Source organism: Bacillus sp. SD075, assembly GCF_017355165.1.
Taxonomy (GTDB): domain Bacteria; phylum Bacillota; class Bacilli; order Bacillales; family DSM-1321; genus Peribacillus.
Window position 1 is genome coordinate 1 of the sequence record NZ_JADILK010000024.1, and the last position, 57,671, is coordinate 57,671.

General features: G+C 40.9%; 53 protein-coding genes, 2 pseudogenes, 1 riboswitch and 1 other annotated feature (1 of these 57 running past the window's edge). Of the genes and pseudogenes, 15 read left to right on the forward strand and 40 right to left on the reverse strand.

The window, feature by feature from the left end:
- Nucleotides 1-23 precede the first annotated feature (23 nt).
- The 3 genes and pseudogenes from IOC57_RS15840 to IOC57_RS26335 all read right to left on the reverse strand — a co-directional run.
- Nucleotides 24-446 carry a UPF0715 family protein gene (locus tag IOC57_RS15840; protein ID WP_207439633.1) on the reverse strand — a complete coding sequence of 141 codons (423 nt, stop codon included), beginning with the start codon at nucleotides 444-446 and terminating at the stop codon, nucleotides 24-26.
- A gap of 507 nt (nucleotides 447-953) precedes the next feature.
- On the reverse strand, nucleotides 954-1,691 hold the full coding sequence (locus IOC57_RS15845) for a MerR family transcriptional regulator (RefSeq protein ID WP_207439634.1): 738 nt from the start codon (nucleotides 1,689-1,691) through the stop codon (nucleotides 954-956).
- Between the two features lie 442 nt (nucleotides 1,692-2,133).
- Nucleotides 2,134-2,286: pseudogene (locus IOC57_RS26335) on the reverse strand (pentapeptide repeat-containing protein); the annotation flags it as partial.
- A gap of 274 nt (nucleotides 2,287-2,560) precedes the next feature.
- Here IOC57_RS26335 and yyaC point away from each other — a divergent pair.
- Nucleotides 2,561-3,133: a spore protease YyaC gene (gene yyaC, locus IOC57_RS15855; RefSeq protein ID WP_207439635.1), complete on the forward strand. Its 573-nt coding sequence runs from the start codon at nucleotides 2,561-2,563 to the stop codon at nucleotides 3,131-3,133.
- Nucleotides 3,134-3,207: 74 nt separating this feature from the next.
- Here yyaC and IOC57_RS15860 read toward each other — a convergent pair whose 3' ends face one another.
- The 8 genes from IOC57_RS15860 to IOC57_RS15895 form a co-directional block, all read right to left on the reverse strand.
- Nucleotides 3,208-3,354: a hypothetical protein gene (locus IOC57_RS15860; RefSeq protein WP_207439636.1), complete on the reverse strand. Its 147-nt coding sequence runs from the start codon at nucleotides 3,352-3,354 to the stop codon at nucleotides 3,208-3,210.
- Between the two features lie 65 nt (nucleotides 3,355-3,419).
- Nucleotides 3,420-4,730 carry a CitMHS family transporter gene (locus IOC57_RS15865; RefSeq protein ID WP_207439637.1) on the reverse strand — a complete coding sequence of 437 codons (1,311 nt, stop codon included), beginning with the start codon at nucleotides 4,728-4,730 and terminating at the stop codon, nucleotides 3,420-3,422.
- Between the two features lie 175 nt (nucleotides 4,731-4,905).
- A complete protein-coding gene (locus tag IOC57_RS15870) occupies nucleotides 4,906-5,622 on the reverse strand; it encodes a response regulator (RefSeq protein WP_207439638.1) in 717 nt (238 codons plus the stop codon).
- 2 nt (nucleotides 5,623-5,624) lie between these two features.
- The gene (locus IOC57_RS15875; protein WP_207439639.1) at nucleotides 5,625-7,229 is read right to left on the reverse strand and encodes an ATP-binding protein; all 1,605 of its coding nucleotides are present in this window, start codon (nucleotides 7,227-7,229) and stop codon (nucleotides 5,625-5,627) included.
- 737 nt (nucleotides 7,230-7,966) lie between these two features.
- Nucleotides 7,967-8,956, reverse strand: a complete 990-nt coding sequence (locus IOC57_RS15880) for an ABC transporter substrate-binding protein (RefSeq protein ID WP_207439640.1) — start codon at nucleotides 8,954-8,956, stop codon at nucleotides 7,967-7,969.
- A gap of 26 nt (nucleotides 8,957-8,982) precedes the next feature.
- Nucleotides 8,983-9,750 carry a heme ABC transporter ATP-binding protein gene (locus tag IOC57_RS15885; protein ID WP_309487716.1) on the reverse strand — a complete coding sequence of 256 codons (768 nt, stop codon included), beginning with the start codon at nucleotides 9,748-9,750 and terminating at the stop codon, nucleotides 8,983-8,985.
- Nucleotides 9,747-10,763 (reverse strand): FecCD family ABC transporter permease, encoded by a 1,017-nt coding sequence (locus IOC57_RS15890; RefSeq protein WP_286184924.1) that lies wholly within the window; start codon nucleotides 10,761-10,763, stop codon nucleotides 9,747-9,749. Before IOC57_RS15890 ends, IOC57_RS15885 begins: the two co-directional genes overlap by 4 nt.
- Before the next feature lie 249 nt (nucleotides 10,764-11,012).
- Nucleotides 11,013-11,200: riboswitch (cobalamin riboswitch) on the reverse strand.
- A 141-nt stretch (nucleotides 11,201-11,341) separates the two neighbouring features.
- Entirely contained in the window at nucleotides 11,342-11,821 is a 480-nt protein-coding gene (locus tag IOC57_RS15895; protein ID WP_286184913.1) for a GNAT family N-acetyltransferase, read from the reverse strand.
- Between the two features lie 286 nt (nucleotides 11,822-12,107).
- On the opposite strand from IOC57_RS15895, the gene IOC57_RS15900 reads away from it, so the two are divergent.
- The gene (locus IOC57_RS15900; RefSeq protein WP_207439642.1) at nucleotides 12,108-13,496 is read left to right on the forward strand and encodes an L-cystine transporter; all 1,389 of its coding nucleotides are present in this window, start codon (nucleotides 12,108-12,110) and stop codon (nucleotides 13,494-13,496) included.
- Between the two features lie 467 nt (nucleotides 13,497-13,963).
- Here IOC57_RS15900 and IOC57_RS15905 read toward each other — a convergent pair whose 3' ends face one another.
- From IOC57_RS15905 to IOC57_RS15915, 3 genes are all read right to left on the reverse strand, one after another.
- Nucleotides 13,964-14,620, reverse strand: a complete 657-nt coding sequence (locus IOC57_RS15905; RefSeq protein WP_207439643.1) for a phosphatase PAP2 family protein — start codon at nucleotides 14,618-14,620, stop codon at nucleotides 13,964-13,966.
- A gap of 229 nt (nucleotides 14,621-14,849) precedes the next feature.
- Nucleotides 14,850-16,199 carry an amino acid permease gene (locus IOC57_RS15910; RefSeq protein ID WP_207439644.1) on the reverse strand — a complete coding sequence of 450 codons (1,350 nt, stop codon included), beginning with the start codon at nucleotides 16,197-16,199 and terminating at the stop codon, nucleotides 14,850-14,852.
- A 59-nt stretch (nucleotides 16,200-16,258) separates the two neighbouring features.
- Nucleotides 16,259-16,494, reverse strand: a binding site (T-box leader).
- A gap of 290 nt (nucleotides 16,495-16,784) precedes the next feature.
- Nucleotides 16,785-17,018, reverse strand: a complete 234-nt coding sequence (locus IOC57_RS15915; RefSeq protein WP_207439645.1) for a hypothetical protein — start codon at nucleotides 17,016-17,018, stop codon at nucleotides 16,785-16,787.
- 207 nt (nucleotides 17,019-17,225) lie between these two features.
- On the opposite strand from IOC57_RS15915, the gene IOC57_RS15920 reads away from it, so the two are divergent.
- On the forward strand, nucleotides 17,226-18,389 hold the full coding sequence (locus IOC57_RS15920; protein WP_207439646.1) for an MFS transporter: 1,164 nt from the start codon (nucleotides 17,226-17,228) through the stop codon (nucleotides 18,387-18,389).
- A gap of 60 nt (nucleotides 18,390-18,449) precedes the next feature.
- Here IOC57_RS15920 and IOC57_RS15925 read toward each other — a convergent pair whose 3' ends face one another.
- The 7 genes from IOC57_RS15925 to IOC57_RS15955 form a co-directional block, all read right to left on the reverse strand.
- On the reverse strand, nucleotides 18,450-18,749 hold the full coding sequence (locus IOC57_RS15925) for a hypothetical protein (RefSeq protein ID WP_286184914.1): 300 nt from the start codon (nucleotides 18,747-18,749) through the stop codon (nucleotides 18,450-18,452).
- A 137-nt stretch (nucleotides 18,750-18,886) separates the two neighbouring features.
- Nucleotides 18,887-19,528, reverse strand: a complete 642-nt coding sequence (locus tag IOC57_RS15930; RefSeq protein WP_207439648.1) for a response regulator transcription factor — start codon at nucleotides 19,526-19,528, stop codon at nucleotides 18,887-18,889.
- Nucleotides 19,521-20,567, reverse strand: coding sequence for a sensor histidine kinase (locus IOC57_RS15935; protein ID WP_207439649.1), 1,047 nt, complete (start codon nucleotides 20,565-20,567; stop codon nucleotides 19,521-19,523). The genes IOC57_RS15930 and IOC57_RS15935 overlap by 8 nt, the downstream gene beginning before the upstream one ends.
- On the reverse strand, nucleotides 20,564-21,310 hold the full coding sequence (gene liaF, locus IOC57_RS15940) for a cell wall-active antibiotics response protein LiaF (RefSeq protein WP_207439650.1): 747 nt from the start codon (nucleotides 21,308-21,310) through the stop codon (nucleotides 20,564-20,566). The genes IOC57_RS15935 and liaF overlap by 4 nt, the downstream gene beginning before the upstream one ends.
- Before the next feature lie 155 nt (nucleotides 21,311-21,465).
- Complete coding sequence (locus IOC57_RS15945; protein WP_207439651.1) at nucleotides 21,466-22,101, reverse strand: PspA/IM30 family protein; 636 nt, start codon at nucleotides 22,099-22,101, stop codon at nucleotides 21,466-21,468.
- Between the two features lie 19 nt (nucleotides 22,102-22,120).
- Nucleotides 22,121-22,468 carry a lmo0954 family membrane protein gene (locus tag IOC57_RS15950; protein WP_207439652.1) on the reverse strand — a complete coding sequence of 116 codons (348 nt, stop codon included), beginning with the start codon at nucleotides 22,466-22,468 and terminating at the stop codon, nucleotides 22,121-22,123.
- A 322-nt stretch (nucleotides 22,469-22,790) separates the two neighbouring features.
- Nucleotides 22,791-23,405 (reverse strand): TetR/AcrR family transcriptional regulator, encoded by a 615-nt coding sequence (locus IOC57_RS15955; protein WP_207439653.1) that lies wholly within the window; start codon nucleotides 23,403-23,405, stop codon nucleotides 22,791-22,793.
- A gap of 173 nt (nucleotides 23,406-23,578) precedes the next feature.
- Between IOC57_RS15955 and kynU the strand changes: the two genes are divergently transcribed.
- The 5 genes from kynU to IOC57_RS15980 all read left to right on the forward strand — a co-directional run bounded on the left by kynU (nucleotide 23,579) and on the right by IOC57_RS15980 (nucleotide 28,796).
- Complete coding sequence (gene kynU / locus IOC57_RS15960; RefSeq protein WP_207439654.1) at nucleotides 23,579-24,856, forward strand: kynureninase; 1,278 nt, start codon at nucleotides 23,579-23,581, stop codon at nucleotides 24,854-24,856.
- An 89-nt stretch (nucleotides 24,857-24,945) separates the two neighbouring features.
- Nucleotides 24,946-26,367: an amino acid permease gene (locus tag IOC57_RS15965; RefSeq protein ID WP_207439655.1), complete on the forward strand. Its 1,422-nt coding sequence runs from the start codon at nucleotides 24,946-24,948 to the stop codon at nucleotides 26,365-26,367.
- A 56-nt stretch (nucleotides 26,368-26,423) separates the two neighbouring features.
- Nucleotides 26,424-27,269: a tryptophan 2,3-dioxygenase gene (gene kynA, locus IOC57_RS15970; protein ID WP_396020844.1), complete on the forward strand. Its 846-nt coding sequence runs from the start codon at nucleotides 26,424-26,426 to the stop codon at nucleotides 27,267-27,269.
- A 49-nt stretch (nucleotides 27,270-27,318) separates the two neighbouring features.
- Nucleotides 27,319-27,945 (forward strand): arylformamidase, encoded by a 627-nt coding sequence (gene kynB, locus IOC57_RS15975; RefSeq protein WP_207439657.1) that lies wholly within the window; start codon nucleotides 27,319-27,321, stop codon nucleotides 27,943-27,945.
- Between the two features lie 218 nt (nucleotides 27,946-28,163).
- Nucleotides 28,164-28,796, forward strand: a complete 633-nt coding sequence (locus IOC57_RS15980; RefSeq protein ID WP_207439658.1) for a LysE family translocator — start codon at nucleotides 28,164-28,166, stop codon at nucleotides 28,794-28,796.
- A gap of 602 nt (nucleotides 28,797-29,398) precedes the next feature.
- Here the strand turns inward: IOC57_RS15980 and IOC57_RS15985 are convergent.
- Both IOC57_RS15985 and IOC57_RS15990 read right to left on the reverse strand, forming a co-directional pair.
- On the reverse strand, nucleotides 29,399-30,250 hold the full coding sequence (locus tag IOC57_RS15985) for an MBL fold metallo-hydrolase (protein ID WP_207439659.1): 852 nt from the start codon (nucleotides 30,248-30,250) through the stop codon (nucleotides 29,399-29,401).
- Between the two features lie 133 nt (nucleotides 30,251-30,383).
- The gene (locus tag IOC57_RS15990; protein WP_207439660.1) at nucleotides 30,384-31,811 is read right to left on the reverse strand and encodes a phospholipase D-like domain-containing protein; all 1,428 of its coding nucleotides are present in this window, start codon (nucleotides 31,809-31,811) and stop codon (nucleotides 30,384-30,386) included.
- Between the two features lie 223 nt (nucleotides 31,812-32,034).
- Between IOC57_RS15990 and IOC57_RS15995 the strand changes: the two genes are divergently transcribed.
- Nucleotides 32,035-32,481: a hypothetical protein gene (locus IOC57_RS15995; protein ID WP_207439661.1), complete on the forward strand. Its 447-nt coding sequence runs from the start codon at nucleotides 32,035-32,037 to the stop codon at nucleotides 32,479-32,481.
- A 567-nt stretch (nucleotides 32,482-33,048) separates the two neighbouring features.
- Here IOC57_RS15995 and IOC57_RS16000 read toward each other — a convergent pair.
- On the reverse strand, nucleotides 33,049-33,606 hold the full coding sequence (locus tag IOC57_RS16000) for a peptidoglycan-binding domain-containing protein (RefSeq protein ID WP_286184916.1): 558 nt from the start codon (nucleotides 33,604-33,606) through the stop codon (nucleotides 33,049-33,051).
- 636 nt (nucleotides 33,607-34,242) lie between these two features.
- Between IOC57_RS16000 and IOC57_RS16005 the strand changes: the two genes are divergently transcribed.
- Entirely contained in the window at nucleotides 34,243-35,016 is a 774-nt protein-coding gene (locus IOC57_RS16005) for an alpha/beta fold hydrolase (protein WP_207439662.1), read from the forward strand.
- A 55-nt stretch (nucleotides 35,017-35,071) separates the two neighbouring features.
- Complete coding sequence (locus tag IOC57_RS16010) at nucleotides 35,072-35,692, forward strand: DUF2238 domain-containing protein (protein ID WP_396020845.1); 621 nt, start codon at nucleotides 35,072-35,074, stop codon at nucleotides 35,690-35,692.
- A 398-nt stretch (nucleotides 35,693-36,090) separates the two neighbouring features.
- On the opposite strand, the gene IOC57_RS16015 is transcribed toward IOC57_RS16010, so the two are convergent.
- The 14 genes from IOC57_RS16015 to kdgD form a co-directional block, all read right to left on the reverse strand.
- Complete coding sequence (locus IOC57_RS16015) at nucleotides 36,091-36,240, reverse strand: FbpB family small basic protein (protein ID WP_207439664.1); 150 nt, start codon at nucleotides 36,238-36,240, stop codon at nucleotides 36,091-36,093.
- A complete protein-coding gene (locus IOC57_RS16020) occupies nucleotides 36,233-36,400 on the reverse strand; it encodes a Fur-regulated basic protein FbpA (protein ID WP_081112861.1) in 168 nt (55 codons plus the stop codon). The genes IOC57_RS16015 and IOC57_RS16020 overlap by 8 nt, the downstream gene beginning before the upstream one ends.
- Nucleotides 36,400-36,933: a flavodoxin domain-containing protein gene (locus tag IOC57_RS16025; RefSeq protein WP_207439665.1), complete on the reverse strand. Its 534-nt coding sequence runs from the start codon at nucleotides 36,931-36,933 to the stop codon at nucleotides 36,400-36,402. The genes IOC57_RS16020 and IOC57_RS16025 overlap by 1 nt, the downstream gene beginning before the upstream one ends.
- Nucleotides 36,934-37,791: 858 nt before the next feature.
- The gene (locus IOC57_RS16030; RefSeq protein WP_207439666.1) at nucleotides 37,792-40,815 is read right to left on the reverse strand and encodes an efflux RND transporter permease subunit; all 3,024 of its coding nucleotides are present in this window, start codon (nucleotides 40,813-40,815) and stop codon (nucleotides 37,792-37,794) included.
- A gap of 553 nt (nucleotides 40,816-41,368) precedes the next feature.
- Complete coding sequence (locus IOC57_RS16035) at nucleotides 41,369-42,067, reverse strand: polysaccharide deacetylase family protein (RefSeq protein WP_207439667.1); 699 nt, start codon at nucleotides 42,065-42,067, stop codon at nucleotides 41,369-41,371.
- Between the two features lie 101 nt (nucleotides 42,068-42,168).
- The gene (locus IOC57_RS16040; protein ID WP_207439668.1) at nucleotides 42,169-42,618 is read right to left on the reverse strand and encodes an ASCH domain-containing protein; all 450 of its coding nucleotides are present in this window, start codon (nucleotides 42,616-42,618) and stop codon (nucleotides 42,169-42,171) included.
- Nucleotides 42,619-42,655: 37 nt separating this feature from the next.
- Nucleotides 42,656-42,883 (reverse strand): hypothetical protein, encoded by a 228-nt coding sequence (locus IOC57_RS16045; RefSeq protein WP_207439669.1) that lies wholly within the window; start codon nucleotides 42,881-42,883, stop codon nucleotides 42,656-42,658.
- A gap of 79 nt (nucleotides 42,884-42,962) precedes the next feature.
- On the reverse strand, nucleotides 42,963-43,259 hold the full coding sequence (locus tag IOC57_RS16050) for a hypothetical protein (RefSeq protein ID WP_207439670.1): 297 nt from the start codon (nucleotides 43,257-43,259) through the stop codon (nucleotides 42,963-42,965).
- A gap of 119 nt (nucleotides 43,260-43,378) precedes the next feature.
- Nucleotides 43,379-43,831 carry a GNAT family N-acetyltransferase gene (locus tag IOC57_RS16055; RefSeq protein WP_207439671.1) on the reverse strand — a complete coding sequence of 151 codons (453 nt, stop codon included), beginning with the start codon at nucleotides 43,829-43,831 and terminating at the stop codon, nucleotides 43,379-43,381.
- A gap of 187 nt (nucleotides 43,832-44,018) precedes the next feature.
- Nucleotides 44,019-45,554: a galactarate dehydratase gene (gene garD / locus IOC57_RS16060; RefSeq protein WP_309487717.1), complete on the reverse strand. Its 1,536-nt coding sequence runs from the start codon at nucleotides 45,552-45,554 to the stop codon at nucleotides 44,019-44,021.
- A gap of 155 nt (nucleotides 45,555-45,709) precedes the next feature.
- The gene (locus IOC57_RS16065) at nucleotides 45,710-47,029 is read right to left on the reverse strand and encodes an MFS transporter (protein ID WP_207439673.1); all 1,320 of its coding nucleotides are present in this window, start codon (nucleotides 47,027-47,029) and stop codon (nucleotides 45,710-45,712) included.
- 222 nt (nucleotides 47,030-47,251) lie between these two features.
- Complete coding sequence (locus IOC57_RS16070; RefSeq protein ID WP_207439674.1) at nucleotides 47,252-48,601, reverse strand: glucarate dehydratase family protein; 1,350 nt, start codon at nucleotides 48,599-48,601, stop codon at nucleotides 47,252-47,254.
- Between the two features lie 94 nt (nucleotides 48,602-48,695).
- A complete protein-coding gene (gene gucD, locus IOC57_RS16075; RefSeq protein ID WP_207439675.1) occupies nucleotides 48,696-50,159 on the reverse strand; it encodes an alpha-ketoglutaric semialdehyde dehydrogenase GucD in 1,464 nt (487 codons plus the stop codon).
- A 17-nt stretch (nucleotides 50,160-50,176) separates the two neighbouring features.
- Entirely contained in the window at nucleotides 50,177-51,109 is a 933-nt protein-coding gene (gene kdgD / locus IOC57_RS16080; RefSeq protein WP_207439676.1) for a 5-dehydro-4-deoxyglucarate dehydratase, read from the reverse strand.
- Nucleotides 51,110-51,501: 392 nt separating this feature from the next.
- Between kdgD and IOC57_RS16085 the strand changes: the two are divergent.
- The 3 genes and pseudogenes from IOC57_RS16085 (at nucleotide 51,502) to IOC57_RS16095 (ending at nucleotide 55,021) form a co-directional block, all read left to right on the forward strand.
- Nucleotides 51,502-52,773 (forward strand): annotated as a pseudogene (locus tag IOC57_RS16085) (MFS transporter).
- Between the two features lie 31 nt (nucleotides 52,774-52,804).
- Nucleotides 52,805-54,160: a glucarate dehydratase gene (gene gudD / locus IOC57_RS16090; protein WP_207439677.1), complete on the forward strand. Its 1,356-nt coding sequence runs from the start codon at nucleotides 52,805-52,807 to the stop codon at nucleotides 54,158-54,160.
- Between the two features lie 159 nt (nucleotides 54,161-54,319).
- A complete protein-coding gene (locus IOC57_RS16095; RefSeq protein WP_207439678.1) occupies nucleotides 54,320-55,021 on the forward strand; it encodes a FadR/GntR family transcriptional regulator in 702 nt (233 codons plus the stop codon).
- 744 nt (nucleotides 55,022-55,765) lie between these two features.
- Here IOC57_RS16095 and IOC57_RS16100 read toward each other — a convergent pair.
- The gene (locus tag IOC57_RS16100; protein WP_207439679.1) at nucleotides 55,766-56,524 is read right to left on the reverse strand and encodes an SDR family oxidoreductase; all 759 of its coding nucleotides are present in this window, start codon (nucleotides 56,522-56,524) and stop codon (nucleotides 55,766-55,768) included.
- Between the two features lie 191 nt (nucleotides 56,525-56,715).
- On the opposite strand from IOC57_RS16100, the gene IOC57_RS16105 reads away from it, so the two are divergent.
- Complete coding sequence (locus IOC57_RS16105) at nucleotides 56,716-57,339, forward strand: TetR/AcrR family transcriptional regulator (protein WP_207439680.1); 624 nt, start codon at nucleotides 56,716-56,718, stop codon at nucleotides 57,337-57,339.
- A 103-nt stretch (nucleotides 57,340-57,442) separates the two neighbouring features.
- On the opposite strand, the gene IOC57_RS25960 is transcribed toward IOC57_RS16105, so the two are convergent.
- On the reverse strand, nucleotides 57,443-57,671 hold the 3' portion of the coding sequence (locus IOC57_RS25960) for a hypothetical protein (protein ID WP_286184918.1). Its footprint extends 56 nt past the window's final position; the window shows 229 of its 285 coding nt (coding positions 57-285); the start codon falls outside the window, past its right edge — the gene reads right to left on this strand; its stop codon occupies nucleotides 57,443-57,445.

The following is a 57,671-nucleotide window of genomic DNA, read 5'->3' on the forward strand; positions in this document are numbered from 1 at the left end:
AGGGACCATTTCATTGGTCCCTTTTATGATGCAGATTTCTTTTGTTGTAAAAAGACCGAGTCCCAAAACCAAAAAAACAGTGCCGCTAAAAGGCTGATTGCATAGTAATTCTTTGAAGTTAAAACTTCCATACTGACGTCAAGATTAAGCACCGAACTATAAATGAATACGGCCAGCAAAGAGAAAAAAATATAAAGGCAAAAATAGTTTAAACTGAATTTTTTAGGATGTTTATTAAAAAGGACCTGTACCGGAACAGCAAATAATAAATACGGGATAACGACATAAAAAGAAACCACGATAACGCCAATCATCCCCCAGGTATCCAGGCTGAATACAACCAACACCGTGGAAAGCGACAGACAGGAAAAGACTAGACTAAAAAAATAATAAGGAATCACATCGCTTAGCTCCGAAACCTTTTGACTGATTTTCCAAAGTTCCATTTTAACCAGCACCTCGATATAAGCAGACGGACAAAGCCATCTACCATAATTTAATGGGGATTTTTACATAATTATTATACTATATAAAATGGAGGCGTTTTTATTTTGGAGCTATATATCGAGTTATTCGTGTTTCTGCCCATCATCTTTTAATCGTCCTTTCCAATAGATTCATACCCTGGTTGGTAAAAGCCGCCATTGTCGTTTATTACTCTGCCATTTCCTATATCTTCATTACCACAAAAAATAAAATGGATAAACAGTATGGGAAATGTGGGTTGACACGATGACTGGTTATTATTTATGGTCCTTTTTAATCATTCTCCTGTTCATTTATTTTAAATGGTTCACAAGTGTGAAAAGTAAGGAAGCGAAGGGCTGGGTGCTAATTAGTTTTATTCAGTTTTTCATACGGGTATAGACCATAAGGGTTGGATATTTATCCAGCTCCAAAATAAGAAGGTTGCCGGAGCAACCTTCCATCATGATATATCTCAATCTTAAAATTTAATTTTTGTTAGCATCAGCAAAATGCCCCATCGCATCACACATGAATTGAGCTAAACCATCACCGTATTGGTCGATATTTTTGGTGAAGCGTTGATCATCCACATACATTTGACCTAAGCCTTTGAAAGCATCCAGTGAGTATGTGCCGAAGTTATGGTTCAAACAATCATACCATTCTTTAATGGCCTCTTGTGCCTCCTCCGACTTAGGCGAAGCATTTCGGATTGCCGCAAGTTTTAAATAGATCTCCGATACAACTTTCTGTGCATCTTTGGACATGCCCGCCACTTTAGCCTTCGACTCATCGACAGCTTTATCCCCCCAAAGCTTGCGAGCTTCTTCTTCATATGGATTCTGACTGAAGTCAAATCCTTCAAATTTCTCTTTATTCGTCATCTGAATTTCCCCTTTCATATGCTTGATCGATTTTTCGACCGTCTTAATTAATTTATCGAGCTGACTGCGTTTCTCCAGTAACATTTTTTGATGTTGCTTTAACGCATCTTGTTTATCAAACGAAGAGCTGTTTACCATTTGTTTTATTTCCTTTAATGGCATGCCAAGTTCCCTGAAAAACAGGATTTGCTGCAACATCTCAAGATTATCATTCGAATAAAGGCGATAACCTGCATCGGTTATTTCCTCTGGCGACAATAACTCGATTTCATCATAATAATGCAGCGTCCGCACACTAATGCCAACCAAATCGGCTAGCTCCTTCACTTTCATCGCCACTGCTTCTTACCTCCTTTCGATATCATTTACATTAAGGTATTACGCAACGTCAGAGTCAAAGGAAAAATGAACATTTCCCGCCCAAATTTAAAAGACGATCCTTCCTAATGAAGAATCGCATGTTAGTAGAGTTCACTCTTTGTAAAAGCTTCGAATTAAAGCCAAATCTAATTTACTTGTCCGCTATTGTTGTTCATGCACTATGTAGTAAATTTCCCATTACTCTTGAGTTTTACGCTTTTACTCGTGAATTTACCCCATTTACTCGTGAGTTTCCGTCTTTTACTCGTGAATGCTAAACTTTCACTCGTGAGTCTGGGCTTTACTCATGAATTAAACATCCTTCTACCTCCAATGATCGGGAATGCTTAATGAGTGCGGTAATTTTGTCTTCGTGTCGCCTTTAGCCGAGTTAATCTGTGCTTGTGTGATGAAGAAACTACCGGTGAGATCGGCACCGCTGGGATACCTTTTGACCGGCACATGGTGTACCTCCATCTTTATCAAATGCAAAATCAGCAGATTTTGCATAAGGCAAAGCGACACAACACAAACCGAAACAATCCTCACAGTCTGCACATAATTGATTAAGAATTCTATGGTTATTCGTTTAAACAATATTTAACACTTTCTCCAATAAAACCGATCGTATGATTCCTGCTATTTTACCAAAAATTCCAATTAATCTATATTAGCAAAATTCAAATAATCAAGATCTGATAATCCACTTGATAATATAGTTTTGTTTGAAATCAATCGCAGATCTGAAAGGAAATTAATCAGGATTGCAAGTGATTTCCATAATATCGAGGAATTATTAATCATGTTATAATTTCTTCAAGATCACGGAACTCTAGGGGGGTGTAGGCATGTATCCTTTTAACGGCAGAAAAAAAGGCGAGACAAAAAAAGAAATGCAGGATTGCAACTACACGTTGGAAACTGCCGCAGAAGGGGAAATGGACGAAATGTCTTTTCAAATCGCAAGAATTCTTCGGCCAACGTCAAAAGAGATCATCTTTTTATGTGTTGGTTCAGATCGTTCCACGGGAGATTCATTCGGGCCTTTAGTAGGGACGATGCTAAGAGAAAACCAAGTCCCTTATCCTGTCTTCGGAACACTTGCAGAACCTGTTCACGCCCTTAATTTGAAAAGTGTTTTTAAAGAAATAAAAAAGCAATTTAAAAATCCCTTTATTTTTGGCATCGACGCTTGTTTGGGAGGTTATCATCAAATAGGTTCTATTTTTCTGACAAAAGGTCCTTTTAGCCCTGGTGAAGCCATGAGTAAATCCTTACCTGAATTGGGTGATTATCACCTAAAAGCCGTCGTAAATTATTTAGATCCCCTTTTTCCCCAACAATCTTTAAATGGTACGAGGCTGGATACTGTCATGAATCTGGCGAAGATTACCACAAAAATCATAGTTAAAGCCGTCTAAAATAATAGGAAAACCCCAATAAAGCCTTAGCTTTTTTGGGGTAAACAATGAGATGCATAAGGACATTGCTATCATCATGCTAAACCTGGGTCATTAAAGTAAATAATTTCTGAAAGAATCTTATTGCCCTGAATATTACAAAGAACGTCCCTTGCTGCTTGTTCTGTTTCAAATTCATACATTACAATACCTCTACTTTCATAGAGTGTGATGATCCACATTGAAAATCCTCCATTTATAAAATATCGATTTGCCGATCTGCAAGATAGAGTAACCATCCCTTTTACTAAATGACTCCTAAGATTATTGCCGCTATTGTCATGACAGTGACAGTCCCTAATGCCCATTTCACGGCAAACCGCTGTAAATCCCCAAAGTCAGTGCCAACTAAACCTATTAGTAAATGGGCTGCAGCTACCAAAGGACTCAATACGTGTATTGGCTGCCCTATTAATGAGGCGCGCCCTATTTCTGCCGCGCTAATTCCATAAGCATCAGCGGCTTGTGCGATAATGGGAAGTACGCCAAAATAGAATGCATTATTTGACATAAAGAAAGTAAAAGGGGCACTGGCATACGCAACAATAACCGGTAAAAATGGTCCAAAAGATTCCGGGATTAAAGAGACCAACGTAATGGCCATTGCATCAATCATTTTCGTTCCAGACATGATGCCGGTAAAAATCCCGGCTGCAATGACAATGGAAACGACGGCCAATGCATTTTTCGAATGAACAGCGATTCGATCCTGCTGATCTTTCAAATCAGGATAATTGACCAATAACGCGATGGCGAAAGCAATCATGAATAAAATGGTCAAAGACATAAAATCAATGATTAAAGATGCCATCAGTACAATCGTTAAAATGAAGTTGAACCAGACCAATTTCGGCCTGCGATAATCACGGGAAACCGTTGTTGCCGCTAACTCGGAATTGGCCTCCGAGTTCATGTCATTTGTGTGATTATGCTGGATCTCGACTACGCCCAATCTCTTTCGTTCCCCTTTTCCCAATATAAAAGCCACGACAAGAACCCAAATTAGGCCAAATCCCATGACAGGGATCATCGGCAAGAACAATTCCGATGCGTCAAGGTTCAACGATGCCATCGCCATAGCGGAAGCTCCCCCCCAAGGTGTCATATTCATTACACCCATGGATAGCATCGCTACAGTGGCTAATATTATTTTGTTCATGCCCAGACGCTTATAAAGGGGTAAAAGTGCTGAGACAGTAATGATGTAAGTAGTTGTCCCGTCCCCATCTAATGCGACGGTCATGGAGAGAATAGCGGTTCCTACAACTATTTTTAAAGGATCTCCTTTTACTATTTTCAATATTTTAGAAATAAGCGGATCAAATAAACCGGAATCTATCATTATTCCAAAATATAAAATCGCAAACAAAATCATTATGGCAGTTGAAGCTATCCCTTCAACACCCTCCTGCATCATGGGTCCCAGCTCTGTAAAAAATCCTCCAATCACTCCAAATATGATAGGAACGAGCATAATGGCCACTAGTGCCGATAGTCGCTTCGACATAATTAAATACATGAATACTGCAATCATCGAAAATCCTAAAATGGATAACATCTTCAAGCTCCCTTCCTTATGATAAAACGTTTACCGCCATCATTTTTGACAGCGCTTTCTTTAGAGACTATCATCCATTAAGGCTTATTCACATATAAAGAAAGTAATAAGAGTTTTATTCATATTTTTCACGCCCGAAAAAGAAAAAAACCCCTGTTGATGAAAACGAATTTCATCAACAGGGATTTAATCGATTTTTTATTTTATATTTTCTTTCAGGCCTTCCAACACTTCCATACAAAACCTCAACTTCCATTTCATCACAGGAAACTAAATACTCCAGATATCTGCGCATGGTTGAATAACTAATTCCAACGAGCTGACCTAGTTCATCCGCATTTAAACTGCCACTGACGTTTTGAATCTTACTTCTGACCATTTTCAAGGTATGTTTGTCAATCCCCTTGGGTAGAAGATTCATTTGGACTTCATTTGCTGTATTTGGATTACTTATGGTCCTAAAAAGAGTATCGACTTTATCTTGATTTACTAAGTTGTTATCATGCAGCTGCCGTCTCGTCAGATCATATTGATTGAGCGTCGCAAGAAGCTTATCAATAATGATCGGTTTGATAAGATAACCAAAAGCACCTCCCCTTATCGCTTCACTGACTGTTTCGGTATCATTCGCAGCGGTGATCAGAATTACATCAATCCCCCGGTATTCCCTCCTAATTTCCCGAAGAAGATCGATTCCATTCATATCAGGTAAAAAGATATCCAATAAAATTAAGTCCGGTTGTGCGGCATGCAAAATATTTAATGCTTGCTTGCCTGTGCTAGCTGTAGCCATGACGGTGAATCGATCAAGTTGATTCGTAAATTGTTTATATATATTCACTGCATTTTCGTCATCTTCAACAATGACGACTGTAATCGGTCCTTTGGACATTCTTAAGCCTCCTTTTCTGCTTTGAAATCCTTCGGGATGACGATGGTAAAACTTGCTCCTCCCAAATAACTGCGAGCGATATAAATTTCACCGCTTAAAAGATCAATGGAGTTTTTTACAATGGCCAAGCCGATCCCATGATTTTCCCCATTTTTAGTCGTATAACCATCTGTAAAAATAATATCTCCCATGGCGTCAGGTATTCCTGGACCGTTATCCTCGATATCAAATATAATTTCATTCCCTAAATCCGTAAACGAAATTTTGACCTTTCCCTCATTTTTGTTCTTTTGCCGTGCTGCCTCCATCGCATTATCGATGACATTACCAATAACGGAAACCAAGTGATGGGAATCCTCAGGTTTTAATGAACTATTTAAATTGCTTTCCTGTTCTATTTCTAATAGAACCTGCAGTTCTTTTGAACGGTTTATCTTTCCTAGTAAACACGCGGCTATTAAAGGGTCTTTAACTGATGACATAAGAAACGAAATGATATCTTGCCTCTCCTTCACTTCTGAAGAGATGATGTCCAATGCCCTATCGTATTGTTTTAAACTAAGTAATCCATAAATGGTATTTAATTTGTTTAAAAACTCATGGTTTTGTGCACGCATATTTTCTGAAAAGGCCTTGATTTCTGAAAATTCATCGGTTAATTGTTCAATTTCGGATACTGTTCTTATTGTTAAAACGATGCCCCTGACGTCCTTATGATTTAAGATAGGGGATAAATCCAAAATGTATAGCTGTTGGCCTAAGAGTAACTTACGATTGAACTGTCCCTCTTTTGTACTGATTACTATTTTGATGAGTTTTTCTAAATGTCCATTTACAATCCGCTTTCCCACCATAAGCTGATGATCATGAAACAATTCACGTGCTCTTTTATTCATGGAAGTAACCTGTTTTTCAATATTAATCGTAATGGTAGCATATCGGATGGCATCAAGTGTCGCTTCCCTTTCTTGAAAAAGAAAAGAAATTTCCTCCGGCTCTAGACCTAAAATAAGCTTTTTTAAGCGTCGCGCTATAAATATTGCCCATACGATTCCTACAATGATTGGGATAAGTGACAAATGAATAATCTTCATTTTATAATTGGATAGTTGATCTTGCACATTCTCTATCAAAAACCCTACCGATGAAACACCGATCACTTCCCCTTTATCATTCCAGATAGGCGCCTTAGCTTTAATCGCTGGACCTGATATCCCATTTCCTTGATAAATAATTGATTTGTGTTCCTTGAGTACTGCATCATTACTAGTAGCCGTAGGTTTACCAATATATTCTGGATTAGGATGAGAGTATCGAAGTCCTTTATGATTTGCAATGGTTACATAATCGGCACCTGTTGTTTGACGAATCATTTCTGATGCGGGTTGAATTACCTTCGATGGCTGATCTTCATTAAACCCCTGGATGATCGTTGGATTTTGAGCCGCTAATTTGGCCACCGTCATTGCTTGCTTACCCATATGGTTTTCGACGATGTCTTCCAGCAGTGTAGAGAATAGAATGCTCACAAGCAAGGTACTGATAAAAACAACGAATATGATAAGTAACGTCATTTGAGTTAATAAGTTCACTCTAATTTTAAACATCTGCTTTTATGCCCTAAGCCTTTCCGTATTTATTGCTCCTACTCGTATAGTGAATTTTTCCGTTTTCAAACAAGCCACTAATCGTTCCTTATCACATGGACTTGAATAAAATAATAGCAAATTCCCATGTAACAAAACAGTTTAATTTATACCGTGGCTGAGACCAGGCGTGAACCTTTTCCTTTAAAGGTAAGGTTCACCTAGTTGATAGGTCCTCCCATTCTTCAAGTGAAAGTTTTTCGGTTAATTGGTTCGGGCGCAAAAAAGGTTCAATCGATGTCCTTTTTCCAAAAGGGACGACTTCTATTTTTAGGGATTTGATCCAAGTTCATGCATTTTTCATATTTTCATAAGATACTCGAAAGGATATGCCTTAGTGAAGGGGGGGATGGTGTTTGATATTCTTTCCCTTCCCATAAGCCAACCCAACTTTTGTTTTCCTCTATCCAAATGAAGGCAGTATCTTTATCCCTCCAAACTAGTTTCAAGCCTATTTTCTTATAAAAGCCATTGAGATGGCCAAATCCTTGACAGGTAAATGGGCTTCATATAAACCTTCTATCATATTACATTCTCTTTTCTCCTGAAACCTTCATTTTTACGAACAATTCAAAAAAACACCCCCATAAACCTTCCTCCTTTTTGTAGTGGTAATTCAATTAAAAAACCCGAACAAGGACACGTTTCATTCGTGTCGATTATTCGGGTCACATTTTCACCATCGGCCTGATCAAGGTTTAAAACTTCTCGGGATATAGTCCTTCCGCTATTGTTCGTAAGGCAAGGGGGGCACGGATCCCTTCCGCGCCCGCTGAAAGAGGGAGCACGATGATTGCCTTATTTCGAATGGCCGGTACATCCGCCAGTTCACTTTTATTCAACAAGAATGCTTCTTTTTGCTTAATGGGGATATCGCCGTAATCAATGATGGCAATGACATCCGGATTCCGATCGACGACTTCTTCCCAACTGACCTCAGGCCATCCCCCTTCCGTATCGCCAAAAACATTTTGGCCGCCAGCCATGGAAATGATCCCTGTCATGTAATTATTTTTAGCTGCCGTTCTCGGGACTTCTTCACCGCTGTCATATACGAAAACATTTTTGGGCTTGCCTGCCGCTTCGATTTTTGCTGTAGTTTCTTTTATATCCCGTTGCATTTCTTCGATGAGGTCCGCGGCCTTTTCTTCTACATGAAAGATGCGGCCAATATTCTCAATATCTTTAAACACATCTTCCATTGTCGGTGTTGAAGTATTGGAAGACTCCTGGATATATGTATTGATTCCTGCTTCTTTCAGCTCTTGGACAGTTCCTAATGTTTGTTCCGTAAAGGCACTTTTCCAGCCTGCATATGCAAAATCCGGCTCAGCTTCAAAGAAAACTTCTTTTGATGGGTATTCCTTGGAAAGCACAGGCACCGTTTCATAGGCATCTTTATACTTGGGCAAAATTTTGTCATCCAAATAAGCCGTACCTGCCAATGAATCCTGCAATCCCAATGCAAGCATGATTTCCGTGGCATGCTGATTTAGCGAAACCGCCCGTTTTGGGGCCTCTGCATAGGTGAATTCATGATCCAGATTCGTGATGACCAGCTCTTCTTTTCCACCCTTTTCACTCTGTTCGCCTCCGTCCTTTGATGCCTCCTTGGAGTTAGTGCATGCGGTCAATATCATCATTGCCAATAAACTGATGCTTAACAAAATCTTTCGGTAACCAGTCATATATTTCCCCTCGTATCTATTGTTTTTTATATATGTGCTAAAAAGGTGATATGCGTCTTTTGCGTGACAGGGTGTATGCCGATTTCCGTTTCGACCCCGAACACCTTCCTTATCATTTTTGTCGTCAAGACAGCTTCTGGCGTTCCCGATGTGATCACTCTGCCATTTTGGATGACATAGATATGATCACAATACATGGCTGCCAAATTTATATCATGCAGGGCTGTCAAGACCGTAACGTCCAGCTTTTTTACAAGATCCAGCAATTGGAGCTGATGCCTGATGTCTAAATGATTCGTTGGTTCATCGAGGATGATGATGTTCGCTTCCTGGGCAAGGGCACGGGCTATGAGGACACGCTGTTTCTCACCACCCGATAAGCTCATGAAACTCCTGTCTTCAAATCCATTCATTTCGACGCGAGCTAATGCATGATTGACGATTCGTCTATCTTTCTCCGTATCTCCCTGAAATAAGCGCTTATGGGGATGCCGCCCCATCCAAACCATCTCTTGTACACTAAAGTCGAAGGACAGGGATGTTTCTTGACTGACAACCGCCATTTCCCGTGCTGTTTGTTTCGGTGAAAGCCGGTAAAGGTCACGGCCGTCCAGGTGAACAGCACCAGTATGCGGCTCCATGATTCGGGAAGCATTTTTTAATAAGGTGGATTTCCCGCTCCCATTCGGGCCGATCAGCCCAACGAACTGCCCAGTTTTAATATGCAGGGATATATCCTCAATAATAGGAGTGTCCATTATTGAATAGGACACTCCTTCAATCGCTAATCTCACTTGCCGCCACCTCCAAATGAATATGAACTTCGCCTTAAAAGCCATATGAAGAATGGTCCTCCACAAAGTGCGGTGACAACGCCGATCGGAAGCTCTTGAGGTGCAAGGACCAGCCGGGCACATACATCTGACCAAATGACGAGGATCATGCCAATCAATATGCTGCATGATAGAACTCGTTTATGATCTGTCCCTACCAATAGCCGGGCTACATGCGGTACGACCAAACCGATGAACCCAATCGAACCGCTTACAGCCACAACGGTCCCCGTAACTAGGGACGTAATGATGATCAGAACTTTACGGAAGGTTTCCATATTGACTCCAAGCGTCGCGGCGGCCTCTTCGCCCATCAATAAGATATTGAGGGAGCGGGATTGTACGATAAGGAAGAAGGAAACCACAAGTACTACAACCGCTGGAATCGGTATGTATTCCCATTTTGCACCCGCTAAGCTTCCCATCATCCAAAACATCGCTTCACGGATGCCTGAATCTTTTGGTGCAAGAGTAACAATGAAATTAGTGGCAGCCGACATGATCATCGAAATCGCTACACCTGCCAATAACAGCCTTGTCGTTTGGATTCTCCCTCCCACTTGAGCCAATAAATAAACGGAAAGCATCGCAGCCATGGCCCCCAGGAAGGCGCCTAATGACAACGCATATTGGCCGAATATTGGCAGCGCCCCAAAAAGAATGACAAGAGTTGCAGCAACAGAGGAACCAGATGAAATGCCCAGGATATAAGGATCTGCAAGTGAATTGCGCACCAATGCCTGGATGACGACACCCACTATCGATAATCCCGCACCTACCACCGCACCGAGCAATACACGGGGCAGACGGATATCCCAAATGATCCGCTCTTGTGCGATACTCCAATTTACCTCCAGAGAATCGCCGATAAAAGGCAGATGCCCTAATGCGATCTTCCAAGCCGTTAATGCCGACATCTTAACTGGCCCAAGGGTAACGGCGAATGTAATGGATAATAAAAGGATGCATAGCAAGAAAAATAGCTGGAAACGAAACCTGAGCTTGGCCTTTCTCTCTAAATGCTCAAGCCTATCCCCGTTCCCATTCAATGAGCTTCTAATCAATGACTCTTCCAATGATGAATTCCTCCTTCAGAAAAACAACACAAAAAACCCCAGTCCCTTTAACAAAGAATGGAGTTACGAGTATAGGCCACAAAATACGGAGGGACCTAAGTCCGCCTTTTCTTACTCTCGAACACCTCTCCTCTCAGCGAAGGAAAAATTGGTGATGCTCGCTGGGTAGGTCTCCTGGCTTCCATATCAACATTTCCTTTCGTCTTCCCTGACTGACGGTCAAGTGACATCCTGAAAGAAAACTCCTTGGTTACAGTGGCGCGACCACTCGGGATTTACACCCGATTCCCTGTTACCCTTTGTTCACACAAAGGCACCTAGCGGCATATATATGAACTTCGCAAAATTTTCCAAACATTAAACACAACGTTAGTATAATATACTCCCCCTCCTTTCACAATTAAAAAAATGGAATGCGGTCTTTTATATAGAAGAAAATGGATTTAAAGGTTCCTACTATAATGGAAAAATGTTAGCTATTGACCCGAATCCGCACTAATTTCCTCATTAATCGAAGTCCGTTCAAAACCGTTCTTCACCCAAACCTTTTGGGAGGCGATATTGTCACTTGTCGTTTTGGCATGTATTTGCGTCACATTCCATTCCGGTGCCCTCTTCACCAAAAGCTTTAAAGCTTCGTTCGCCATCCCATTTTGCGTAAACGCTTCACCGATCCTATAACCGACATGAGCCGTACCATTCAGGGGATTGATATCCACAAGATTAATCCTGCCGGCGATTATGCCTGAACCATCCTTAATCAAATAAAAAGAGGAGAAGGCATCTTCCTGCTCTTTTAATAATTCCTTATGCCTGATTTCAAACGTTCCAAAGTTATAATAATCATCTCCCTGGCCTGGGACCGTTATCTCGAACAACCTTCTATTATTACAATCAAATGCACATAACGCTTTTGCATCCTGTTCTTTAAGCCTGGCAATGTATATATCCACCATTCTTTCATCCTTTCAAAAATGCTAAGAAAATGCGACCTGATATATCATTCATGAAAAAGCATATCCTTCCTCATACATATATAATGGAAGATTTATACTTAGCTTGTTCCATCCTCCTCTTTTTTTGTAGCTTCTTATTCAGGCCCTGAATAGAGTTACATACATGAATTACTTAAAAAGTCAAAAAAATATTATTTTCTTCTGGTAAAAAAACAATGGATGATGTATTATAGTCTTCAGATATTCATTATTCTCATTTGGTTAATCGGAATTAGGAGGAATATAAATGATTGGTTATGTGTTTTTAAACCTTGCCATAATGCTCGTTCTTTTAGGCGTTTTATTTTACATGAATAAGAAGCATATTTCCTTTACAAAAAGGGTCTTTACTGGACTTGGTTTAGGGATTGTGTTCGGACTTCTTTTGCAGTATTTCTATGAACCTCAGTCAGAAGCGATCGTTAAATCGGTCGATTGGTTTAACATTGTAGGGTCCGGCTATGTCAAGTTCCTGCAAATGATCGTCATGCCGCTTGTCTTCATTTCGATCTTATCCGCATTCACAAGATTGAAACTAACTAGCAATATTGGAAAGATCAGTGTCCTGATCATCGGAATCTTGCTTGGAACGACTGCGATTGCAGCAGCTGTCGGGATCACCTCGGCCACTGTATTCAATTTGGAAGCCGTTCAAATTGAGCAGGGGGAAGCGGAGTTAAGCCGCGGGGATCAAATATCCGAAACATACGGTACGATTCAGGATAAAACGATGCCGCAGCAAATTCTTGAGTTGATTCCGTCCAATCCGTTCCTTGATTTAACGGGAGCACGTCCAACATCAACCATTTCCGTTGTAATTTTTGCTGCATTCCTTGGGATTGCCTATTTAGGGGTCAAAAGGAAACAGCCTGAACATGCTGAATTTTTTGCTAAAATAGTAGATACATTGCACAGCATCGTCATGCGCGTAGTAACATTGATCCTGCGTTTAACGCCTTACGGAATCTTGGCGATCATGACGAAGACTGTAGCGACGAGTGATTTGGATGCCATCCTGAAATTGGGGAAATTCGTCGGTGCCTCTTATGTCGCCCTGATTGTCATGTTCCTCATCCATCTGTTATTGCTGATGCTTGCAGGATTGAATCCAATCGTGTACTTGAGAAAAGCTTTCCCGGTATTATCGTTTGCCTTCACTTCAAGAACAAGTGCAGGAGCACTGCCATTGAACATCCAAACACAGAAGCAACTAGGCGTGTCCGAAGGTATCGCCAACTTTGCCGGATCATTCGGCTTGTCGATCGGTCAAAACGGCTGTGCCGGAATCTATCCGGCCATGTTAGCGGTCATGATCGCTCCAACCGTTGGAATCGATCCACTAGCGCCTTCCTTTATAGCCATGTTGATTGCCATCGTGGCCATAAGTTCTTTCGGGGTTGCAGGTGTAGGCGGAGGGGCAACATTCGCTGCCATCCTGGTATTATCTGCAATGAACTTGCCAATCGCCCTGGCCGGACTGCTGATTTCAGTCGAGCCATTGATCGATATGGGAAGAACGGCTGTGAATGTCAGCGGAAGCATGACTTCCGGTATTCTGACTAGTAAAATAACGGGCGACCTGGATAAGGAACAATTCAGCGAAGAATCATCCTTGAAAATTGAGGCTGAGATGTAAAAGAAAAAAGCATTGGACTTCCTGTCATGGGAGGTCCGATGCTTTTTTTCATTCATATCCCTCATACGAATCCGCATTAACAATTGCAGTGGGATTTTCTTCATACATAATAATTGTGTCACCAGTTAAACTGGACATCCCACTTTACTGAATGATATGTACATCGTGGATTGTTACTGAATGTAGGATGATTGAATAGATAAACATTTCTCTTATCATATAATCAGAATATAATCAGATGCAACCAGTTCAAAACCCGGCCAATACTTTTCCAACTTTGCTTTAACCAAGTCTTCAGTAATTCGATTAAGATGATAAGGCATTCTTTTCCTCCGCTTCACTGTTACATGAGGTTAATGACATGATCATATAACACACCTATCTAATTTTTTATTAGAACAAAAAAAGCCACTCTAACATATCAGCTCATGGGAGCGAATATTCTTAAGATGGCTTTTTTCCTGTGGTCACTTTTTAATTTGCCTCGCTGTGTAATGATTGGCCTGAAAAGCCGATAGCGCCTGAAACATATACTGTACAGCTGCATATACCCCACATGCAAGGAGTATTCCTGCTAGTACATCCAATACAGCATGCTGTTTCGTAAATAGCGTGGAGAGAATGATCAGTATTCCAAATGCAGTGACACTGGCAAACTCCCATTTATGCTCCCCTTTCCGCTTATGGGCGACGATCATCATGATGAATGTAGTCAGTACATGAATGCTGGGAAGACAGTTGACAGGCTGATCATGACTATAAACAATTCGCATTAAATGGGCAAAGATATCGTTCCCTACCACTTCTGGACGCGGGACTGTCGTTTGCCAAAGGCAATATACAAGAAAACAGAGAAGTTTCCCCGATATCAAACTGCCTAATCCTACGAAATAGTGCCTTCGGTCAACAAAACAGTAGTAAATGAGCAATCCATAGATATACGGATACCAAAGTAAATAAGGAACGGCAAATTCTTTAATAAAGGGAATCTCCCCATCTATTATAGTTGTAACATCGACAGCATGACCTGAAGATTGATTGATGATTGAATAGATGGAACTAGTAATCCCCAAAAGTAATAAATAGGATAACGGGTGAAAGGATAATATGGAATTGTTTTTCATAGCTCGCTCCGACTTTCAATATATTGGTTTTTTCCAAAGATTATTATACAACATTTTTCACTAGATTAACTCTTTAAACACTAAAGTTTATGATTCCCATGAACTAGTGAAATGGATATCTCTTACTTTCCATCAGACTAAAAATGCATAACGAAAGCCATGGCAAACATACCACGGCTTGAAACTGATACATATATGCGAGAAGGCAAAAGTGATATTCCCGCTTTCTCTAGATTTTATTATGGCGTTTTTTCCATACAAACGTTAAGGAAATGAAAATGTAGATGCAAAGTGTAATGATCGTAACGGTTATGGATGTCGTGAAAATGATTCCGATCAGGATCGTTATTAAAGCGATGATCGCAGCCCAAGTCGTATACGGGAACCATTTTACCGAATAGGCACTTGTTTTTCCGGACTGTTGTTTACGTGATTTCAAATGGGCGAAAGCAATGATCAGCCAAATGAATAATACGGTATATCCCAGCGAACCCATTAGGAATTCGAAGGTCTTGCTTCCAGCGAATAAGGAAATCAGTACACCGCCATATAAAGCGGAAGTACACATTAATATTGCGGGAACAGGTACTTTCTTCTTGGATAACCGGGAAAAGATTTTCGGAATGCGGCCATCCACGGCTTGTGTATACAGAACGCGGGATGAACCATACAACCCGGAGTTCATCGATGAAATGATCGCTAATAGAACAACGGCGTTCATAATATGGTCGGCACCTGGAATACCGATCATTTGAAAGACCATGACAAACGGACTTTCCTGCACCCCGTTTACCTCGTTCCAAGGAATTAAGCTAACGATGATGAAAAAAGGAATGATATAGAAAGAAATGATCCTGACCAATGTACTGCGAACGGCTTTTGGAACCACTTTTTCAGGATTTTTCGTTTCAGCCAATGTGACCCCGATGATTTCCGTACCGCCATATGAATAGATTACCACCAGCATCGCCGTGATCAAACCTGTCGATCCATTCGGAAAGAAACCTCCATGCTCAGTCAAGTTAGAAAAACCGACGGCTGCATGATCACCAAAAGTGACGAGCAGCAACAATAATCCAGCCATGATGAACACAATGATGACGGTAATTTTAATCAAAGCAAGCCAGTACTCCGTTTCAGCAAAAACCTTTACCGACAGCAAGTTAACCGCAGTTACTAAAACCGAAACAGCTAATGCCAGTATCCAGATTGGATATCCAGGCAGCCAATATTGAATGAAAATCGCCGCAACCACTGATTCGGCCGCGATATTCAATACCCACATTTTCCAATAGATCCAATCCAGGAAATAGGCAGGATACTTTCCTAAAATCGATTGGACCAAATCCCTGAATGTTCGTGCACCGCTATTGCGGACCGCCATTTCAGCTAAGCCTTGCATGATGAATAATAGGATGATGCCTCCTATCAAGTACGCAATGATTACGGAAGGGCCTGCCATATCAATGGCTGAACTGCTTCCTTTAAATAAACCTGCCCCGATGGCACCGCCTAATGCCATCATCGTAATATGCCTTGAAGTCATTGTCCTCTGTAAATTTCGTTTGTCCGTTTCCATATCCTTACCTCCCAAAAATCAAAAAAAGCATATCGTCTCTTCCTTCATAATCAAATGAAGAAAGAGACGATATGCCTTAAGCTTACCGCGGTACCACTCTTATTGGCTCTTTAAGAACCCTGCTTTAAAAACCTTGTAACGAAGGTCAATCGTTAAAACAAAAGAAGAGAATAATTCCTATCTTCCGCTTTACCACTCCCAGGCAAGTTCAAAGTATCATTGGACTGCGTTGCACCAACCCGCAGCTCTCTTTACCGAATAATGAGCTTTTACTACTCCTGATCATTGCGTTTCAAAAATTATATCTGAATATTTTTAATAATATCCCATACTATACGGACTCAAAGTAAATTTGTCAATAACTTTCTTAGGATAATATTTTCAAAGAAACAAATCATGGAAAATCGTGTTGAGCCAGCCATATGAAATCCGTAAAACACTATATAAAATACAGTTGATGCCAGTACTCTGGGAAGGTTATTAAAGATGACCGGTCATGAACCTAAAGAGTTATTAAGAACTCTTCTAAATGGAATATCCAACAAATAACACTGCCCCTATTTGCAGCCAGACTCTCCTAAATGTTTAAAACTCCATCCCTAACCATGATGCAGCCACCATCAGAACCCCAACGACAATCACTATAACCGGTCCTAAAACAATTAATCCGAATAGCAATGAGACTATTGCGTCCAGGAAAATTCGAAATGGTCCCGCTTTTTCCTTTTTATTGGCTTGGTCCGTTAATAAGTCTTCAAGATGACCCACCTTTTGCTTCAATTCCTGCAACTCTTGAATCACGCTTGTGTCTTGGTCCATTAAATACCACCTCCTGAAATAACAATAAGTGTTAATTCTATCATTTTCATCCATTTTAAAAAAGTGAAATGTAACTTCGAAACCAACTCCATCATTCATTTCCATCCATAAATATGAAAACTTTTTTTTCAAATTATGTCATCAATGATACAATAACAAGGTTGAAATCAAATCAATCTATAGAACACGTGAGGTATCATACTTTTTATGAGAGCATTACGATTATTAAAGAGTTTTAACTTTTTATATTTTGGACTGCTTGCCATTTTCATTCCGTTTCTCCCAGTCTATCTGGCTGATCAAGGTTTGCGTCCAGCCCAAATCGGATTCATCATCGGTACAGGTGGTTTTGTCACCCTCATCACCCAGCCTTTATGGGGAATGATCAGCGACAAAACAAGGACTATACGAAAAGTCCTGTTGTTACTCATCTTTTTCTCGAGCGTCATCGGTTTTTTCCTATATGATTCAAGCAGTTATCTTCAGCTTATCCTGTTTGCCATGCTCTTATATTTCTTTCTGATGCCGATCGATCCCCTGACGGAAAGCCTCAATTTTACGATTGCAGAGAAATCCGGGATCAGTTACGGTTCCATCCGGACATATGGTGCTTTGGGTTATGCGGTCATATCGCTCATCACCGGCTATGTTATGTCATATTTCGGAGCGAACAGCCTGGCCTTCCTTTTCGCGGGCATAGGTTTAATCAGTTTCATTGTCAGCTGGATGATGCCTGATGCACCCGTTTCGGGGAAACCTGTCACATTTAGCAGCCTCAAGCATTTTTTCAGTAATAAAGAGACGCTTCTCTTTTTGTTATTGGTCTTTATCTGTGCTGTCCCAGCAAGGATGAACGATACTTTCCTCGGAGTTTATATCAGGGAACTTGGAGGAAGCGCCAAGCTTGTAGGCTTGACCTGGTTCTTGGCGGCGGGAAGTGAAATCGTTGTGTTCGCCCTAAGCTTCTGGTGGCTGCGCAAAGGGAAGGAAATCATCATCATTTCGTTTGCAGCAGCGTTTTTCTTTATCCGTTATTTCGTCTCTGCGTGGATTACCGATCCACAGCTATTAGCTTATTTGCAAGTCATGCAGCTATTGACTTTCCCGATTTTCTACTCGGCAGCCATCCAATATCTGTATCGGATCGTTCCTGTTGAATGGCGTGCCACAGGCCAAACCGTACTGGCGCTGCTATTCTTCGGGGTTTCGGGAATCATTGCCTCTTATATAGGCGGAGCCATATATGGGGCTTTCGGCGGCAAGACCCTTTACCTGTTCATCTCCTCCATCTCCTTTACAGGAATGATATTCGCTTTGGTTCTTTATCGGATATACGGCAAGAGGCTCGATACCCCAGAGGAAGTTGTATAACCCAAAAAACTGTATAAAAAAGAGCATGTTTTAATCAAAACATGCTCTTTTTGCATTCTATTAGCGAAATAAAGGGGCAACCGTTAACAATAACACAGAGAAGCAAAGCAGGATTGTCGTAGTCCTTTTTGAGAGTTTTACTTGTCCGTCATTTTTATAGAACCCTGAAAATTGAAGCCGGTTTTTATAAAGTACATAAAGTAATGGAAAAATTGCCATAGCAACGATCCATCCGCCCCTGGTATTCTCTACGGTTATGCCAAAAATCGCATAAATTGAATTAATGATGAACCCCATTATCAATCCAATAACGAAAATAATGGTGATTATACGAAATAATTCTAAGATAACTCTTAACATCATTTCACCCGCTTTCTGCCTGGTTTCCCGTTATCCGTAAAAAAAAGGCTGCAATCAGCAACCTTGAAAGAACTTTTACAGGATGGGATAATTCCCTAAATATAGCAAACTTTCATCTTTTGGTAAATAGATGCTCTTTACTCTTCCTCTTGAACAAGCGAATGCTTAAATGCGTAAATCACTGCTTGCGTGCGGTCCTGCACGGCAAGCTTACTTAATATATTGCTAACATGCACTTTGGCCGTTTTCAGGGCTATGTATAGTTCATCCGCAATGTCCTGATTCGTTTTCCCTTGTGTCATCAGCAGCAAAATTTCCATTTCTCGGTTTGTCAATTGATCATGAAGCTGGGTAACCTTTGGGCGACGCAGCTTTTCCATCATTTTTCCCGTCACTTCAGGTTCCAGTACACTTTGCCCCTGGAAAGTGGAACGGACGGCTCTCGCAATCTCACTGGCCTTTGATGTTTTCAACATATAGCTCGTCGCTCCGGCTTCCAATGCCGGGTACACCTTTTCATCATCCAAGAAGCTTGTCACAATGATGATCTTTGCTTCTGGCCATTTTTCAATAATTCGTTTCGTCGCTTCGATGCCGTCCATTTCCGGCATCACCAAATCCATCAAAATGATATCCGGACGCAATTCCATTGCCAGTTCGACAGCTTTCAAGCCATTATCCGCTTCCCCGATCACTTCGATATCCGACTGTGCGGATAAATAAGCCGACACCCCTATCCTTACCATTTCATGGTCATCGACAAATAATACTTTAATCATCATGGTCACCTCCAGCATTTAATAATGGGATTTTCACTTCAAGTTTCGTTCCTTTATTAGGAACACTTACAAGTTGCATCGTTCCGCCTAATTCAACAGCCCGTTCATGCATGTTTTGAAGACCATATGATCCCGTTTTCGACTCCTCGACGTTAAAACCGATGCCATCATCCGTTATCCGTAAAATGATCAGCCCATCCCGAACGATCAATAGCACTTCAAGCGAGTTCGCTTTTGCATGTCTTAGCGTATTGGAAATCGATTCCTGTAAAATCCGAAACAGATGGTCCTCAATCCCCTTGTCCAGAGTGACAGGCTCCATCTTCCAATTTATATCCATCGTCACTTTTTGTGCCAATTCCAAAAGGAGCTCTTTCATTCCTTCATGTAAAGATTTTCCCTTTAATGCGACAGGTCTCAAGTGAAGCAATAAAGCCCTCATCTCAAGCTGGGATTGATGGATCATTTCTTCCACTACCTTGAATTGTTTCATTTCCGTTTTTTCCATATCGGATTGAGATTCGGTGATGGCCGACATGAACATCGAAGCAGCAAACAATTGCTGACTCACCGAATCATGCAGTTCCCGTGCCAAACGGTTTCGTTCCTGGGAAACGATTTCCTGGATCTGTTTCTCCTGATCAATGGCCTTTTCATTCGCCATTTTTTGCGATAATTTTGTCTGCTCATTGATTTGCTTATGGATCAGTTGCATTCGTTCCACCATTTTAGCCAGCTCTTGGACCGGATACGCCTCCTGTTGTGAAGGTAAGCGGCCCTGTTCAAGTAAATGCAGCCCTTCATCCACCCTTTCCAGCTGCCTCTTCCAAAACATTCCCGAAACGACTCCATAAATCAACCCTACAGACATGACCAGGCTTGGCAGGAATATGACGAAGGGTAATCCCATGACCACTTTCTCCCACAGTAAGCTCCAGTCGGACAAAGGAAAGATGAAGAAAACCGCTGCCGGCAAGATGAGGGAAAGAACGAAAGCAACACCAAGGGCAGTCAATATCTGCCGTGTCACTATACTCATATCCGCTTCACCTCTAAATCCCCAACTAAGATTGAAGTGATGATATGAACCTTGTGATCCGTTTCATTGAACCCTTCCGTTTGGTAGGAATAAATTTGATTAAAGACCCTGGATTCAGGCTTATTTTCAAAAATCCGCGCTCTGCCAGCAATGACCGAGTGATGGACCCTGATTTCGATGCCATACGGTACAAGCACAGTGATATTGCCAATGATATTCCTGATGGAAATGACAGCGTCGCCTTTCGGTAAAATCGTTTTGCTTAAATCGATAACCGTATCACCGACTCCTCCCTGAACATTCACGGAATTCCATTCATATACATGCTCGGCCGTTTGTTGATGACCGAACAACTTATTTTTAAAAAGGTAATCGATTTTCAGCAATTGTTCCTTATTGATCTTTTCTTCTTCCGAATCATCATTGGTTAGAATCGGACTGACCCAATCAGGATTCTTTTTGGACTGATAATATAAAAGCAAAAAATAAATGAGGATTGCCATTAGGAAAAATCTAAAGACGAACATATTCAAGACAGTGATGATAAGGGAAATCAACCCTATAAAAAATAGGATTTTCCCGATTGTCCGTTTTGTGAATTTCCTGCCTAAATAGATACATCCAATTGAAAAAGCGAGGGAAAAAAGGAGACCTCCACCCGTAAATGAAATCTCTAAAAAAAGCAAGACGACTCCGATGAGAAGCATCCATCCCATATAGTCCGTCTTCATCTTGTTCAACATCGGTTCGCCTCCCCTGTATACGTTCATGATATTCTTAAAAGGCACAGGAACCCGTGCCTTTTAAGAATACCATGAAATTATCACGTTCTGACAGCCTGTTTTCCCCGACTTCCATTCAAAAAGTCCAGGGGCTGACAGCGATGCCTAAAAAATCTTTACGCTTCTTTCTGTTCCAATTCTTTTTCAAGCTGGACAATCCTGGAATCGATCGTATGCCGATTATAATCTGTATGGACCTGATGCTCGATGCGATCGATATAATGCTCCATTTCTTCAAACATCGCTACCGGTTTGGCTTCTGAACTGCCTCCGTCCAAAACCCGATTGATCCGGTTGTTTGCCCGGGCAATATTTTCCCTGCCCATCAGTTCCAGCCGCTTTAGATGCATATCCTTCAGCTTATGCTTCATTTCTTCATATTTCCGCTCCAGTTCAGCCAGCTGAACCTCTGCACTTTTATGCGCCTCCTTCAAACTTAGCGCTCGGTCTTCATAGTGCAGGCTTTCCTTTACAGCAAATTCCATTAACTCTGTTTCTCCCGACTGCTTAGCTATCTCAGCCTGATGCTTACGCTTTTCAGCTAGATGATGCGCTTGATTATATTCACGCGTAAACTCTTCCTTTAAAAGATATTGACGTTCAAGCAGCTTACCGACCTTTTCTGTCTCCTGCTCACATTGACGCAAATATTGATTTAGCATTCCAATTGGATTTTTTTGCTCCTTTTTATCCAACAAATCGTGAAAATCCGCAGAAATCGTTTGTTTCATTCTTGAAAATAAATTACCCATTCCAATTACACCCCTTCTATTAGTTCTTATTCAACTCTTTCCACTCTCTTTCAAAATTTGAGAATGGGTCATTTCCTTTCGAAGCTGCATTTTCATCATTTTCATTCCATTTTTTATAGACCAGGTAAAGAACATAAGCTGCCACCAATCCCAATATTGCCGGGATATGGGAAATAGAAATGATCAGCACGATAATGGAGACTGATCCCCACGCAATCTTGGCTCCTGTCGATTCGGACTTCATGAACTGTTTGAACCCAAAATATAGGATCGTCAAGCAAATCGCCAGGCTGATCAATGGACCAACATTCGCCAGTAACAGGAAAAATGCGATCAGTCCTACTATAAATAAACCAAATTTCTTCATTGTTTTCGTCCTCCTTTCCTTGTTTATATCTTATCTACTTTTACAAGTTCGTATAATGAGCCTTAGCTATATTTTCTAGTAAGACCTAAGGCGTAGACGCTGTAAGTCCCACGTTAATAAGGGTGTTTTGATCGTGAGTTTGGACATTTCACTCGTGAATTCTGCGGCTTTACCCGTGAGTTTGTTCGTGAGGGGTTTTCTCGTGGACTTTTGCGAGTTCTAAGTCGCGGGAAGAAGTTTTTCGAATAAGGTGGGGAAGTCTTTAAAAAAATTAAATCTTCCGATTGTATCTAACCGGAAGATCGGTGAACTGCTAATACCCTTACACATACAAGCCTTCGACGTAAACTGAGGTGATGGTTTGAGCTATCTCTTCGACAGAGCTTTGATGTTCATTTCGGACAATTTCCCACAGATACATTTCATTTGTGAAAAACCACCCTCTTGCCACAAGCTCATGGTTCAGTTCAGCTCTTGCCAGCCCATTGTGCTGTGCATAGGCGACGTCCTTTGAAATTCGCTGAATGAACTTCATGCGGATCGCTTTCCATTTATCTGAAATAATGGTTGATATCCCAATGGCCTGTTCGAAAACTTGCATCATATTGCGTTCAGCTTCTGCCATTTTCAAAAAAGCATGAGCTTGCCTATATATGATATGTTTTGCTTCATCTTTTGATTTTGGAAAGAAAGAAGTCTCGGCAATTTCATAGAATTGCTCCATTACATTTTCCATTAATACAATTAACAGATCCTCTTTCCCTTTAAAATGAACATAGGCCGTTCCGTATCCGATGTTTGCCCTTTTGATCATTTGGGAAATAAGAGCAGCTTGATAACCTTCTTCAAGAAATATTTCCTTTGCAGCCTCTAGTAACTTTTGACGTGTCATGATCGAGCGTAAATGCCGTTTATCCCCCACTTTGCCATTCTCCATGCTTATTCCTCCCCTTATCTTCTAGCATAAAGGATATCCATCAAATAAAAAACATTAGTTGGAGAGATTGATTCAATGTTTATAATTTTCTGAATCGACTTATTGACACCATGTCATATTCTTTGGTACGATTCTCCTAGAATTATTTAGAATACTAAAATAGGAGGATGATTATGGTTTCTGAATACACATTGGATCACGCTAAACAAATGGATGAGCATGACGCGCTTAAAAATTTTCGTGAAGAGTTTTATTTAAAGCCGGATTCCATCTATATGGATGGAAACTCATTGGGGCTTCTTTCGAAAAGGGCTGAACGCACTCTTTTGGAATCTTTGGAAGATTGGAAGGAGCACGGGATTGATGGATGGACACAAGGAAATCACCCATGGTTTTTCATGGCTGAAAAATTGGGCGCGAAGATGGCCCAATTGGTCGGAGCTTCTCCAGAGGAAGTTATCGTAACCGGCTCCACAACTGTAAATCTGCATCAACTTGTAGCCACTTTTTACAAGCCGGAAGGAATGCGCAAAAAAATTCTAGCAGATGAATTAACCTTTCCGACTGATATTTATGCTCTTCAAAGTCAGCTGCGTACACATGGATGCGATCCGGAAACCGATCTCATCCGCGTAAAAAGCCGCGATGGAAGATTTCTTGAAGAGGATGACATTATCGAAGCAATGACAGATGACATCGCTTTGATCATCTTGCCAACGGTCCTGTATCGCAGCGGTCAAATATTGGATATGAAACGATTAACTGAGGAAGCTCATAAAAGAGGAATAGTGATCGGATTTGACGGATGTCATTCTATCGGTGCCATCCCGCATTCATTCAGCGAATGGGATGTGGATTTTGCGTATTGGTGCAATTATAAACATTTAAATGGCGGCCCTGGCGGTGTTGGCGGTTTATATGTAAATCGTAAACATTTTGGCACGATGCCTGGTTTGGCTGGATGGTTCGGCTCCAAAAAAGATAAACAATTCGATATGGAACATACCCTAACACCAGCTGAATCAGCAGGCGCGTATCAAATTGGCACGCCGCATGTGTTAAGTTGTGCACCTTTGATTGGGTCTTTGGACATTTTTATTGAAGCTGGAATTGAGAATATTCGCGAAAAATCCCTTAAAATCAATCAATATTTAATGGATTTAGTCGAATTCGAATTGGAAGACATGGGATTTTTCATTGGAACCCCTAGAGAAGAGATACGCCGTGGAGGTCATGTAAGCCTTGAGCATAAAGAAGCTGCACGGATATGTAAGGCATTGAAAGAGAACGGTGTCATTCCAGATTTCCGGGCACCTAACATCATTCGTCTCGCACCGGTTGCACTATATACTTCCTATGCAGAAGTTTGGGAAGTTGTACAAATACTCAAGAAAATCATGTCAGAAAAACAATATGAAAAATTCAAAAATGAGCGTGAAGTGGTCGCATAACATGGAATTCCGCCAATGGGGGCTCATTCCTCAAATGGTTAGTTAATTAGGGCAGGATAAAATCTTTTTTGATAAAAAGGGGATGAACTATGGAGAACAAAAATACTCAATTGAACTTTAAAGATGAGCCAGAAAAGGGATTAAAACGCGAGCTGGAAACAAATCAGCTTTCCATGATCGCAATGGGCTGTGCCATCGGGACAGGATTATTCCTTGGCAGCGGGCTTGCCATACAAGCGGCAGGGCCAAGTGTATTGCTCAGCTATGCACTCGGGGCGTTCATTGTTTTACTGTTGATGGGCTGCTTAGCCGAAATGACGGTTGCCCATCCTACTTCCGGATCTTTTGGAGCCATTGCTGAAAAGTACATGACTCCAATGGCAGGCTATCTTGTCCGCTATTCTTATTGGATTGCCAATGTTTTGGCTGTTGGGGTTGAAGTAAGTGCAGTCAGTGTCTATATGAAGTATTGGTTTCCGACTGTGCCGGGAATCGTATGGATTTTGCTGTTTGCAGGTGCCCTGATTTATGTAAATGCTACTAGCGTGAATACATTCGCTACATTTGAGTATTGGTTCTCCTTTATTAAAATAAGTGCCATCGTTGGGTTTATCCTTCTTGGAGCCTATGTACTATTCGGTTCATCCGATCAGCCACATATAGGACCTGAGAACTTTGTAAATGAAGGCGGTTTTTTCCCATTTGGTTGGTGGGGAATGTGGGTAGCCGTATTTATTTCTTTATTCAGCTTTCTCGGAACCGAAATGATAGCGGTTACATCAGGGGAAGCAAAAGACCCGGATGCAGCAGTTCCAAAAGCATTAAAAGCGACCGTGTTCCGTTTATCCACCTTCTATGTATTGACAATCGGCATCATGCTGATGATCGTTCCGTGGAAAACGGCTGGGATCGAGGAAAGTCCATTCGTAAAAGTAATGGAAATCTTGAACATTCCTGGTGCATCCGGGATCATGAACTTTATTATTTTAACAGCCGCTTTATCTGCCATGAATGCCCAGCTCTATGCCTCAACACGTATGATGTTTTCATTAGCCCGCGGAAAACATGCACCTAGCTTTTTAGGAAAGTTAAACAAAAGGGGCGTTCCGGGAAAAGCACTTGCTGTTTCTACTACTGGGATTTTCATTGCTGCAGGCGTCCATGCGTTGCTTCCTGGTTCATCCTATGCATACATGATGGGGATTTCCATGTTCGGTGCCATGTTCACTTGGCTCATGATCTTCATTTCCCATTTGTTTTTCAGGGTGAAATGGGAAAAAACCGGCGGGCGTAAATTACCGGTAAGGATGATCGGTTTTCCCTACTTAACGATACTAGGGGCCGTCCTTCTATTCAGCTTAATGATTACAACATGGTTTACAGATTTCAAGATCATGCTTCAATTCGGGATACCTTGGTTACTATTTTTAGCTGTTGCTTATTTTGTTTCAAAAAGAAGAAATATTAACCATAATGTAATGGAAGAATCGCTGGAAAAGAAGATAGAATAGAATGACGAATAAATAGTTTTGCATATGAAAAGTGAGGGGATCATGGAATGAAGAATATGGATAACAATAAACAGACAATAACTGGCCTCGAGAAAGAAATTCAAACCGATTTTCAAAAATCGATGTCTTATGGAGATTATCTCCACCTTGATAAGATTTTAACTAGTCAGCATAGATGTTCCGATCATCATGATGAAATGCTATTCATCATCATCCATCAAGCGAGTGAGCTATGGATGAAGCTCATTTTACATGAGTTGACAGCAGCAACGGAGTCTATCCGCCAAAACAAGTTGGAACCTTCATTTAAAATGCTGTCTCGCGTTTCGAGGATCCAGCAGCAATTGATCCAGTCATGGAATGTCCTTTCTACTTTAACACCGGCAGAATATATGGAGTTCAGGGATAAACTGGGACAATCTTCCGGTTTCCAATCTTATCAGAATCGTTTGATTGAATTTGCATTAGGAAACAAAAATGTCCATACGCTATCAGTCTATCAGCACCAAACAGAATTATACGACCAAATGCAGCAGGCCCTTCATGAGCCAAGTATTTATGATGCGGCGATTCATGCACTTGTGGCGCGCGGATTACCTATTGATCAAGAAGCCATCAGCAGAGATTGGTCACAAAGATATGAACCAAATGCCAGTGTAGAAGAGGCGTGGCTGACAGTTTACCGTGATGTTGAGCAATATTGGGACTTATATGAGTTGGGCGAGAAGTTAGTGGACATTGGCCATCAACAGCAATTATGGCGTTTTAATCATATGACCACGGTGGAAAGGATTATTGGTAATAAACAAGGGACTGGCGGATCATCGGGTGTAACATATTTAAAAAGAGCACTGGATCAACACTTTTTCCCAGAACTATGGAGCCTAAGAACGAAGCTATAAGATGAGAATAAGTAGCAAAGAAACAGCCAGTAGAGATGGGGGTAAATGCATGGGGACATGGATTGATATTTCACAACGCCTGGATGATAACGTTGCAGTTTGGCCTGGAGACACACCTTTCTCTTATAAAGTCAATTGGAGTAAAGAAGAAAGTGGTTCTGTCAATGTAGGCCAAATCAATATGAGTATCCACACGGGTACCCATATTGATGCACCTTTTCATTTTGATGATGATGGAAAAAGAGTGATTGATTTGGATCTCGAATTATATATGGGAAATGCCCGGGTTATCCATTTACCAAAGAAGACAAGCATCGGAGTCGATGAATTATCCAATATAGATCTACAAGGCGTTACCCGTCTGTTAATCCGGACGGATGCATGGGAGGATCGAAGTGTGTTTCCACAAACCATTCCTCCTATCCAACCGGAATTAGCGGCATATCTTTCGGAACACGGCGTTCGTCTTATTGGACTTGATTTACCATCAGTAGATCCATTGGATAGTAAAGAGCTAGCTGCCCACCATGAACTTGCCGATCATGGAATTCACATTTTGGAAGGTCTTGTACTGGACGGTATCGAACCGGGGAATTATGAGTTGGCTGCCCTCCCCCTTCCATTAGTTGAAGCGGATGGAAGTCCGGTACGTGCTGTGTTGAAAAAGCTACCCTAACATATAACGGTGTTGATATTGAATAAAAAAACGAGCCAAATGAAAAAATGATTTGGCTTGTTTTTTTGTTTCATTGAACATCGTATTTATTAGTCAAGTCAATTTCCCACCTCCGCCATTTGTTCTGAGATAATCATAACTATCAAATTTATCTCCCTAAACCAAGTACATCTATGTTATAATTTTCAGAATTCATCACTAAGAGTGGGGGTCCGAATATGGAAAACTTTTATTTGTTCATCATCATGTGCATACTTCTCATCATCTTACCTGGTCCAGATACAGCAATAGCCACAAGGAACACCGTTACCGTGGGAACGTCGGGAGGCTTTAAAACGATGTTCGGCACATGCTGTGCCCTGCTTATCCATACATCAGCTGCCGTATTCGGACTTTCGGCAATCATTGTGAAATCCGCTTTACTATTTTCCATCTTCAAATATGTCGGTGCCGTTTACTTGGTATATCTAGGCTTCAAGACCTTATGGGGATTAAGGAATAAGCAAGTTGCCGCAGCGGCGGAAACGTCAGTCGAAAGTAAGTACGAAAACCAGTCTTGCTTTAAGCAAGGGTTCCTTACCAACCTCCTGAACCCTAAAGTGGCCGTCTTCTTTTTAACATTTCTGCCCCAGTTCGTGAATCCAGGAAATGATACGTTTTTACCGTTCCTGATCATGGGCATAACGTATACCGTCCTAACTGCATTGTGGTTCGTATTTTATATCTATCTGCTGAACCAAATCAGTGCTTTTATGAAAAAACCTAGAACCCAAGCGATTTTCGAGGGTATAACCGGGACGGTCTTGATTGGTTTCGGAATAAAGCTAGCTTTGGAAAAAGCTCATAATTAATTAGAAACTGCACCCTAATCGTTAGACACCATCTAACAATTGGAGGTGCAGTTTTTATAGTAGTCTATTGGGGCTCTGATACAGGTGTAGGGTTTTAAGTACTTGCTGAGTCATATTACACTGAAAAAACATAAATTGGTGTTTTTATACAAGGAGAAAAAACATGCCCACTATCGAAGTTAGGAAATGAAAGATATCGGATTAGGTTGACTTTCTTTCGCGCTATGTTTAATCGGAATATTGTTTACCTTTCAATTTGGCGATAAATCTTGCAAGGGGGATACTATTTTAAATAATATCGGACTTAGCGCATGGGCACATGGAAATTCAGGTATTCATTATACCATGTTCTATTCGGCTATATTCTTCATCCCTCCTTTATAATTGGTCCTATTCATCCTGATCATAGAGGAGCAAAAGCAGGGAAAATCATCTCAGGCCTCCCTATCCATTCTTATTGTTTCAGTACTACTGTCGATTATTTTCGATTTTGTTTAGGACCGCTGCTGAAAAAGGACAAATTAAAGGGTATGAGCCCAGTACTACCAAACTCATACCCAACCAACCTTTATAATAAAAGTGTTTAACTTTTTCTGTTCAAATCACTTAAGGTAACCATTCACGAAAAATCCAATCGTTTCGAGTTCGCCCTCCGTTAAATCCCGCTTTAATTCTTTAGCCAATTCTTGTTCCATTAAAGCTCGGTTTCCCTGATGTTCGATCACGGTTCTGGCACATTCTTTCATTAGCTTAAGCTCCGCCTCCATCTCCTGTCTCGTGCACGGCTGATCATGATGGGAGAGTATATATGTTTCGGCATCATAGGCTTCAATTTTCTTGATGAGCAGTGATGCCTGTTCAGGCGTATAATTCCATTTTTCAGCATAAAGATTGGCATATAGGCAGTCCCCTAGAAATAATGTTTTTTCCTCTGGAACATAAATGATGCAGGAATCTTTGGCATGATCGCCGCCAACATGTTCGATGACACAGGTTATATTTCCGAGATCGATCTTCATCATTTTTTCAAAGATGATATCGGGCAGGGGGAAGGCAATCTCTCTATTCTCCCCATGTTCCAACTTGATTGCATCGGCGCAAAAGGGGATCTCATTCCCTTCTTCGACTCGTTGATCAAGTGCCTGATCTTCCCATGAAAGTTGCTGCATACCTTTAATGTCCGTGTATGTTTTTTCCTGACAAATCACCGGAATCCCGATATTCTCCAGTCCGAATACATGGTCCCAGTGTGAATGGGTAAGAACGAGGAAATTCCCGCTTATATCATTCCGGAGCAATTCATCCTTAAAGAGCTGTGCATGCCGGGCAGAGTTACCGGCATCGATGATAAGCGTTTTCTTGTTTCCCTTAACGGCGGCAAGAACCGGGCGATCCGTTTCCTGAACTGGCGGCAGGTAGACAATATGTTTCGATAGGTGCTGTAATGTTTGCATGATCCTATTCTCCTTGCGATGTATATTGATTTGCTTGCTCAAGTATAGCAAATTACCCATTCATTCATAAGATAATCTCCGCAAAAGGCTAAAAAGACAGCAAGCACCGTGATTGCTGTCTTTTCGTCATCATTCAAATGAACCTATTCAAATATACCGTAACTTTCGAGAGGGCATTTAAAAAGGTGGCCTTAAAAAAAGACTCTTCCTTTTTCTGATCTTCAGGTGTTTCTATATATTTATTATTGTCCGCAACGAATGTACTATTTGAGATTTTTGACTCGATGGCTCCTGTCAACTGGGCTGCAAATTTTTCACTATCGATGACCACCATCGATTCTGTATTTAAAAAGGCAGATCGAGAATCCAAATTGTAGGAACCCACTGCACTTAATCGTTGATCATAGACCACCGATTTACCATGCAAAGAATAAGGCTTTGCATATTCATAAAGCCTTGCGCCCGTCTCAACGATACGATCCCTAAGCCCCAAGTAACCCGAAAAAGCGATCACATTCGGGGTTGATTCCACCGAGTTGGTAAGTATGGTCCAATTAGCCTTTGAATCCATCTGCTTCGATACATATTCCGTCAAGGCTTCCGCGGGAACAATATAGGGACTTTGGATGAGTACCGATTGATTGGCATTCGCCGCAATATCCACTAGAGATCTCCACACAATTGGGTATTTATTGAAACGCTCGATTGGATTATGAATGAAGGACACTTTTTTAGTAGGTGTTGTAGCATTGCTCCACTCGATGACTGGATTAACGAAATCGACTTCCGTTTGCAAAGCTTTGCTGTATTGATTCGCTAATGAATCTCTTTCACGTTTTCCTTTTTCCGTTTGCCTTTTCGAGAGGTCCGAAAAAACAACGCTCGTATACGGGTGGGACCATAATTCATTCAAATAGTCCTTCATTTCAACGATTACACTATCTTTCTCCTCTTTAGCATTGAAAATGAGTACATCCCTGTCATAGACAAAATTCCTCGGCGGCTCGCTTGCTAAATACTTATCGGCAATATTTCTCCCTCCGATGATGCCTAACTTTCCATCTACAGTGATGATCTTATCATGAAGGCGATTATGCCAGGTCCACGGTTTAAATGGTTTAAAGGTTTCGTAATATCTTAATTCAATGTTTTCATGTGAAGCCAATGCATAACGGGCACTGCTTAATTGACCTCTGAGTCCATGAGATAGTCCATCCAGAAGGATTCGGACTTTGACACCCCGGTCAGCAGCTTCGATCAAGGCTCCAAGAATAAGTTCGGTTGATTTGCCTTTTCCAAAAGCATAGTAGGCAATATCGATTGAATGCTGGGCTTCCTGGATCATTCGCATTCGGGCGAGTCCCGATTCATAACCATCTTCGAGAAGCAGGACACGATCCACGCTTCCTTCCTTCTCTCCCATATATGCACTTACTTGATTAATCGGCCTGCCTTCTTCTTTTTCCACTTTTGGGAAAAGAAACACTGCCGTCACCACTACATAAAGCAAATATATTAGAAGAACGAGCAGAACTCCTTTAATTGCCGTTTTTACAGTCATTGAGCACTCCCCTCCTTTAAGCGATATTTTAATACTATTCGTAAGAAGCAAAGACTCTATTCAACATCCGCAAGCCTGATAAATCTGACTAGATAGCGAGCGGGGCCATTTACCTGCCTGCAAGATCCTAAGCTGGAACTTGGGGCATTTATTTTCCTTTTAAATGTGACAAAGTGGTGAACATGAAAGCAGTTGCATAATATGATATAGAAGGAGGGATTTCATGCTTAAACAACCTGATAGAATAAGTATCTTCAATTATTGTTTTGCATTAGGGGTGTCAGAAGTTTTCTTTTTATCCAGCTTTTATCTTTCCATTCTTGACGTTTCATTATTTGCGCTTGCTTTACCATTTTCCGCTTTATTTTTAATGTTCTCCTTGTACCTGTTCCTTCGAACGCACAAAGCAGCAAAGACTTTACCCAACCAAGAGGAACGCAGAAGGGAAATTCATGCATTCTATCATCAGTCTTTCGGGATTTTCACGATCATTTTTTTCACCTTACTTTTGGTTGCACTAGCCTATATTCCCTTGCTGGAAAACGGAGGGCATTTCTATCTTCTTTATTGTTTACCTATGGCCTTGCTTTGTATGATCCCTATGATCGCATCTTATAAAGGAATGAAATTATTCAAACTGGAATCAGGCAGGAATTTAACGAAAATCTAATTGATTTCACCAAAATCTTCGTAAATCCAAGAGCTCACCCAGGAAACTCTTGAAAGGACATAGTGAAACGAATCGATGCTCTTTCCATGTTTTTAGTTGAATGTATAGGTAAAATGAGGATATAATAATGATAACTAACACATAAAAAAAAGACACTGGTTAAAACCAGCGTCTTAATGAACAGCAAAACTGCATAAAGAGCAGCGGCTTTCTGTGGTAAGTCAGTAGCTACTCGATCATGAAAGTAACCCTTTTCCTACATACATCTGGCCGGATGGTATGGAGGGGGTTACTTTTTTAATGTAACCGCGATTACTGCGACGATTAAAGAGGCGAATGAAATCATTAGCATCAGTCCGTCCATAATAGAAATCACCAGCGACACCCCCTTTCTGAAAAGGAGTGACCGCTGCCCACTATACCAAATTGCTGTCCATTTACTATTATATCTGTATTCATCTGTTATTTATAGCTAAAAATGGATGTGTTTAGTCACCTTATTATATCCATGCTTTACATAAAAAAAATCCCACATAAAGTGAGAACATTCTTTGCATGTATATCCACTTATTGTTCCACTACACGGCCATCTTTATAAATGTGGAACCACCCAATCGTTCCTGTACCGCCTTGATCTATCCAATCTTTATTAGCTGCTTTATATTTGTAATATGATTTTCCTTTGCCATCTTTCAGCAATCTGCCATCACCGCTAAATACGATCTTGTTACCCAGTTTCTTCTTCCCTAACACAATCGCGTCTTTCTCCGTGAACTGTTTTCTTTCCACCTTATTTTCATCTAAAGCAGCCCATGTCAGCGGTCCGACGATACCATCTGAAGCCAAGTTATGATCCACTTGAAACTCCCTAACGACATTTTGTGTTTGAGTACCGAAAATCCCATCAACACCCACAGTATATTTAACATCTTTAAGGCTTTGCTGTAAGTCTCTTACATAACTCGAACGTGAGCCTTTCCTGAGGGTCGGGCGCGTCTCCGCCTTCGTTTCGATTTTCTCGGTTTGATTACCCTTTGAAGCTGCCTGGGTAATTGAAGTTCCCATTCCTAGAGGAGCTAACATGAGGGCAACTGTTGGAATCATGACCAATATTTTTTTCTTCAAACATATAACCTCCAATCATATGATCACTCCTGCAGGTTTCTGACACCTCCTTTGGAGCCCATTCATTATAACGTATGGAGTTACTTTATTGGTGTTTTATTACTTTAATTATAAAAAATGGTAAATAGTATCCATTGTGTGCACAAAGTAAGCATATGATGGAAGTCCCGGTTTTTCAATAAAATAAAACAATCCCAGAACGTGGATTGTTTTATTTTATCGTTATTCTGCCTATTGTTGATACTGCCCTTGCATCCCAGTTCCCATTCCCATCAAGTTAGTGGCAAGCGGCATCATATTTTTCTTTTTCCCGCCATTTCCACTCAACATTTGATAAGTGGCAATACCACTCCGACCGTAGCGTCAACCGGTAAACTTTCATCCATGCTTGCCTTCACCTTATTTTATATATTCCTGTTCATTCCCTGAACTCTAATATCTTGTTTATAAACACCAAAACAATTCGTAATAAAAATACGATTGAAAGGGCAAATTCTTTCAGAAGGGATATTAGTACTCTTCGAATGGGCATTTCATTTTTATGCCGCAAAATCCAAATCGTTTATCATAAAGCATATTGACCTTTCTGAATAAAGAATGTTTAAAAAAGATATAAGATTATTGAGGTGAATATTCATGCCAATGTTAGATGTGGACGGTGTTAGCTTGTATTATTCTGTTATGGGAAAAGGAGTTCCTATTGTTTTTATTCATCCTCCTGTACTGACCAGTGTGAATTTCCAATACCAAATGGAGGAATTATCCGAAGAATTCAAAGTTATCACTTTTGATATTAGGGGGCACGGAAGAAGTCAATATTCAAGATTGCCAGTAACTTATCCCCTGATCATAGAAGATATCAAACATCTTTTGGATCATTTGAAAATAAAAAAAGCAATCATTTGCGGATACTCGACCGGCGGCTCTATTGTATTGGAATATTTGCTGAGTTGTGCCGATAGGGCTATAGGGGGCATTGTAATAGGTGGAATGTCAGAAGTGAGGGATAAATATTTAAAGCAAAAGATTTCTTTGGGAATATCACTTGCAAATAAAGACGCCGTTCCAATTCTTGCGCTTTCCATTTCATGGAGCAATTCAAATACCGAGAAGTTGTTCAACGAAATGTTTAATGAAGCCCTAAAAGGAGATGCCAGAAATATCGGGCAGTATTACCATTATAGTTTGCATTATAACTGTACCCACAGGCTAGGGAAAATCAACCTGCCGATTTTACTGATCTATGGTAAAAAAGATAAACCATTCTATCATTACGCTAATTTATTGCATGAAAAATTACCATGTACGGAATTAAAATTCATTGACCATGCAAAGCATCAGATCCCTACAAAAGCGGCTAATGATTTAAATGAAAGTATAAAGCATTTTATCCATACACAAACGGTTTGATTCTATCATTGATAAATTTAATGGAGTGAAAAAATTGGGAAGAGATAAAAGTATAATGATTCATTTAATATTGCTATTGCTAGTCACTGCCGTTTTTATTTGGTCAGTTATTAAGCCTGAAGGCTACTTGATATGGACAATGGAAGTACTTCCTGCCGTGGTGTTTCTGATTTATGTAATGGCCACATATAATAAATTCCGCCTCACTACATTATCCTATTTCGTTATTGCCGTTCTTTCAATAACCATGTTCATCGGTGCCCATTATACGTACTCAAAAGTCCCTCTATTTGATTGGCTAAAAGATCATTCCGATTTAAATCGGAACCACTATGACCGGTTTGGCCATTTCCTAAAAGGTTTATTTGCGATTGTGATTAGAGAAATAGTAATACGTAAAACCCATCTAACAAAAGGACCCTGGTTATTTGCTGTCACATTAAGTTTTGCCCTTGCCATTGGAGCCTTATATGAAATCATCGAATGGATAGCTGCCATCATTTCAAAAGGCGGAAAGGCTTCAAATGAATTTTTAGGAACACAGGGTGATATTTGGGATGCACAATGGGATATGTCGTTAACCTTAATCGGCTCTATCCTTACATTGATCACCTTGTCCAAACTACATGACAAGCTGTTACGAAAAGTGAAAAACCGAGGAGAAAAAAAGCTGTAATTATGTGTCAGACCTAAAAACAAAAACGGTAAAGACTTAAAGGAATTACACTCTTCCACTTTCCTTTAACGAAAGGCTCTGAAAAACGATAAATTTAAAAATAGTGATCTATATAGATCACTATTTTTAAATTAGAATCGGAATGAAACCAGACTACAGTTTTTTCTTTAAAAAACAATCCAGTTAATTGGAACGGAAGGAACGAGACTCCTGCGGGGAAAGCGCGTCCAAGGGAGACTCCACAGGCGCAAAGAGCGCCGAGGGCGGACCGCCCGCGGAAAGCGAATGCCTGGAGGCAACGTTCAAACTTTATAAACCCTCAAAAAAGGTTTCAGTTGTATCAGTCGACAAACTGAACCTAAATCAAAAAATGGATTTCGGTTTTCATTTTTAACCAGTCATGATTGTATTTGCTTACTTCCCTTTTTTTCATTGATAGCTTTTTGATCGATTTTTGTATAGATGCGTTCCACTTCAGTTTTGTCATGCAACAGAAGCTCGCGGTTTTCTTTTAGCAGTTCAGTATAAGATTTCCTTCTCCTAGACATTTTTTAATTCACCTCTCAAGTGATTGAATTCCTTTTGCAGGACAACTAACGGAAGCTCGTATAGTTGTTTATTATATTTTTTAAAAATCCCGAATTTCAGAAGTTCTTGTATAAGTTCCTCTTTCTTTGCTTCTCCCTTTGCACTTAATTGGGTAATCATCAAGGGCCCTCCTTAACAAAAAATGCTGATTTTTGGTATTTTGGGTTGCCTAGCATTCGATCCCACATGAAGAATCTCCACTTCTTCCTCTTACTTCCCCATATAAGGGCATGCTCTGCAAAGTCTTCACATTTCCTTAATTGTTCGTATGTACTGCTTTCATGGTGTATTTTCAAAACTCGATTATATACATTAAATCCAAATTGCTTCATTTTTTCGGAAAGGATATCTATCGCGGCGCAAGGTTTCGAATGGGTCAAGTCGCCGGCACCAAAGAATGCTACTTTCACTCCAGCAAAGTCCACTTGGTCAATTTCTTCATAAAACTCGTTTGCTTCGTACGGTAAATCTTCAAGATTCCATGTATATAAACCAATAAAGGCCAGGTCAAAATCCTTTAAAGCATCAACTTCAACAATATCCAATCTTTCCATATATACTTCACAGCCGACAGCCTTCATTCTATTCTTTATGTTTATAGCCATTTTCTCGGTATTACCGGATAAACTGACATAACCAATGAATACCTTCATCTATATCACCTTCCTAATTGAGAATCACTTTCATTACATCTCTCACTATAAATGAAAATGATTCTCATTGTCAATTATTTACCTCCACTAATTAAATGAAAAAGTCCGTCTTCGTTCTATTTACAGGGTAAATGCCCTGTAAATAAAGAGTAATTACCAAAATAATGAAGTGAAAAAGACTATTTTCATAAAGATTACCGATATAAACTGACTACTATATAGGTAGATATATAAAAAAACACCACCCAATTTCATATCTACCTTTCTTGTTTTTGTCATAACTCCATAAATATATGAATTCATTATGGAAAATAGTACGTTTATTATTTTTATTTTCAATATTTTTGATCACTAGTTTTCCCAATCAAACAAAAGCAGAATATACAGATCCAGCTAAAAGATTAACAGAAGTAATGACACAAGAGGCAGTGCCAACAATTTAGTATGTACTATTTTACAGAAAAAAGAGGCTGGGACATAACTAAATAAACCATCCTCAAAGACGAATCATTCTACGTTATTCTACCTATTAAACATCATGCTGCTTTCGTATATGTTGTTTTTATTCATCCATTCAAGCTGTAAGAACAAGTTCGTTCCATTGCGCTACAGACACCCGCGGGGAGGAAGCGGGGCCTCCTCGGCAAGCCTGCGGGTCTCAGCCTTCCCTCTATTTCCCTTAGTAGTCGATTGTCTTCCGCTCCATTACACTAGATTTTTAAAAAAAGGATGCAAAAAGCAACAAAATCTATGGAAAAGAACAAATAAAGACCCGATCTATTAGCCGGAAATTCCGCTTATAGTTCGGGCTTATCGTTGACTAAAATTCTTATGTCCCAGCCTCTTTTTATAGCTTCCTTACATCTCGACTTGTTCGTTAACGGGTTCTCTCTGTTTTTTCGATTTTTTATAGTACAGCAATTCATATATACATGGAATGACGATAAGTGTGAGCAGTGTAGAAACAGCTAGCCCGCCAATGACAACGATCGCTAAACTTTGTGAAACCAAGCTTCCTGTTTCCGCTTTTTTATATAAAAGTGGTAGCATGGCACAAATCGTTGCTACGGCCGTCATGATGATCGGACGGAATCTTGTGGCTGTCGCTTCGACGATCGCATCACGGATAATCATTTTTTCTTCGTTTTGTTTGACTCGATCCAGAAGCACAATCGCGTTTGTCACAACAATTCCAATTAACATGAGAGCACCCAGCAGTGCTGTAATATCGACTGGAATTCGACTGATAATCAATCCTAATACCGCTCCAATAGCAGCGAATGGCAAGGAGAATAGAATGGCGATCGGTGCTTTGATCGATTTAAATGTTATAACCATGATTAAAAAGACAATGCCGATCGATATTAACATCGTAAGGAATAAATCAGAAAAATCATCTGTCTGCTGAGCACTGGCTCCCCCGACTAAAATTTCTACATCATTCGGAATATCAAGTCCTTTGTTCTCCTTATCTCCAAATATCTCAAGATTTATTTTACTTGCAATATCGGAAAGCTTAGCCGGATCGACTGTTGCAGTTAGTTGAAGATACGTTTCTCCATCTTTATGGAACTGTGTTGTTGCACTCTCTTCGCTCTTTAAAGAAGCAACCTTGGACACTGGGGCTAGACCGCCATCTGTCATAATCGGAATACTTTTTAAATCCTCTGGTTCTTTAGGATCTAAGATTGGTTCAAGGACGACAGGTGTTTGCTTATCCCGTAAAGTTATATGGCCGATAGGAGTTTTATTAAGCATGATACCTAATTGTTGACCTATTTGTTCTGTATTGCCTTTAGCTGGATCTACCTTGAATGAATAAATCGTTTTCTTTTCGTCTTGGTTCGTTGTAACCTCTTCAATACCTTTAATATCCTGAATTCCTTCTTTGACCTTTTTGGCCATCAGTTCCAAATCTTCAACATTACTGCCAATCACATCTATTGTAATGTTCGTCTTTGATGCCCCCATCATAAAAGAAGAAGCGGTGGCCGTAAGCTTCGCATCAGGATAGTTTTCTTGTTCCTTTTCCATTTTTTCCAGGATTGAATCTACATTTGCTTTATCCTTTACCAGGATGCCGAAAGTAGCTTCAGTGGGTGATGTGACTGCGCCATATTGCGCTGTCTCGGCAGAGTTTCCTAATTGCATGAAGATATTATCCACTTCACTCATATCCTGCATCGTTTCTTCGAGTTCAATCGCTTTTTCCTTTACTTTCTCATAGGGATGATCATTTGGATAAGTTAATGTCACAGAGACATAGTCTGCTGAAGAATTATCAATCGCCCCTTTTGGCATGGAAAAATATGTACCAACGGAACCGACAAACAACAGCATAGCAACAATCAAGACAACCCATTTATGGTTTAGCGACCACGTAACCAGCTTCGAAAAACGCTTGGCCGGCCGATGTTTTGGCAGCTCCGTCCTTTTCAGCAATCCTGCACTCATTAACGGAACAACCGTCAATGCCACGATTAAAGAAGCAAGCAAAGAATAAGTGACAGTCAAAGCGAATGGAAGCAGAAACTCTTGAAGCCCTCCATTCAATAAAGCAACCGGCAAGAAGACGGCTACAGTAGTTAGGGTTGAAGCTGTTATCGCCACTCCCACCTCTTTAGTTGCCCCCATCACCAATTCGATTGAAATCTTCTCCTGCTGCATTTTCCGGAAGATATTTTCAATAACAACAATACTATCGTCCACCAAGCGCCCGATCGCAACAGCGACACCGCCCAGTGTCAAAATATTCAGCGTCACTCCCGACAATGACAGCAAAAATAACGTAAAGGCAAGAGATAACGGTATGGATACGATTGTAATGAATGTAGATCGTACATTCCGTAAGAAGACCATGATTACAATCGTAGCGAATAACGCACCCAGCAGAACTTCTTTTACCATCGTCTGAACGGAAGTCTTCACCATATCAGCTGTGGATAAATAAATGGTCGATTCCTGGTCACCATACTTTTCATTAATTTCTTTTGCTACTTTTTCAACCTCTTCACTGATTGTGACAGCATTTGATTGACTGTCCTTGATAATGCTTAAATCAATGCTTTCCGTTCCGTTAAAACGACTGACGAGGCTATCATCCTTCGCTTCATCAACTTTTGCTATTTCTCCAAGTGTTACCTTTGGGGTGACCTTTAACGCTTTTAATTTTTCAATACTTGTTAAATCCCCGATAACCTTGATGTTACTTGCCTTCCCATCAATCACTTTTTCTCCTACGGCCATAGCTGCATTCTGACCGTTAAGGACGCTCATGATATCTTGAATGGAGACTTTCTTTATAGCCAATTCTTCATTATCCACTTTGACTGAAAGAATGGATTGGGAAACGCCAAATGTCTGTACATCCGAAACCCCTTTAATATCTTTATACAAAGGCTCTAATTCTTTCTTGGTAAAGTCTATATTTTCAGCTGTTAACCCATCCTTAAAAGTAACAGCTACAAATGAAATGGGAATCATTGATGTATTTAACTGTGTAATAGTAGGCTTTGCCATGCTTTGTGGCAGCGCTACACTGCCTAATGCCTCTTGAACATCAAGTTTCGCTTGTTTCATATCCGATCCGGCTTCAAAGAATAGATCAACTTTTGAAAATCCATCTCCAGTGGTGGAGTATATTGAACTCTTTCCTTTAACCCCTGTAACCGCTCTTTCAATCGGATCTGTAACTTGTGCTTCCATTGTTTTCGAATCGGTGCCCTGCCCCATTGTGATAATCGTAACTTGTGGATTATCAGCAGATGGTAAAAATTCCATCGGCAGTTTGAAATAACTGACAACTCCTATCAACAAAATAAATATGGTTACCAATGAAACGGCAGCCTTGTTCTTAAACGACCACTTAGTAAAAAGCTCCACGCACTAATCACCCCTGAATATAATTTAAAAGAAAATAATTCCATTTTAAATCTTACCATATATTACTAACTACGAAGTGTTAATTTTTTATTGATTTTTATATTTTTCTATGTCCTTCGGTTCGGAGAACTTTTCCACAAAAAAAAGGCTGTGCAGCAGCCTCAAAGAAACAACCTTGGATTATTTATATCCTTTGAAAAAAAGCATAACGATAGCCAACACCATTACCCCGATAAGTAATAACGGGCCGATGCCCGAGCTATACACGAAGTATACCTTGATGTGGCGAAAAAGGAGCACGATAAGAAATAGGAATAACAGGAAACACAAAATCATGATCAGAGCGGTATTTTTATTCCGGTACAAGTAACCAGCCCCATTTTAATAGCATTATTTACACTAAGGAAAAGATCATACGAATGCATGCTCTAGCAACAACATTCCGTTAAGAAACAATATGCAGCCCATGTTTTGTACTATTCTGTATATCAAATAAAAAAGGGTTGCCGCAGCAACCCGATTATTCGAAATCGTTTGGACGGTATAAATGAAACTACAATGCCTGAAGCTCATTGACCGTTACAAACCTATACCCTTCGTTCGTTAACTCTTGTAAGATCCCTTCAATCGCTTGAAGTTCTTTACCCGTATCATCATACATCGGATGCATTAGGATGATCGAACCTGGTTCTATATTTCCCTTCACATACTTCACTTTGTCAGAAGCAGCAGTGTAATAGCTATCCGGTTCAAGATTCCAGGTAATGGTCTCCCTATCATTTTTATTTAAATAATAAGGCAAACCTATGATTTTTTTCCCGTTTGGCGGCCGGACATCAATTTCACCCTTATATCCGGAGTTCTGAATTAATTTATCCGTTTTCTCGATCTCCGCCTTGATATAAGAGGGCGATTTAAAAACCATCCGTCTGTGGGAATACGTGTGATTGCCAACCTGATGCCCTGCTTCCGCTATTTTTCCAGCTTCCTCTGGGTACTTTTCGATTTCGTTCCCAATCAGGAAGAATGTAGCTTTTACACCGTATTTTTCCAATAACAGAAGGATTTCATTTACATTCTTCGATGGGCCATCATCAAAAGTCAAAGCGACCACTTTTTCATTCGTCCCGACTTTAGCCGTCAATCCACCGAATACCTGATATGTTCTCGAATTCATTAATTTATACGTACCAAGCAATAGCAGGAAAACAACAAGGATTCCCACTCCAATGAATATCAGTTTCTTTTTCATGCAATACCTATCTTTCTATAAGTTTTTAAATCCAATGACCTATTATAGCAAATCACTGAACGAAAACACTTATTGTTCCCTTCCGAACGAACCGTCTACATTCACTTTACATGTATCAATTCAAAACGCTCACACACAAGCAGCATATCTTCTTTAAATGTGTGGCCGATTTTGTCCAGTTCTTCTTTCAGCCATTTTTCATGAGCATCCCACCAGTATGCATGGGTTCGATCGCCTTCCCCTTCTGCAATCGCAAACTCTTCACTCACTTCATTCATGGGCAATACTTCGACTTTCACTGTTTGTATGATGGCTAAGGGCTCATCCTCACTGCTTAAAATAATGCTGTAATCACCCACGGATGGTAATGGTTCATTTTCTTCTTCATAAAAAACATACCCAGAGCACGTAGCCGTTTTTTTCCCTACGATCACCAATTGGGCCAAATGATCGGGATCGGCCCCGAATTGCCATGCACTGACTGCCTGGGGTTTTTCTTCGTCTTTCCCCTGCCAAAATTCATTCCAATATAATTCCGCTTTTACATTCATTCTATGATTCTCCCATTCTGTTCTGACATGATCATTCTTAAAATTTTGCATTCTCCAGTTTATCCAAACGATTTCCATCTCGATCACTGAAGTGAATTTTAGCGTGGGCATATTCCCCGTGAGGCATCACGAAGGGTTCAATTGGGTGCAATCCGCCTCTTGGCGCATAGCCTCTATCTTCAAGGCATGCGACTGAGCTCTTTAGATCTTCCAGTGATACTTGAAAAGCGGTATGCCATAGGGAGGGATGATACTCAACCTCCACTTTTACCGTTTCCCCATGCCCCAACCTTGTGATCCAACTGCAAACCAATCCCTTTATCTTATTGGTCTACGAGGCAATTCTATTCCCCAGTTAACAATAGAGTGATGACGATGACCCAAAATATAAAGAATGACGAGGAAAAAACCAAAGAAATGATAGAAATCACCTTTTTCTCCGTTTTCTTCAAAATTCCTATGACAGATAGGACGATGCCGGCAATCGTAAGGAAAAATGTGATATAATCACCTGTCATGTTCCCGATATTTCCCATTCTAATAGGTGTAATAAAAACGGTAAAAAAGCAAATGATTCCAATGATGAATGAAGTAAAACTAATTGCACCGTACCTCTTCTGAATGCATGCTTCGTTTTCCATCGAGCTCACCCTTTCATCAGTTTTTAAATCCTCTATCATCTATTAATATCTCACAAATAATTTTAACATATAATGCCATTCGAATTATTGTGCACAAAAAAGGGACAAAAAACCGTGAATTAAAGCTTCATTTTCATGCCTTCATGAGTGGCTTTGAATCCTAAACGTTCATAAAAGCGCAGCGTTTCTTCCCGCTTTTTATCGGTGGTCAGCTGAATGATATGGCAGCCCCTCTTCCTTGCACGGTCAATCGCATATTGAATCAACTTGCTGCCAATACCTTTCCCTCGTTCTGAAGATACCGTCCGAACCCCTTCGATCGTAGCTCTCCAACCGCCTTGATGGGTAATATAAGGAGTGAACGTGATTTGCTGCACCCCAACGATTTCCTCACCAAGACATGCTACGATCAATTCATTATTTCCATCTGCATCAATGGATTCAAATGCTTTTAGATAGCTTTCGGGAAGGGGATTCTCATATTGCTCCCTTTCCCTCCCCAATACATCATCCGCAAGCATATGTACTATTTCATTTAAGTCTTTTGCTGTCGCATTCCTGAATAGGACCATGCTATCCCTCCTGATATTTACTTACTATCACCCTTTTTTCGTCATGATGAAAACCAACCGTTTATTAATAACTTCTGCTAATAGTCCGGCGGTCCTCTTTTCTGAAGGAAAAATAATGACAGATGTAAAAATTGGACCATCAAAAAAAAGACCCCTATAAAAAGGAAGTCCGTCCAGTACATCATTATTAGGTAATTGGCGCAGGATTGAACAGTGCCAAATCATTATGCAGACCCCAATGCTCTGCCCAAGTTTTCTTTTTACCACTGGCCACTTCCAGAATAAGGTGAAATATTCCCCACCCAACATCCTCTATGGTTGCTTCTCCAGTTGCGATAGTTCCAGCATTTATATCAATCAGATCTTTCCATTGCTCTGCCAATGTATTTCGTGTAGATACTTTGATGACGGAAGCCATTGCGAGATTATAAGGTGTGCCTCTTCCAGTTGTAAAAACTTGAAGGTGCATACCGGAAGCGAGCTGTAACGTTCCGCAAACAAAGTCACTAGCTGGTGTAGCTGCAAAATTCAGCCCTTTTTCCGTAGCTTTTTCCCCTGGAGACAGTACACCTGAAATGGGGCTGCTTCCGGATTTTGCAATGGAGCCTAATGATTTTTCCACTACATTGGCCAATCCGCCTTTTTTGTTTCCAGGCGACGGATTGGCACTTCGATCAGCATCACCTAAAGCAAGGTAGTTATCATACCAATCCATTTCCTTTATTAAGGCTCTCCCTACTTCTTCCTTCACCGCTCGAGGCGTCAATAGATGAATCGCATCCCGTACTTCTGTGACTTCAGAAAATAGAACGGTTGCCCCTGCTCTAACTAACAGGTCCGTAGCATATCCTACTGCAGGGTTAGCTGTCACACCAGAAAAAGCATCACTTCCTCCGCACTGCGTACCTATGACTAATTCAGAAACCGGAAATGTCTCCCGCTGCCTGCGGTTCAACTTGATTAAACGTTCCTCAGCCATTTCCATAATCGATTGGACCATTCCCGCAAATCCCTGCTGATCCTGAAGTGAAATGATATCTGAATCGTCCCCGCTCGGATTTATTCTCATTGGATACAGTTTTTCACACCCCAATCCAACTACCAAGGCTTCCCCGCCGAAATTTGGATGTTTCGCAAGGTTCTGTATCGTGCGAATGGGAATCATTGCTTCGGGCGCATGGATTGCGACTCCGCACCCATAGTTGTGATTTATGGAGACAACATCATCAACATTGGGAAACTTCGGGAGAAGCTCTTTTTTTATCCGGTTCACGATAAAATCCAGAACGCCTACTACACATTGAACGCTTGTTGTAATGCCTAATATATTCTTGGTTCCAACACTGCCATCATCATTGCGGAACCCTTGAAATGTATATCCTTCAAGTGGGGGCATAGTTTTAGGAATATCATTTGCTATCGGTAATTCCTTTAAATCTGGAGATGCCGGCAACATCACCAATGACTCGTCAACCCAACTGCCCTTACCGATGGATTCAGCCGCATGACCGATAACTTCCCCATAGCGTATGATGGCTTCATTCTCGACTATATCCATTAAAGCCACTTTGTGACCTTGTGGTACTCTTTCCTTCAATTCAAGCCCACAAGGGAAAACGGTTCCTTGATCCAAGCCCCCCGTATTAACCACGATGGCGACATTGTCCACCCCATTCACCTTAATATAAAGCGGTACTTCCTTCAGCTGCGTTTTCGCATCCACTTTACCAACCCTTTCCATATTATAAAGCTAGCATATTGGCTGATATAGATATATTTTAAAATGGCCTCAGTTATTATCCCTCATGCCTTCAGGAAACTTTTTTCAAACATACGTATTTTTTTATTTTTCAAAAACGTTCACTTTATTTTCTTTTGTTAATTTTTATCTATCAATATGATTCTTTCCGGTTTATTTACTATGAAAATGTAAGATAGAGCTCCAACGAACAATACACTGGCAACAAAGATTAGGGCACCACTAAATGAATTTGTTTTCGCTAAAATAAATCCAATCACAAGTGGTGTCACAATACCTGCGACATTCCCAATCGTATTAAAAATGCCGCCAGTTAAACCAATAAGTTCTTTTGGTGCCATATCACCGACAAGAGACCATGTAAGACCTGCCAAACCTTTTGCGAAAAAGGCAATGGACATGATTAGGATAAGAAGAAAAATATTTGAAGTAAAGTTAGCTAATACAATTGTGCTTGATAGAAGAAACCCAGTGATGATCGGTGTTTTACGTGCAACAGCAAGCGATTTTCCTTTTTTTAATAATGTGTCAGAAATGATCCCGCCAACGATACCACCAAAAAACGCTCCTATATATGGTACCGATGCTGCAAATCCTGTTTGAATCAGAGATAACCCCTTCTCCGTTACGAGATATGTTGGGAACCAAGTTAAGAAAAACCAAACAATTGTATTCAACGCATACTGACCAATATAAATCCCGACCATTTGTCTGTTTGTCAACAAAAGCCGGATATCAGACCAGTTCATTTTTCTTTTTTCTTCTTTATTTGCCAACCCTCCACCTGAATTAATATAATCGATTTCTGCTTGATTTACACGTGGATGGTTGTATGGTTCACGGACAAATGCAAACCATAAAATTGCTACAAAGATACCTGCTCCCCCTGCAACAAAGAAAACATCGTGCCAGCCAAACTCTTGTAAAATCCATGCCATGACTGGTGTGAAAAGTGCTAATCCAAAATATTGTGCAGAGTTATAAATCGATACTGCTCGTCCACGTTCATGTTGTGGAAACCACATCGTCGTCAATCTGCTATTTCCCGGAAAAGATGGAGCTTCAGTAATGCCAACCAAGAACCTTAAAATGAATAATCCAAGCAAGGTGCTAATAAATCCTTGAAAAAAGGTAAATGTGGACCATAATAATAAAGCAACACCATAAACTTTACGTGCTCCAAATCTATCTAGTAACCAACCTCCTGGAATGTTAAATGCAGTATACGCCCAGTTAAATGCTGAAAAAGCAACACCTAATTTCACTGCATCGAAGGCAAGGTCTTCTTTCATTACTGGAGCAGCTATACCCAACGCAGAACGATCAATATAATTAATAACGGTCACGATAAATAACATGGCAAGTATGGTAAAACGCACATTGGTTTTTTTAGGATAGTCATTCTCATTGCGGATGCGTTGAGCAACGCTACTGTTCATTAAGCTTTCTCCTTTTTTTTCTTAATTTTTTAGAAAAATACGGTTTCAGTATTATCCCTTTTATTTTTTCTCATCGAATTGTGTTCTTAATAAAGTAAGGGCTTACAATTGATGTTGTTTTAGCAACTACCATGAGTAGAATATTAATATTTTCATCTTTATTAGATTGATAGATTAATTCTTTTACTCATGGTAATTACCCAATCATTTAATTCGAAAAGTCTATCTCACCATACATGGTTTTTTAGAGTTATATTTCCACTCTTTAATTAGATATTGCATAGAAGTGGAATCATCACGGTCATGATAAGGCAGACTTCTATATAATTCATTTGCTTTCATCACTTTATCCATATTTATTTCTACACCTAAACCTGGTTTATCAGGCAGTTTAATTACTCCATCGATAATTTGTAATGAATCATCACATAATTCTTGCCCATCTTGCCAAATATAGTGTGTATCAATTGGTGAAATATTTCCTGGCGCAGCAGCTGCCACTTGTGTAAATGCTGCTAATGTAATATCAAAGTGGTTATTGGAATGCGACCCCCAAGTTAAGCCCCAATCGTTTAATACATGTGCCATACGGATACTACCATTCAATGTCCAGAAATGAGGGTCAGCTAACACTATATCGACCGCTCTAAGTGCTGCTGCATGATGGAATTGACGCCAATTTGTAGCAATCATATTTGTAGCAACAGGCAGTCCAGTCGCAATCTTGAATTCAGCCATTATTTCACGGCTAGAGAATCCCGCTTCTGGACCACATGGATCTTCAATATAGGCAAGTATATCTCCTTTACCTTTGCAAATCTTAATGGCTTCTTCCAATGACCATGCACCATTTGGATCAAGATTTATTCTTGAATCAGGGAATGCTTCATGTAAAGCTTGAATCGCTTCCATTTCTTCTTCTCCACGAAACACCCCACCTTTTAATTTGAAACTCTTAAATCCATATCGATCTTCAGCTGCTTTTGCTTGAGCAACAATTCCTTCAGCTGTTAACGTTTCAATCCGTCTAACACGATCCCAATCATCCTTACATTGTTTTTCACGTAAATAATTAAGGCCGAGTTTTTCCCTATCAGCAATATAGAATAAATAGCCTAAGTAAGGTACTTCTGTACGTTGAATACCTCCATCGCCAAGTAATGCTGCAATTGGTTTATTAACAAATTTACCAAGCAAGTCCATCATGGCGCATTCAACAGCAGCTTCTGCTTGCACCACAAATTTTAAATTGGCTAAATTTAATCCTTGTAACCCTTCACCAGGGTCACCTTCTATACTCAAACCACCTTTACGTATTGCAGTAATACAACCTCTATAATCGGCAATCTCTTGTCCTACTACAAATGGACGATAACTTTCTATCATTTTAGTAATATCATCGCCGCCATGAATCTCACCAATACCTGTATTCCCCGTTTCATCTTCTAAAAGAACAATATTACGAGTAAAATAGGGAGCGTGACAGCCACTTAGTGTGAGTAGCGCACTATCATAGCCTGCTACTGGAATAACCTTCATATCTGTAATAATTGGCGATCCCTGCGATTTCATTATTTAACTTCCTTCCTGGATTTATTTACTTCATAAGTTCTTTAATCATTAATTCGGGCGTTATCTATGATCGCATTCACCTTGAATTATTTTATCATTTGACAAACACCGTTTTAATGGATGTAAAAAACTCTTTTGCTGCTTCTCCTTGTTCCCTTGAGTGGGAGCTGGAGTTTTTCATGCCGCCAAATGGCGCCTGCAATTCAACGCCTGCGCTCTCAGCGTTAACCCTTATCAATCCCGCTTCCATATCGTTAACAAATGAAAGCAAATGTTGGATATTGGCTGTGAAAATCGAAGCACTAAGGCCGTATTCCACGCTGTTCGCAAGTTGCAGGGCTTCTTCAACTGAATCAGCTTTCAATAAAGCGATCACCGGACCAAAAATTTCTTCCTGTACAATTGTCATATCTGACGAGCAAATATCAAAGATCGTTGGCTCTACATAAAAGCCATTTGCCTGGGGGCCTTCTTCAGCACGCTTTCCCCCAATTAGAAGTGTAGCGCCTTCCTCCACTCCTTTTTCGATATAGGAAAGAACCGTATTTAATTGATTTTCGCTAGCACATGGTCCCATCCATGTCCCGCTGTCCAATCCATCCCCGATGGAAATGCCTTTCGTTTCTTTCACCAGCAACCCCTTGAACTCTTCAAAAACCTCAGCAGCAACAATGACACGGCTTGTCGCGGTACATTTTTGCCCCGTCGAGCGAAACGCACCTGTAATGACTGCTTCTACAGCCAGATCAAGATCCGCATCCGCTGCAACGATTACCGGGTTTTTACCCCCCATTTCAAGCTGGTATTTCGCTCCACGTGACAATGCCGCTTGTCCAATCCTTTTGCCAACGCCGTTTGAGCCAGTAAAGGTAATGCCGTTTACATCTTCGTGATCGGCGATTCCCTGCCCTATGACACTGCCCGGCCCTGTGACCATATTGACAACACCCGCAGGTAAACCGGCTTCTTCAAAACACTCCATGATCTTCGCACAGGTGATGGCCGTCTCGGTGGCTGGCTTGACCACAATCGTATTCCCATATACGAGAGCAGGAGCCATCTTCCAGATTGGGATGGCGATTGGGAAATTCCAAGGTGTTACGACGCCCACTACACCAAGCGGGACGCGCGTAGTAAACATAAGCGCTGAACTGTCGGTGGATGGAATGACATCCCCCACTTTACGCATTCCTTCTCCTGCATAGTATTTCAGGATCGCAATACCGCGTGCCGTTTCCCCTTTTGTTTCAGCAAATGTCTTTCCCATTTCCCGTGTTGCACATTCTGCGATTTCATCCATCCTCTTTTCAAGAATTTGCGCTACTTTATATAGATACTCCCCACGCTCTGAACCAGCAAGTTTACGCCATTTTTCTTTTGCCTTTTTCGCAGCTTCCACAGCCAGGTTCAAGTCTTCCCTGGTAGATTTCTGTACATATCCGACAATTGCCTGTTTATCTGCCGGGTTTAAACTTTTTTCAACTTCATTCGAAATAGAAGCAACCCATTCACCGTTAATATAGTTAAGATACGTTTTTGTTTGAACTGTTGTTATCATATATAATCCCACCCTTATTAGATTGATTGAATTGATGATTCTTTTGGAAAACGATCTAAGGCACGCTCTAATATCGTTTGCATTTCTGCATAATGTTCTTTTTCCACCGGAAGAATTGGTAATCTGACTGTTTGCCCAACCGGCATTCCCATAATCTCCATACCTGCTTTAATGAGAGAAACGGCATAACCTTTTCGCTGACGGCGAATGTTGTTGATCGGCATAATGACCTGTTGGTAAATTTCTTTGACCGTTTCTTGATCTCCGCTCAAAATGCCATTATAGAATTTTCGTGAGATGTGCGGAATGTAATTAGATATCGCGGATGAGTAAGAGTCAAAACCAAGTGGAACATAGGCCGACATGGTAACTTCCGCAAGCGGCATTCCGTTCAGCCAGCCGAAACGCTTACCGAAGGTTTGTGTAAGGAGGCCATTCAACTCCATATTGCCTAGACCGTCTTTGACGCCGACCACCTGAGGTACATCCGCAAGCGCTTCCAAAGTTGAAATTGAAAGGGAAACATTATCACGCTGATATACTATGGAATTTAAATCTGTACTCTCTGCGATAGCTTTGAAATAAGCCGCCAGACCTGCCTGTTCTCCAGTAACGAGATATGGAGGTAATATTAAATAACCATCTGCCCCTCTATCCGCGGATATCCTGGCAAGTTCCAGTGAAGTTTGAATATTGCCTCCTACCCCTGTGTATACAGGGATTTTTCCAGCCGTGACGGATACGGCTATTTCTACCATCGCTTCATATTCCTCTTTACTTAACGATGGATATTCTGCTGCTGCACATGCCACGAAAATGGCCTCTAGTCCCTCATCTATTAAAAATTGGATATTTTGGGCGAGTGCTTGTTCATCAAGCTTATTACTCGTTGTGAATGGTGCTACGGGAAATCCGAGAATCCCTTTAGGTGCCTTGCGTATTTTATTCATTTTCCATTCCCCCTTGCATATTATTGTTTTATTGTAAGACAAACATACTAAATGGTCAATTGTATTTTTTTTATTTTCTGAAAAATGAGCATCACATATTCCCTCAGCAATTCCACTTCTAATATATACAAAAAAACACGATAATTAAGAGGCTAAAATGAAAAACGATTTATAAAAATGCCATTGACAAACAATTACATTTGTCTTACCATTGGATAAAACTAAATATTAAGAATTTTCACAAAGGGGAAAGACACCACCATTGTAAGCGGTATCAACTTAAATACGTTTAAGGAAGTGAGTATATGAAAGCTGAAGAAAAAGTCTTTCAAGCATCTCCTAAACTGCCAAATGCCCAGAAAAAAACACGCACACGATGATTCATTGTCTTCATGCTATTTTTGGTTACCGCTCTGAATTATGCGGATCGTGCGACGCTATCAATCGCAGGTACGGATAAGTCTGGTCAGCTTGGTCTCGATTCAGTCATGATGGGGTATGTTTTCTCCGCTTTCGCTTGGTCTTACATAGCTGGACAAATTCCAGGTGGATGGCTTTTAGATCGTTTTGGCTCAAAAAGAGTTTACTTTTGGAGTCTCCTGCTATGGTCTTCCTTTACGCTTTTACAAGGATTGATCGGATTCCTCGGTTCTGCCGGAACAGCTGTCATGGTATTGTTCGGACTGCGTTTTTTAGTTGGATTGGCAGAAGCCCCTTCCTTCCCGGCTAACAGTCGCATAGTCGCTACCTGGTTCCCAAGCCATGAACGCGGAACAGCGGCTGCCACTTTCAATTCCGCCCAGTATTTTGCAACTGTTCTCTTTGCACCAATCATGGGTTACATTACGTATAAATGGGGTTGGGAATACGTCTTCTTCTTTATGGGCGCTTTGGGAATCATCGTTGCTTTCATCTGGATGAAAACAATTTATGGACCAAAAGAACATCCGCGTATCAACAAGGCGGAGCTTGAATATATCGAAGCAGGCGGCGCTTTGGTTAATATGGATCAAACCACCACAAATAAGAAGGAAAAGAAAGGCGTCAACTGGAATCATATTAAGCAGCTATTATCAAACCGTATGCTGCTGGGTGTTTATCCTGGACAGTATTGCATTACGACGTTAACGTACTTTTTCCTGACATGGTTTCCTGTGTACCTTGTACAAGAAAGAGGCATGACCATTCTTGAAGTCGGATTAGTCGCTTCCCTTCCAGCCATTTGTGGATTTTTTGGCGGCATTCTCGGAGGGACATTCTCGGACTTCCTGTTACGGAAGGGATCCTCATTGACCATTGCCCGAAAAGTGCCGATTGTTGTTGGGATGCTTCTCTCGATGAGCTTGGTAGCCGCAAACTATGTAGATACGGAATGGATTGTTATATTCGTTATGGCCCTTGCGTTTTTCGGTAAAGGATTTGGGGCACTCGGCTGGGCGGTAGTGGCCGATACCTCACCAAAAGAAATGTCCGGTATCAGTGGCGGACTTTTCTTTTGGTGAGGTAACATTGCCGGCATTACAACACCGATTATCAGCGGATATATCATTGCCACGACGGGGTCATTCATTGGGGCGCTAGTCTTCGTATGTGCTAATGCTCTTGTCGCGGTTTGCAGCTATTTATTCCTTGTTGGTGAAATTAAACGGGTAGAGTTATCATAGTCAACTAAATATGATAGTAGGGGGAAAAATCATGAACAATCAATTGCTTAAGGATGTAAAAATCGGCACACCGGTAATTTCAGAAATGAGTGTTATTCCAGTTGCGGGCCATGACGGCATGCTTCTGAATTTGAGCGGTGCCCATGCTCCTTATTTCACCCGGAACATCGTCATTCTAAAAGACAATGCGGGTAATACTGGTGTTGGTGAAGTTCCTGGAGGCGAAAAAATCCGCCAGACACTCGAAGATGCCAAACAATTGGTTGTCGGCCAGTCGATTGGAACTTACAACAACATTCTAAATACCATCCGTAAGCAGTTTGCGGACCGGGATGCAGGGGGGCGCGGCCTTCAAACGTTCGATCTACGTATTGCCATACATGCCGTAACAGCATTGGAAGCGGCACTTCTAGATTTAGTCGGCCAATATTTAGGTGTTCCAGTCGCAGCCCTACTCGGCGAAGGACAACAGCGAGATAAGGTGGAAATGCTCGGCTACTTATTTTATGTAGGTGACCGCAATAAAACAGATCTTGGTTATATTAGCGAACCTGAAGCGGAAGATGACTGGATTCGCCTCCGTCATGAGGAAGCGCTCACACCCGAATCGATTGTCCGCTTGGCAGAAGCTGCCCACTCTCGCTATGGATTCAATGATTTTAAATTGAAAGGCGGGGTTTTGCGCGGGGAAGAAGAAATCGAAGCGGTGACGGCACTTGCGGAACGCTTCCCTGAAGCCAGGATCACCCTTGATCCAAATGGTGGCTGGCTACTTGAGGATGCGATTGAACTTTGCCGGGATCAACATCATGTTTTGGCGTATGCGGAAGATCCATGCGGAGCGGAAAATGGTTTTTCCGCCCGGGAAATCATGACGGAATTCAGGCGCGCAACGGGCCTTCCCACCGCTACGAATATGATTGCAACGGACTGGAGGCAAATGGGGCACTCCATTCAACTTCAATCCGTGGACATCCCTCTTGCCGATCCGCATTTTTGGACGATGCAAGGCTCCGTCCGTGTTGCTCAAATGTGTAACGACTGGGGATTGACATGGGGATCGCACTCCAATAATCACTTTGACATTTCACTTGCCATGTTTACACACGTTGCAGCAGCCGCACCAGGAAAAATCACTGCGATCGATACCCACTGGATTTGGCAGGATGGGCAGCGTTTGACAAAAGAACCTTTTAAAATTGTCGGCGGAATGGTTGATGTCCCTTCCAAACCCGGACTTGGAATTGAATTGGATATGGAACGAATCGAGAAGGCACATCAGCTTTATAAACGAAAAGGACTTGGTGCCCGTGATGATTCAATGGCTATGCAATACCTGATTTCCGGATGGAAGTTCAATCCAAAATCACCTTGTCTTGTCCGATGATTTTTTCAACAATGCGTGCGCCTCTCTCTTTAGAGCGGCGCATTTTACTTTTTTTAGACATTGACCTTCTCACCCTCACATGCAAATAAGTGTATTATATTATATAATTAGTCTTACAGTAGGAATACATATTGGATTTCACAGAAAAGGGGTTACACAATGGAAGACTCGTCAAAGAAATTAGGCGTACAATCGGTACATCGCAACACTCTTTCACAACAAGTCGTGGATCAAATTGTCCATCTGCTCGTCAGCGGACAAATGAAAGCGGGCGACAAACTGCCTCCTGAAATGGAACTTATGAAAGAACTTGAAGTAAGCCGGCCTGTTTTAAGGGAGGCGCTCAGTGCACTTGATACACTAGGGGTCATTACACGAAAAACGCGTGAAGGAACCTTTTTTAACGATAAAATCGGTACCCATCCATTCTCTGTCATGCTGGCGCTGGCCACTGATAATTTACCAGCGATCATCGAAGCGCGAATGGCATTGGAGTTGGGGTTAGTAACGATGGCTGCCGAGAAGATCACAGACGAACAACTGGGGAAACTGCAAGTTACGATTGATACGATTGCCAATAGTGAAGACAACGATTATGGAGAGGCCGATAAAGAATTCCACAAGATCATCGCTTTAAGTGCGAACAATCCGATTATTGAAGGCATGATCGATTCCTTATTGATTACCCATAATAAAATAAATAGCCTGATTCAATTCAGAGAACGGGAACTGACCGTAAAGTATCATAAAGCCATCTATGCGGCACTCGCAGCACATGATCCACATGAAGCATTTAGCCAAATGTACAAGCACCTTGATTACGTCCGTCAGAAAGTCCTTCAATATTCTCACGCGAATTAATATAACGTTTGAAAAATATCGCAGCAAACTAATGGATCACTAAATGATTCAATTTCATAGGGAAAGTGGATTTTTTCAGGGAACCAATTTTGCTTCCAAGATTTCAGAGTTCAACTCATCTTTTAAATCCAATTGATAGCATAATTCTTTTCGAGAAAAACTGGATAGTAGTTGAACTATCCAGCCCCCACTTATCCAGTCCTTTGAAATGAAAATGACTCCCGAAAGAAGCCGACACCATCCTCTTGCAAATTGTCTGGCTTGCCAAAATCCCCAACCATGAACCTGCCAAGGATCCACTCAAAAAAATGAGGCTGGGACATAACTAAATAAACCATCTTCAAAGACGAATCATTCTACGTTATTCTACCTATTAAATATCATGCTGTTTTCGTATATGTTGTTTTTATTCATCCATTCAAGCTGTAAGAACAAGTTCGTTCCATTGCGCTACAGACACTCGCTTTCCGCTGGGAGGAAGCGGAACCTCCTCGGCAAGCCAGCGGGGGTCTCAGCCGTTCCTCTATTTCCCTTAGTAGTCGATTGTCTTCCGCTCCATTACACTAGATTTTTAAAAATAGGATGCAAAAAGCAACAAAATCTATGGAAATGAACAAAGAAAGACCCGATCTATTCGCCGGAAATTCTGCTAATAGATCGGGTTTATCGTTGACTAAAATACTTATGTCCCAGCCACATGTATAAGTCACCAAGTTTTTGGCCATCATCTGTTTAATCTACGGCTTAATATGCACTCCAACCTGCATCTGCGGTGATGACAGTACCATTAATAAAACTGGAATCGTCTGAAGCAAGGAACAATGCCACTTTAGCGATTTCTTCAGGTTTGCCGTTGCGTGGATTGATAGCCATACCCAATTGTTGCCGAGAGATGCCGAACTCATTGATATTCGTCATGCTGGAACCAATATTGGTTTCAACTCCGCCTGGTGCTATTGCATTGCAGCGAATCCCTTTATTGGCATACATGAAGCCCGTGTTTTTTGTGAAACCAACCACTGCGTGTTTTGAGGCAGTGTAAGCGGCGCCTGCTCGAGCACCATATAAACCGCCAGCAGAAGCGATATTGATGATGACTCCTTTTTGTTTTTCTAAAAAGATTGGTAACACCTTTCTAGTCGAACGCATGACGCTTGTCGTGTTAATGGCAAAAATCCGATCCCATCTAGAATCCTCAACGTCTCCAGCGGGTTCCATGCCATCCATGATACCCGCGTTATTCACCAAAATATCCACCGTACCATACGTACTGACCGTGGTATCGATCAAATGTTGAATATCTTCCTCCAACGCAACGTTCGTTTTAATGGCAAAGGCCATTCCGCCATTCGCTTTTATTTCTTCTACCGTCGCGTTCGCACCATCAAGATTTAAATCCGATACAACGACTTTAGCCCCTTCCCTAGCATACTCTATAGCAATTTGTTTCCCCATGCCTGATGCTGCACCTGTCACTACTGCAACCTTGTCTTGTAATTTCATTTAAACTCCCCCCATTCATTCTAGTGAAGTGTTACTTATTGTACAGATGTTCATTAACTAACTTCCTTTATAGTATAATTAGTTTCAGTAGGCTTATACAATCAGCAAATGATGACCTCGATGTTGAACAATGAACACGAAGGATTGATTATGTTTATTAAAAGTACAATAACCAACAAAGGATGAAGGAAATGTCCAATAATAACAATGGGATTGATAGAAGGATCAGGAAATCAAAAATGGCTTTGAAAGAAGCCCTCCTATCATTAATGCAAAATAAGGATTTCAGGGAGATATCGATTACTGACATTGTAGAACTCGCCGACCTTAATCGGGGGACATTTTATAAACACTATCAGTACAAAGAGGAACTGCTCGAAGAGGTCATGGAGGATGTGATTTCCGATTTGATCATATCTTACCGGGAACCTTATAAAAACGTTGAAACTTTCACCATCAAAGAACTAACGGCTTCAGTAATCAAAATATTTGAACATGTGGCTAACTATGCAAACATTTATCCCCTCATCCTAAAGTCTAATGCATGGCCTACATTACTAGAAAGGATTTGTAATGAATTAAAGAAACTTCCATTGGAGGACCTAGAAGATTACCATCCGAACCCTAAGATCAATACAGAACTTGCCTCCAGTTACCAAGCATATGCGATTTTAGGCATGATCATCGAATGGGTCAACACAGGCTTTAAATACAGCGCGGACTATATGGCTGAACAGTTACTGGAAATCATCAATAATAAATCGGTAAATGCCGTCTATAAAATAAAACGAACATTCAAAGATGACCAAAAGTAATAAGAGGGCTGTTTTAGCACCCCTCCTCCACTTCTATGTTTCTTTGGAAGCTCAGCAAATAAGAAACCTTTTTACCGCAGTCAAGAAAGCTGGTAAATTATCTTCATGCACAAAGTGTCCGGCATCCCCTATCGTGACCAATTCGCAATTCGGAATAAGCTCGGAAACCTCCTGCAATTTGTTTTGGGGAATATGGGGAACCGCCCCCTATAACAAGCGTCGGCATCATTATATCGGTAAGACGCGCCCACCATTCGGGATTGGGTTCATTAAGCTGCTGGAGAATCGAAGGCACAACCTGCCAATCAAACGGCAAAGGGCCAGAAGGTCTG

Excerpts from the sequence above, each read along its gene's own strand:
- IOC57_RS16025 (WP_207439665.1), bottom strand. The coding sequence starts at position 36,933 with ATGAAGGTATTCATTGGTTATGTCAGTTTATCCGGTAATACCGAGAAA.
- IOC57_RS15910 (WP_207439644.1), bottom strand. The coding sequence starts at position 16,199 with ATGGAAACGGACAAACGAAATTTACAGAGGACAATGACTTCAAGGCAT.
- IOC57_RS15980 (WP_207439658.1), top strand. The coding sequence starts at position 28,164 with ATGGAAAACTTTTATTTGTTCATCATCATGTGCATACTTCTCATCATC.
- gucD (WP_207439675.1), bottom strand. The coding sequence starts at position 50,159 with ATGATAACAACAGTTCAAACAAAAACGTATCTTAACTATATTAACGGT.
- IOC57_RS15920 (WP_207439646.1), top strand. The coding sequence starts at position 17,226 with ATGAGAGCATTACGATTATTAAAGAGTTTTAACTTTTTATATTTTGGA.
- IOC57_RS15875 (WP_207439639.1), bottom strand. The coding sequence starts at position 7,229 with ATGTTTAAAATTAGAGTGAACTTATTAACTCAAATGACGTTACTTATC.
- IOC57_RS16070 (WP_207439674.1), bottom strand. The coding sequence starts at position 48,601 with ATGAAATCGCAGGGATCGCCAATTATTACAGATATGAAGGTTATTCCA.
- IOC57_RS15905 (WP_207439643.1), bottom strand. The coding sequence starts at position 14,620 with ATGAAAAACAATTCCATATTATCCTTTCACCCGTTATCCTATTTATTA.
- IOC57_RS16005 (WP_207439662.1), top strand. The coding sequence starts at position 34,243 with ATGCCAATGTTAGATGTGGACGGTGTTAGCTTGTATTATTCTGTTATG.
- IOC57_RS16020 (WP_081112861.1), bottom strand. The coding sequence starts at position 36,400 with ATGATTACCCAATTAAGTGCAAAGGGAGAAGCAAAGAAAGAGGAACTT.
- IOC57_RS15955 (WP_207439653.1), bottom strand. The coding sequence starts at position 23,405 with ATGGAGAATGGCAAAGTGGGGGATAAACGGCATTTACGCTCGATCATG.
- IOC57_RS16100 (WP_207439679.1), bottom strand. The coding sequence starts at position 56,524 with ATGAAATTACAAGACAAGGTTGCAGTAGTGACAGGTGCAGCATCAGGC.
- IOC57_RS16055 (WP_207439671.1), bottom strand. The coding sequence starts at position 43,831 with ATGGTCCTATTCAGGAATGCGACAGCAAAAGACTTAAATGAAATAGTA.
- IOC57_RS15880 (WP_207439640.1), bottom strand. The coding sequence starts at position 8,956 with ATGACTGGTTACCGAAAGATTTTGTTAAGCATCAGTTTATTGGCAATG.
- IOC57_RS15895 (WP_286184913.1), bottom strand. The coding sequence starts at position 11,821 with ATGGTGGATATATACATTGCCAGGCTTAAAGAACAGGATGCAAAAGCG.
- kdgD (WP_207439676.1), bottom strand. The coding sequence starts at position 51,109 with ATGAATAAAATACGCAAGGCACCTAAAGGGATTCTCGGATTTCCCGTA.
- IOC57_RS15925 (WP_286184914.1), bottom strand. The coding sequence starts at position 18,749 with ATGTTAAGAGTTATCTTAGAATTATTTCGTATAATCACCATTATTTTC.
- IOC57_RS16015 (WP_207439664.1), bottom strand. The coding sequence starts at position 36,240 with ATGTCTAGGAGAAGGAAATCTTATACTGAACTGCTAAAAGAAAACCGC.
- IOC57_RS15990 (WP_207439660.1), bottom strand. The coding sequence starts at position 31,811 with ATGACTGTAAAAACGGCAATTAAAGGAGTTCTGCTCGTTCTTCTAATA.
- yyaC (WP_207439635.1), top strand. The coding sequence starts at position 2,561 with ATGTATCCTTTTAACGGCAGAAAAAAAGGCGAGACAAAAAAAGAAATG.
- IOC57_RS16095 (WP_207439678.1), top strand. The coding sequence starts at position 54,320 with ATGGAAGACTCGTCAAAGAAATTAGGCGTACAATCGGTACATCGCAAC.
- kynA (WP_396020844.1), top strand. The coding sequence starts at position 26,424 with ATGGATAACAATAAACAGACAATAACTGGCCTCGAGAAAGAAATTCAA.
- IOC57_RS15870 (WP_207439638.1), bottom strand. The coding sequence starts at position 5,622 with ATGTCCAAAGGACCGATTACAGTCGTCATTGTTGAAGATGACGAAAAT.
- IOC57_RS16065 (WP_207439673.1), bottom strand. The coding sequence starts at position 47,029 with ATGAACAGTAGCGTTGCTCAACGCATCCGCAATGAGAATGACTATCCT.
- gudD (WP_207439677.1), top strand. The coding sequence starts at position 52,805 with ATGAACAATCAATTGCTTAAGGATGTAAAAATCGGCACACCGGTAATT.
- IOC57_RS16010 (WP_396020845.1), top strand. The coding sequence starts at position 35,072 with ATGATTCATTTAATATTGCTATTGCTAGTCACTGCCGTTTTTATTTGG.
- kynU (WP_207439654.1), top strand. The coding sequence starts at position 23,579 with ATGGTTTCTGAATACACATTGGATCACGCTAAACAAATGGATGAGCAT.
- IOC57_RS15935 (WP_207439649.1), bottom strand. The coding sequence starts at position 20,567 with ATGAGTATAGTGACACGGCAGATATTGACTGCCCTTGGTGTTGCTTTC.
- IOC57_RS15915 (WP_207439645.1), bottom strand. The coding sequence starts at position 17,018 with ATGGACCAAGACACAAGCGTGATTCAAGAGTTGCAGGAATTGAAGCAA.
- IOC57_RS16105 (WP_207439680.1), top strand. The coding sequence starts at position 56,716 with ATGTCCAATAATAACAATGGGATTGATAGAAGGATCAGGAAATCAAAA.
- IOC57_RS15945 (WP_207439651.1), bottom strand. The coding sequence starts at position 22,101 with ATGGGTAATTTATTTTCAAGAATGAAACAAACGATTTCTGCGGATTTT.
- kynB (WP_207439657.1), top strand. The coding sequence starts at position 27,319 with ATGGGGACATGGATTGATATTTCACAACGCCTGGATGATAACGTTGCA.
- IOC57_RS15950 (WP_207439652.1), bottom strand. The coding sequence starts at position 22,468 with ATGAAGAAATTTGGTTTATTTATAGTAGGACTGATCGCATTTTTCCTG.
- IOC57_RS16040 (WP_207439668.1), bottom strand. The coding sequence starts at position 42,618 with ATGAATGTAAAAGCGGAATTATATTGGAATGAATTTTGGCAGGGGAAA.
- IOC57_RS15840 (WP_207439633.1), bottom strand. The coding sequence starts at position 446 with ATGGAACTTTGGAAAATCAGTCAAAAGGTTTCGGAGCTAAGCGATGTG.
- IOC57_RS15900 (WP_207439642.1), top strand. The coding sequence starts at position 12,108 with ATGATTGGTTATGTGTTTTTAAACCTTGCCATAATGCTCGTTCTTTTA.
- IOC57_RS15930 (WP_207439648.1), bottom strand. The coding sequence starts at position 19,528 with ATGATTAAAGTATTATTTGTCGATGACCATGAAATGGTAAGGATAGGG.
- IOC57_RS16050 (WP_207439670.1), bottom strand. The coding sequence starts at position 43,259 with ATGGAAAACGAAGCATGCATTCAGAAGAGGTACGGTGCAATTAGTTTT.
- IOC57_RS15860 (WP_207439636.1), bottom strand. The coding sequence starts at position 3,354 with ATGTGGATCATCACACTCTATGAAAGTAGAGGTATTGTAATGTATGAA.
- IOC57_RS16035 (WP_207439667.1), bottom strand. The coding sequence starts at position 42,067 with ATGAAAAAGAAACTGATATTCATTGGAGTGGGAATCCTTGTTGTTTTC.
- IOC57_RS15865 (WP_207439637.1), bottom strand. The coding sequence starts at position 4,730 with ATGTTATCCATTTTAGGATTTTCGATGATTGCAGTATTCATGTATTTA.
- IOC57_RS15985 (WP_207439659.1), bottom strand. The coding sequence starts at position 30,250 with ATGCAAACATTACAGCACCTATCGAAACATATTGTCTACCTGCCGCCA.
- liaF (WP_207439650.1), bottom strand. The coding sequence starts at position 21,310 with ATGTTGAACAAGATGAAGACGGACTATATGGGATGGATGCTTCTCATC.
- IOC57_RS15995 (WP_207439661.1), top strand. The coding sequence starts at position 32,035 with ATGCTTAAACAACCTGATAGAATAAGTATCTTCAATTATTGTTTTGCA.
- IOC57_RS15965 (WP_207439655.1), top strand. The coding sequence starts at position 24,946 with ATGGAGAACAAAAATACTCAATTGAACTTTAAAGATGAGCCAGAAAAG.